55 protein-coding genes (2 of these 55 running past the window's edge) are annotated in these 56,528 nt (G+C 61.0%); 26 read left to right on the top strand and 29 right to left on the bottom strand.

All coding sequences use genetic code 11. The features are described 5' to 3' along the window. The 4 genes in view from ACTRWK_RS04610 to ACTRWK_RS04595 are tightly spaced (at most 52 nt apart) and all read left to right on the top strand, a layout consistent with a single transcriptional unit that may run on beyond the window. A protein-coding gene (locus ACTRWK_RS04610; protein WP_037942712.1) for an exodeoxyribonuclease III crosses the window boundary here: on the top strand, positions 1-665 show its 3' portion. 124 nt of this gene lie to the left of the window's left edge; the window shows 665 of its 789 coding nt (coding positions 125-789); the start codon falls outside the window, past its left edge; it ends in the stop codon at positions 663-665. Positions 666-717: 52 nt separating this feature from the next. Continuing rightward, positions 718-1,638 (top strand): thioredoxin, encoded by a 921-nt coding sequence (trxA, locus tag ACTRWK_RS04605; protein WP_037942714.1) that lies wholly within the window; start codon positions 718-720, stop codon positions 1,636-1,638. A 27-nt stretch (positions 1,639-1,665) separates the two neighbouring features. After that, entirely contained in the window at positions 1,666-2,310 is a 645-nt protein-coding gene (locus tag ACTRWK_RS04600; protein WP_037942717.1) for an LON peptidase substrate-binding domain-containing protein, read from the top strand. A gap of 29 nt (positions 2,311-2,339) precedes the next feature. Continuing rightward, the gene (locus ACTRWK_RS04595) at positions 2,340-2,492 is read left to right on the top strand and encodes a Trm112 family protein (RefSeq protein WP_180829218.1); all 153 of its coding nucleotides are present in this window, start codon (positions 2,340-2,342) and stop codon (positions 2,490-2,492) included. A 21-nt stretch (positions 2,493-2,513) separates the two neighbouring features. Here the strand turns inward: ACTRWK_RS04595 and ACTRWK_RS04590 are convergent, their stop codons facing one another. Beyond that, the gene (locus ACTRWK_RS04590) at positions 2,514-3,740 is read right to left on the bottom strand and encodes an FAD-dependent monooxygenase (protein ID WP_289081315.1); all 1,227 of its coding nucleotides are present in this window, start codon (positions 3,738-3,740) and stop codon (positions 2,514-2,516) included. Between the two features lie 89 nt (positions 3,741-3,829). On the opposite strand from ACTRWK_RS04590, the gene ACTRWK_RS04585 reads away from it, so the two are divergent. The 4 genes from ACTRWK_RS04585 to ACTRWK_RS04570 all read left to right on the top strand — a co-directional run bounded on the left by ACTRWK_RS04585 (position 3,830) and on the right by ACTRWK_RS04570 (position 10,163). Next, positions 3,830-5,158, top strand: a complete 1,329-nt coding sequence (locus ACTRWK_RS04585) for an amidase (RefSeq protein WP_289081314.1) — start codon at positions 3,830-3,832, stop codon at positions 5,156-5,158. Positions 5,159-5,267: 109 nt separating this feature from the next. Next, positions 5,268-6,449, top strand: a complete 1,182-nt coding sequence (locus ACTRWK_RS04580) for an aminotransferase class I/II-fold pyridoxal phosphate-dependent enzyme (protein ID WP_289081392.1) — start codon at positions 5,268-5,270, stop codon at positions 6,447-6,449. 17 nt (positions 6,450-6,466) lie between these two features. Next, positions 6,467-9,388, top strand: a complete 2,922-nt coding sequence (locus ACTRWK_RS04575) for a DNA translocase FtsK (protein WP_289081313.1) — start codon at positions 6,467-6,469, stop codon at positions 9,386-9,388. Positions 9,389-9,560: 172 nt separating this feature from the next. Continuing rightward, positions 9,561-10,163, top strand: a complete 603-nt coding sequence (locus ACTRWK_RS04570; protein WP_005850339.1) for a LolA family protein — start codon at positions 9,561-9,563, stop codon at positions 10,161-10,163. Between the two features lie 58 nt (positions 10,164-10,221). On the opposite strand, the gene ACTRWK_RS04565 is transcribed toward ACTRWK_RS04570, so the two are convergent. Both ACTRWK_RS04565 and ACTRWK_RS04560 read right to left on the bottom strand, forming a co-directional pair. Further along, positions 10,222-10,812 (bottom strand): transglycosylase SLT domain-containing protein, encoded by a 591-nt coding sequence (locus ACTRWK_RS04565; protein ID WP_174226590.1) that lies wholly within the window; start codon positions 10,810-10,812, stop codon positions 10,222-10,224. A gap of 71 nt (positions 10,813-10,883) precedes the next feature. Beyond that, a complete protein-coding gene (locus ACTRWK_RS04560) occupies positions 10,884-11,765 on the bottom strand; it encodes an AEC family transporter (RefSeq protein WP_037942726.1) in 882 nt (293 codons plus the stop codon). Positions 11,766-11,849: 84 nt separating this feature from the next. On the opposite strand from ACTRWK_RS04560, the gene hspQ reads away from it, so the two are divergent. After that, the gene (gene hspQ, locus ACTRWK_RS04555; RefSeq protein ID WP_005850331.1) at positions 11,850-12,176 is read left to right on the top strand and encodes a heat shock protein HspQ; all 327 of its coding nucleotides are present in this window, start codon (positions 11,850-11,852) and stop codon (positions 12,174-12,176) included. A 37-nt stretch (positions 12,177-12,213) separates the two neighbouring features. On the opposite strand, the gene ACTRWK_RS04550 is transcribed toward hspQ, so the two are convergent. The 3 genes from ACTRWK_RS04550 to ACTRWK_RS04540 form a co-directional block, all read right to left on the bottom strand. Further along, positions 12,214-13,791, bottom strand: coding sequence for a gamma-glutamyltransferase family protein (locus tag ACTRWK_RS04550; protein ID WP_037942728.1), 1,578 nt, complete (start codon positions 13,789-13,791; stop codon positions 12,214-12,216). Between the two features lie 345 nt (positions 13,792-14,136). Further along, a complete protein-coding gene (locus ACTRWK_RS04545) occupies positions 14,137-14,616 on the bottom strand; it encodes an ATP-binding protein (RefSeq protein WP_037942732.1) in 480 nt (159 codons plus the stop codon). Then, on the bottom strand, positions 14,613-14,954 hold the full coding sequence (locus tag ACTRWK_RS04540; protein WP_037942734.1) for an STAS domain-containing protein: 342 nt from the start codon (positions 14,952-14,954) through the stop codon (positions 14,613-14,615). The genes ACTRWK_RS04545 and ACTRWK_RS04540 overlap by 4 nt, the downstream gene beginning before the upstream one ends. An 87-nt stretch (positions 14,955-15,041) precedes the next feature. Between ACTRWK_RS04540 and ACTRWK_RS04535 the strand changes: the two genes are divergently transcribed. The 4 genes from ACTRWK_RS04535 (at position 15,042) to rarD (ending at position 18,436) form a co-directional block, all read left to right on the top strand. Further along, entirely contained in the window at positions 15,042-16,214 is a 1,173-nt protein-coding gene (locus tag ACTRWK_RS04535) for a thiolase family protein (protein WP_037942735.1), read from the top strand. A gap of 76 nt (positions 16,215-16,290) precedes the next feature. Continuing rightward, positions 16,291-16,746 (top strand): GAF domain-containing protein, encoded by a 456-nt coding sequence (locus ACTRWK_RS04530; protein ID WP_037942737.1) that lies wholly within the window; start codon positions 16,291-16,293, stop codon positions 16,744-16,746. Between the two features lie 35 nt (positions 16,747-16,781). Then, positions 16,782-17,405, top strand: coding sequence for a LysE family translocator (locus ACTRWK_RS04525; protein WP_005850320.1), 624 nt, complete (start codon positions 16,782-16,784; stop codon positions 17,403-17,405). A gap of 104 nt (positions 17,406-17,509) precedes the next feature. Then, positions 17,510-18,436, top strand: a complete 927-nt coding sequence (rarD, locus tag ACTRWK_RS04520; RefSeq protein WP_037942744.1) for an EamA family transporter RarD — start codon at positions 17,510-17,512, stop codon at positions 18,434-18,436. A 56-nt stretch (positions 18,437-18,492) separates the two neighbouring features. Here rarD and ACTRWK_RS04515 read toward each other — a convergent pair whose 3' ends face one another. Further along, on the bottom strand, positions 18,493-18,903 hold the full coding sequence (locus tag ACTRWK_RS04515) for a nuclear transport factor 2 family protein (protein ID WP_037942746.1): 411 nt from the start codon (positions 18,901-18,903) through the stop codon (positions 18,493-18,495). A gap of 59 nt (positions 18,904-18,962) precedes the next feature. On the opposite strand from ACTRWK_RS04515, the gene ACTRWK_RS04510 reads away from it, so the two are divergent. Next, positions 18,963-19,610: an RluA family pseudouridine synthase gene (locus tag ACTRWK_RS04510; RefSeq protein WP_005850315.1), complete on the top strand. Its 648-nt coding sequence runs from the start codon at positions 18,963-18,965 to the stop codon at positions 19,608-19,610. A 74-nt stretch (positions 19,611-19,684) separates the two neighbouring features. Here the strand turns inward: ACTRWK_RS04510 and ACTRWK_RS04505 are convergent, their stop codons facing one another. After that, positions 19,685-21,124, bottom strand: a complete 1,440-nt coding sequence (locus tag ACTRWK_RS04505) for an aldehyde dehydrogenase family protein (RefSeq protein ID WP_005850313.1) — start codon at positions 21,122-21,124, stop codon at positions 19,685-19,687. A 165-nt stretch (positions 21,125-21,289) separates the two neighbouring features. On the opposite strand from ACTRWK_RS04505, the gene ACTRWK_RS04500 reads away from it, so the two are divergent. Then, positions 21,290-21,943 (top strand): peroxiredoxin, encoded by a 654-nt coding sequence (locus ACTRWK_RS04500; RefSeq protein ID WP_037965330.1) that lies wholly within the window; start codon positions 21,290-21,292, stop codon positions 21,941-21,943. Positions 21,944-21,953: 10 nt separating this feature from the next. On the opposite strand, the gene ACTRWK_RS04495 is transcribed toward ACTRWK_RS04500, so the two are convergent. From ACTRWK_RS04495 to ACTRWK_RS04440, 12 genes are all read right to left on the bottom strand, one after another. Beyond that, positions 21,954-22,670, bottom strand: a complete 717-nt coding sequence (locus ACTRWK_RS04495; protein WP_289081311.1) for a glycosyltransferase family 25 protein — start codon at positions 22,668-22,670, stop codon at positions 21,954-21,956. Positions 22,671-22,714: 44 nt separating this feature from the next. Further along, complete coding sequence (locus ACTRWK_RS04490) at positions 22,715-23,515, bottom strand: ABC transporter substrate-binding protein (protein WP_289081310.1); 801 nt, start codon at positions 23,513-23,515, stop codon at positions 22,715-22,717. Beyond that, the gene (locus ACTRWK_RS04485) at positions 23,512-24,228 is read right to left on the bottom strand and encodes an energy-coupling factor ABC transporter ATP-binding protein (protein ID WP_289081309.1); all 717 of its coding nucleotides are present in this window, start codon (positions 24,226-24,228) and stop codon (positions 23,512-23,514) included. The genes ACTRWK_RS04490 and ACTRWK_RS04485 overlap by 4 nt, the downstream gene beginning before the upstream one ends. After that, positions 24,222-24,926 carry an ABC transporter permease gene (locus ACTRWK_RS04480; RefSeq protein ID WP_037942756.1) on the bottom strand — a complete coding sequence of 235 codons (705 nt, stop codon included), beginning with the start codon at positions 24,924-24,926 and terminating at the stop codon, positions 24,222-24,224. Before ACTRWK_RS04480 ends, ACTRWK_RS04485 begins: the two co-directional genes overlap by 7 nt. 40 nt (positions 24,927-24,966) lie before the next feature. Next, positions 24,967-25,098: a hypothetical protein gene (locus ACTRWK_RS04475; RefSeq protein ID WP_005850301.1), complete on the bottom strand. Its 132-nt coding sequence runs from the start codon at positions 25,096-25,098 to the stop codon at positions 24,967-24,969. Positions 25,099-25,155: 57 nt separating this feature from the next. After that, positions 25,156-26,358 (bottom strand): formate dehydrogenase subunit gamma, encoded by a 1,203-nt coding sequence (locus tag ACTRWK_RS04470; protein WP_289081308.1) that lies wholly within the window; start codon positions 26,356-26,358, stop codon positions 25,156-25,158. An 86-nt stretch (positions 26,359-26,444) separates the two neighbouring features. After that, positions 26,445-27,038 carry a formate dehydrogenase FDH3 subunit beta gene (gene fdh3B / locus ACTRWK_RS04465; protein ID WP_005850298.1) on the bottom strand — a complete coding sequence of 198 codons (594 nt, stop codon included), beginning with the start codon at positions 27,036-27,038 and terminating at the stop codon, positions 26,445-26,447. 13 nt (positions 27,039-27,051) lie between these two features. Continuing rightward, on the bottom strand, positions 27,052-30,030 hold the full coding sequence (locus tag ACTRWK_RS04460) for a formate dehydrogenase subunit alpha (protein ID WP_005850296.1): 2,979 nt from the start codon (positions 30,028-30,030) through the stop codon (positions 27,052-27,054). A 101-nt stretch (positions 30,031-30,131) separates the two neighbouring features. Beyond that, positions 30,132-30,320 (bottom strand): twin-arginine translocation signal domain-containing protein, encoded by a 189-nt coding sequence (locus ACTRWK_RS04455; RefSeq protein WP_005850294.1) that lies wholly within the window; start codon positions 30,318-30,320, stop codon positions 30,132-30,134. A gap of 56 nt (positions 30,321-30,376) precedes the next feature. Beyond that, positions 30,377-30,985: a TorD/DmsD family molecular chaperone gene (locus ACTRWK_RS04450; protein ID WP_289081307.1), complete on the bottom strand. Its 609-nt coding sequence runs from the start codon at positions 30,983-30,985 to the stop codon at positions 30,377-30,379. Then, positions 30,982-31,599: a DUF3306 domain-containing protein gene (locus ACTRWK_RS04445; RefSeq protein ID WP_289081306.1), complete on the bottom strand. Its 618-nt coding sequence runs from the start codon at positions 31,597-31,599 to the stop codon at positions 30,982-30,984. The genes ACTRWK_RS04450 and ACTRWK_RS04445 overlap by 4 nt, the downstream gene beginning before the upstream one ends. Then, a complete protein-coding gene (locus tag ACTRWK_RS04440; protein WP_132997911.1) occupies positions 31,596-32,132 on the bottom strand; it encodes a DUF3305 domain-containing protein in 537 nt (178 codons plus the stop codon). Before ACTRWK_RS04440 ends, ACTRWK_RS04445 begins: the two co-directional genes overlap by 4 nt. A 365-nt stretch (positions 32,133-32,497) precedes the next feature. Here ACTRWK_RS04440 and ACTRWK_RS04435 point away from each other — a divergent pair, with 365 nt between their 5' ends. The 8 genes from ACTRWK_RS04435 (at position 32,498) to ACTRWK_RS04400 (ending at position 46,375) form a co-directional block, all read left to right on the top strand. Further along, positions 32,498-34,450: a 4Fe-4S binding protein gene (locus ACTRWK_RS04435; protein ID WP_289081305.1), complete on the top strand. Its 1,953-nt coding sequence runs from the start codon at positions 32,498-32,500 to the stop codon at positions 34,448-34,450. Positions 34,451-34,487: 37 nt separating this feature from the next. After that, positions 34,488-34,688, top strand: a complete 201-nt coding sequence (locus tag ACTRWK_RS04430; RefSeq protein WP_009825478.1) for a DUF6494 family protein — start codon at positions 34,488-34,490, stop codon at positions 34,686-34,688. Continuing rightward, positions 34,685-35,752 carry an iron-sulfur cluster carrier protein ApbC gene (gene apbC / locus ACTRWK_RS04425; protein WP_289081304.1) on the top strand — a complete coding sequence of 356 codons (1,068 nt, stop codon included), beginning with the start codon at positions 34,685-34,687 and terminating at the stop codon, positions 35,750-35,752. The genes ACTRWK_RS04430 and apbC overlap by 4 nt, the downstream gene beginning before the upstream one ends. After that, complete coding sequence (locus tag ACTRWK_RS04420) at positions 35,749-36,450, top strand: biotin/lipoate--protein ligase family protein (protein WP_289081303.1); 702 nt, start codon at positions 35,749-35,751, stop codon at positions 36,448-36,450. Before apbC ends, ACTRWK_RS04420 begins: the two co-directional genes overlap by 4 nt. Continuing rightward, positions 36,447-36,965, top strand: a complete 519-nt coding sequence (locus ACTRWK_RS04415; RefSeq protein ID WP_005850279.1) for a DUF6505 family protein — start codon at positions 36,447-36,449, stop codon at positions 36,963-36,965. The genes ACTRWK_RS04420 and ACTRWK_RS04415 overlap by 4 nt, the downstream gene beginning before the upstream one ends. A 368-nt stretch (positions 36,966-37,333) precedes the next feature. Next, positions 37,334-37,846, top strand: coding sequence for a hypothetical protein (locus tag ACTRWK_RS04410; protein WP_005850277.1), 513 nt, complete (start codon positions 37,334-37,336; stop codon positions 37,844-37,846). 47 nt (positions 37,847-37,893) lie between these two features. Continuing rightward, positions 37,894-40,539, top strand: coding sequence for an NEW3 domain-containing protein (locus tag ACTRWK_RS04405; protein WP_037942780.1), 2,646 nt, complete (start codon positions 37,894-37,896; stop codon positions 40,537-40,539). A 97-nt stretch (positions 40,540-40,636) separates the two neighbouring features. Further along, on the top strand, positions 40,637-46,375 hold the full coding sequence (locus tag ACTRWK_RS04400) for a hypothetical protein (protein ID WP_289081302.1): 5,739 nt from the start codon (positions 40,637-40,639) through the stop codon (positions 46,373-46,375). Positions 46,376-46,462: 87 nt separating this feature from the next. Here the strand turns inward: ACTRWK_RS04400 and pnp are convergent, their stop codons facing one another. The 8 genes from pnp to rbfA form a co-directional block, all read right to left on the bottom strand. Beyond that, positions 46,463-48,598 carry a polyribonucleotide nucleotidyltransferase gene (gene pnp / locus ACTRWK_RS04395; protein ID WP_009825473.1) on the bottom strand — a complete coding sequence of 712 codons (2,136 nt, stop codon included), beginning with the start codon at positions 48,596-48,598 and terminating at the stop codon, positions 46,463-46,465. 215 nt (positions 48,599-48,813) lie between these two features. Then, positions 48,814-49,287, bottom strand: coding sequence for a GNAT family N-acetyltransferase (locus ACTRWK_RS04390; RefSeq protein ID WP_289082032.1), 474 nt, complete (start codon positions 49,285-49,287; stop codon positions 48,814-48,816). A gap of 103 nt (positions 49,288-49,390) precedes the next feature. Further along, a complete protein-coding gene (rpsO, locus tag ACTRWK_RS04385; RefSeq protein ID WP_005850267.1) occupies positions 49,391-49,660 on the bottom strand; it encodes a 30S ribosomal protein S15 in 270 nt (89 codons plus the stop codon). A 194-nt stretch (positions 49,661-49,854) separates the two neighbouring features. Then, on the bottom strand, positions 49,855-50,799 hold the full coding sequence (locus tag ACTRWK_RS04380) for a calcium-binding protein (protein ID WP_462843807.1): 945 nt from the start codon (positions 50,797-50,799) through the stop codon (positions 49,855-49,857). Positions 50,800-50,904: 105 nt separating this feature from the next. Then, positions 50,905-51,414, bottom strand: coding sequence for a DUF1643 domain-containing protein (locus ACTRWK_RS04375; protein WP_462843806.1), 510 nt, complete (start codon positions 51,412-51,414; stop codon positions 50,905-50,907). Continuing rightward, complete coding sequence (gene truB / locus ACTRWK_RS04370; RefSeq protein WP_005850261.1) at positions 51,411-52,328, bottom strand: tRNA pseudouridine(55) synthase TruB; 918 nt, start codon at positions 52,326-52,328, stop codon at positions 51,411-51,413. The genes ACTRWK_RS04375 and truB overlap by 4 nt, the downstream gene beginning before the upstream one ends. Before the next feature lie 118 nt (positions 52,329-52,446). Beyond that, positions 52,447-53,193: a phosphodiester glycosidase family protein gene (locus ACTRWK_RS04365; RefSeq protein ID WP_005850259.1), complete on the bottom strand. Its 747-nt coding sequence runs from the start codon at positions 53,191-53,193 to the stop codon at positions 52,447-52,449. Further along, complete coding sequence (gene rbfA / locus ACTRWK_RS04360; protein ID WP_037942790.1) at positions 53,190-53,609, bottom strand: 30S ribosome-binding factor RbfA; 420 nt, start codon at positions 53,607-53,609, stop codon at positions 53,190-53,192. Before rbfA ends, ACTRWK_RS04365 begins: the two co-directional genes overlap by 4 nt. 79 nt (positions 53,610-53,688) lie before the next feature. On the opposite strand from rbfA, the gene dapB reads away from it, so the two are divergent. Together dapB and ACTRWK_RS04350 are read left to right on the top strand one after the other, a co-directional pair. After that, on the top strand, positions 53,689-54,504 hold the full coding sequence (gene dapB, locus ACTRWK_RS04355; protein WP_037942791.1) for a 4-hydroxy-tetrahydrodipicolinate reductase: 816 nt from the start codon (positions 53,689-53,691) through the stop codon (positions 54,502-54,504). Between the two features lie 90 nt (positions 54,505-54,594). After that, the gene (locus ACTRWK_RS04350) at positions 54,595-54,951 is read left to right on the top strand and encodes a dihydrodipicolinate reductase (RefSeq protein WP_235183737.1); all 357 of its coding nucleotides are present in this window, start codon (positions 54,595-54,597) and stop codon (positions 54,949-54,951) included. 101 nt (positions 54,952-55,052) lie between these two features. Here the strand turns inward: ACTRWK_RS04350 and ACTRWK_RS04345 are convergent, their stop codons facing one another. Next, positions 55,053-55,328, bottom strand: a complete 276-nt coding sequence (locus tag ACTRWK_RS04345) for a DUF1674 domain-containing protein (protein ID WP_005850250.1) — start codon at positions 55,326-55,328, stop codon at positions 55,053-55,055. 90 nt (positions 55,329-55,418) lie between these two features. Between ACTRWK_RS04345 and ACTRWK_RS04340 the strand changes: the two genes are divergently transcribed. Further along, a protein-coding gene (locus ACTRWK_RS04340; protein ID WP_037942793.1) for an RsmB/NOP family class I SAM-dependent RNA methyltransferase crosses the window boundary here: on the top strand, positions 55,419-56,528 show its 5' portion. It continues 162 nt past the right edge of the window; only the first 1,110 of its 1,272 coding nucleotides appear in the window; the start codon lies at positions 55,419-55,421; its stop codon lies off the right edge, out of view.

Genomic DNA, 56,528 nt, shown 5'->3' with positions numbered 1-56,528 from the left:
ACAAAATCCCCACCGCGGCCTTCATCGAAGCGGGCTACACCCACATGGTGGCGCGAGGGCAAAAAGGATACAATGGTGTGGCAATCCTGTCGCGTCTGCCCTTGGAGGATGCCGGTGATCAAGATTTTGCGACGCTGGGCCACGCGCGCCATGTTGCGGCAAAGCTCGAAAACGGGGTGACGGTGCATAACTTCTATGTGCCCGCTGGCGGCGACGTGCCCGACCGCGAGGTGAACGAGAAGTTTGGCCAAAAGCTCGATTATCTGGCAGACATGCGCGACTGGTTCCACGGCGACAAACCCGAGAAATCCATTCTGGTGGGCGACCTGAACATCGCACCGCGCGAGGATGACGTCTGGGATCACAAGAAGCTGCTCAAGGTGGTAAGCCACACACCGATAGAGGTCGAAAAGCTGGCCGAGACGCAGGACGCCGGTGGTTTTGTTGACGTAACGCGGCAGGATATCCCGCAAGGCAACCTGTACAGCTGGTGGTCCTACCGCGCCAAGGATTGGGATGCGGCAGACAAGGGCCGCCGGTTGGATCACGTCTGGGCAACGCCCGATATCTCGGGCGCGGCACATTCCAGCCGCGTGTTGCGCGACGCCCGTGGTTGGGAAAAGCCCAGCGACCACGCGCCGGTCTTTGCGACATTCGACCTTTGAAATAGACAGACGCGCCCTCATATAAAGGGCAACCCCAAGCGAGGATTTTGATATGATGGATTTGAACCTTTCCCCCGCCGGTACCGGTGATGCCGATCTGATCAAAGACACGAGCGAAGCGACCTTCATGTCCGATGTTGTCGAGGCATCGCAAACGGTGCCGGTGATTGTCGATTTCTGGGCCCCGTGGTGCGGCCCGTGTAAGACCCTTGGCCCGATGCTCGAAGACGCGGTGCGCGCGGCCAAAGGCGCGGTCAAGATGGTCAAGATCAACGTTGACGAGGCCCAACAGATCGCAGGCCAGTTGCAGATCCAGTCGATCCCGACGGTTTATGCTTTCTTCAAGGGCCAGCCGGTTGACGGGTTTCAGGGGGCCCTGCCACAGTCCGAGATCAAGGCGTTCATCGACCGCGTGATCAAAGCGGGCGGCGGCGCTGCCCCCGGTGAAGAGCTGTCAGAGGCCGTGGCCGCTGCGGATGACATGCTGGCCGAAGGGGCGGCGCAGGACGCGCTGGACACTTTTGCCGCGATCCTGGGCGAAGACCCGAACCATGCCGGTGCTTATAGCGGGATGGTGCGCGCCTATATCGCGTTGGATCAGCTTGATCAGGCCGAAGCGCATCTGAACGGCGCACCCATCGAAATCTCCAAAGCGCCCGAGCTTGAGGCCGCGCATGCGCAGCTTCAACTGGCACGACAGGCAGCCGACGCGGGCCCTGTGGCAGAGCTTCAGGCGGCGGTGGATGCCAACCCTAATGACATGCAGGCGCGTTTCGATCTGGCGCAGGCGCTGTATGCGCATGGCGACACGCAAGCCGCTGTGGATCAACTGCTGACGCTTTTCGGCAAGGATCGTGAATGGAATGACGGGGCCGCCAAGACGCAATTGTTCACCATTTTCGAGGCGTTGAAACCCAACGATCCGATTGCGCTGAATGGTCGTCGTAAACTTAGCTCTATGATATTTGCATAAGGCTGTGCGCGCCCTAGGTATGCTTACATGATACAGCAATCGGACCTGCCAGACACAATCGCGATCTTCCCGTTGTCGGGCGCATTGCTGCTGCCGCGCTCGCGGTTGCCGCTGCATATCTTTGAACCGCGCTATCTGCAGATGATCGAAGACAGTCTGAAAACGCCGGGGCGGTTGATCGGCATGGTGCAGCCCAATGTGGTGCCGGGGCGCGAGGGTCCGGGGCTGCAAACCATCGGCTGCGCCGGGCGGATCACCCAGTTCTCCGAGACAGAGGACGGGCGCTATATGATCACCCTCGCGGGGATCTCGCGTTTTCGGGTGGTGAAAGAGGTCGAAGGCTTCGCGCCCTACCGCCGTTGCGATGTCAACTGGGACGGGTTTGAACGCGATCTTGGCAAGGATGAACAGGACAGCAGTTTTGACCGCGATAATTTCCTGAACACGCTTGGCCGTTACTTCGACGCGCGTAACCTGTCGGCAGATTGGGATACGTTGCAAGAGGCCGACGATGAACTGTTGATCAATTCACTGTCGATGATGCTGGATCTTGACTGCGAAGACAAACAGGCCTTGCTTGAGGCACCATCCCTCTCTACCCGACGCGAGACGTTGCTGACGTTGATCGAATACACCCTGCGGGGTGGCCAAGAAGGGGAGATGATGAATTGAACGCCGAAGAGATACCATTCGACCGCCGCATGCTAGAGGCGCTGATTTGCCCCCGCACGCAGATGCGGCTGACCTATGACGCCGACAAGCAAGAGCTGATCTCGGACGCGGCCGGTCTTGCCTATCCGATCCGCAACGGTATCCCCGTAATGCTGGTGGACGAAGCGCGGGTTATCGACTGACACGGCGGGGCGGATAGCGCCCTAAAGCGCCTTACCCTGCATCAGACGGGGCAGGGTGCCCGTCAGCCCCGCCGCCTCGCGCATGAAACCGCGACGGGCATCGGGCAGGGCGTTAATTGCCGCCATCCCCACATCACGTGCAAGACGCAGCAGCGGGTTGTCGTTGGAAAACAACCGGTTGAAGCTGTCCGTCGCCAATGCCAGCGCGGTGTTATCAAAGCGACGCCACAGCTGATATTGCTCGAGCACCGTGGTGCTCCCGACATCCTGCCCGCGCCGTTGTGCATCAGCGATCACCTCTGCTAGCGCGGCGACATCGCGCATGCCAGCGTTCAACCCCTGACCGGCAATCGGGTGCACCCCGTGTGCGGCATCCCCCAGCAGCGCGACACGCGGTGCCACCATCGAATGCGCCAGCGATAGGCTCAGCGGGTAAGTGTACCGCGCACCGGCAAGGGAAATCTCGCCCAGAAAATCACCAAAGCGCGGGCGAAGCACGTCGAGGTATCCCTCATCCGGCAGCGCGTGGATATGCGCTGCGTTGGCGGCGGTCTCGCTCCAGACGATGGAGGACCGGTTTTCTGTCAGCGGCAGGATCGCCAGCGGACCGGGGGGCATAAAGAACTGATGCGCGACCCCGTGATGCGGCTTTTCATGGGCGATGGCGCAGACCAGCGCGGTTTGCGCGTAATCCCAGCCGATGCGTTTGATCCCCGCCCGCGTGGCGGTGCCCGAGGCGCGACCATCCGCGCCGACAACCAGACGCGTGCGCAGGGTCTTACCGTCTTCCAGTGTCAGGGTGACGCCCGCCGGGGCGGCGTCTTGCGCGATGACCGTTTCGCCGTCCAGCCGCGTGATGCGGGCCTCAGCGCTCACGGCTTCTGCCAAGGCGCGGCGCAGGTGGCGGTCCTCGACCATATGGCCCATCGGCCCTTCTTCGATCTCTGCGTGATCGAAATGCATGAAGAAAGGGGAGGGGCCTTCGCCCGCGCGCCCGTCCGTCACTTTGATCTCGAGCATCGGTTGCGCGTGGGGTTTCACATTATCCCAAATCCCGAGCGCCCCGAGCATCCGTGTCGAGGTCAACGCCAGCGCATAGGATCGCCCGTCAAACGCCGCATCTTCCCGCGTGGCAGCGGGCAGCCTGTCGATCAACGTGACCCGCAGCCCGATCTGCGCCAAAGCCAAGGCAAGTGTCGGGCCATTCAGCCCCCCCCCGACGATTGCGATATCTGTATCAAAATCCATAGCTTTAGATATGGGCGTGCAGCAGGGATTGTCCATGCGCGCTGGCGTCGCTACCGTCCCTTTTCCAAAGCATTATTCGAGGAAGCAACATGCAAGAGTGGTTAACCATGACAGCCGCAGATCTGGGACGGGGCATCGGGGACGGCCAGATCGACCCTGTTGTGCTGTGCCAGACCTATCTTGACGCGATCGACGCCCACCCCCTGCGGGATCGTATCTATGCCCGCGTTACCGCCGAACGGGCCCGGGCCGAGGCCGGTGCCGCGCGAGATCGCGCGCGCGCGGGGCAGCGTTTGTCGCCACTGGACGGGGTGCCGATCAGCTGGAAAGACCTATTCGACACCGCCGGGATCGCGACAGAGGCGGGCAGCGCCCTGCTGAAAGACCGCGTGCCGGACCGCGACGCGCGCGTGTTGGCAAATGCCACCGCGATGGGGTTGGTCTGTCTGGGCAAGACCCATATGAGCGAGCTGGCGTTTTCGGGGCTCGGGTATAACCCCAGCACCGCCACCCCCCCTTGCGTGAACGATGAAGCTGCCGTGTCGGGCGGGTCGTCGTCCGGGGCTGCGGCTTCTGTCGCTTTCGGTCTGGCGGCGGCGGCGATCGGGTCGGATACCGGCGGATCGGTGCGGGTGCCTGCCGCGTGGAACGATCTTGTGGGGCTGAAAACCACCTCGGGCCGTGTGTCGCTTGAGGGGACCGTGCCGCTGGCTGCCAAGTTCGACACGGTGGGCCCGCTTTGCCGCTCGGTCGAGGATGCGAGCCTGTTGCTGGCGCTCACCGAAGGGTCCAGGCCGATGGACATGGGCAGCACCGACATCGAAGGGCGTCGCTTTGCGATCCTGCGCACGGTGGCGTTCGACGATATCGAAGACGCCCCCGCGGCGGCTTTCGACGATGCCGTTGCGCGGCTAAAGGAGGCGGGGGCGGTGATCGAGGACATCGATTTCGACCCTATCAAAGAGGCGATGCCGCTGAGCGGATGCCTTTACACCGCCGAAGCCTACGGCCTGTGGCGCGACGTGATCGAGGCGAACCCGGATGCGATGTACGGCGAAATCCTTGAAAGGTTCCGCTTGGGTAAATCCCACTCCGGCCCCGATTATGTGGCAGCCTGGGCCAAGATCGACCAGATCCGCGCGGCCTATGTGAAAGCTGTGGCGGGCTATGACGCGGTGCTGATCCCCACCGCCCCGCTGTTGCCCCCCAAGCTGGACCGGCTGGAAACCGAGCATGACTATTACGTCTCGGCCAACCTCATGACCCTGCGCAACACGCGTATCGGGAATCTTATGGGGCTGGCGGCGGTGACCCTGCCCACGGGCACCCCATCCTGCGGGATCATGCTGATGGGCCAGCCCTTTGGCGAAGAGCACCTGCTGCGCATTGCCGCAGCCGCCGAAGAGGCATTGGCCTAAATGACACAAACCTTGCCCTGCGTCCTGCAATGTCTGGACGCGGGGCAAGCCCTTGGGTACTCTGGAACAAACGGGGCGTGAATGATCCCGAACCCGAGGCAGTGAAATGATGTACCCCGAGCGGTTTTCGAACCTTCCGGCCCACGCGTGGCCGCGCCTGCGCGCATTGCTTGATGCGCATGAAGGCGGTGGCACGCCGATCCACATGACGATTGGCGAGCCGAAACATGCTTTTCCGGCATGGGTCACCGATGTGATTGCCGAAAATGCTGCCGGATTTAACAGCTACCCGGCCAACGACGGCACGCCCCAGTTACGCGGCGCGATTGCCGGATGGATCAAGCGGCGCTACGGTGTGGATGTGGATGCAGACACGCAGGTGATGCCGCTGAACGGCACCCGCGAAGGGCTGTATAACGCCGTCATGGCCACCTGTCCCGAGATGAAGAATGGCCGCAAGCCCGCCATTCTGATGCCGAACCCGTTCTACCAGGTCTATATGATCGCCGCGATTTCCGGTGCCGCTGATCCGGTGATGGTGCCTGCCACGCGCGAAACAGGGCATCTGCCCGATTTTGCCAGCCTGCCCGAAGATGTGCTGAACCGGACCACTGCGGCCTATATCTGCTCGCCCGCCAACCCGCAGGGGGCCGTGGCCACCCGTGCGTATTGGGCCGATCTGATCGCGCTGGCAGAAAAATACGATTTCAAGATTTTCGCGGATGAATGCTATTCAGAGATCTACCGCGACACGCCGCCCGTCGGGGCGCTACAAGTGGCGCAAGAGGTCGGGGCCGATCCGGATCGTGTGGTGATTTTCCATTCGCTGTCGAAACGGTCGAACCTGCCCGGGCTGCGGTCCGGCTTTGTCGCGTCGGGTGCCAATACCATGCGCGAGATCAAGCAGCTGCGGAACTATGCCGGTGCACCGCTGCCGCTACCGTTGCAAGCGGCGTCGGCTGCGGTCTGGGACGACGAAGCCCATGTGGCCGAGAACCGCGCGCTTTACATCGAGAAATACGAGGTCGCCGACCGGATTCTCGGCAACGTCCCCGGGTACCACAGCCCCGAGGCCGGGTTCTTTTTGTGGCTGCCGGTGGAAGATGACGAAGCTGCGGCGCTGAAACTCTGGCGTGAAACCGGCGTGCGGGTGCTGCCGGGCGGCTATCTGGCGCAAAGCGTGAACGGCGAAAACCCCGGGAAACAATATATTCGGGTGGCGATGGTCGCCCCAAAAGAAGAGACAACGCGCGGGATCGAAGCGATCCGCCGCTGTCTCTATCCAGAATAAGACGAGGGATCAGAGCAATGGCATATCAGACACGTGGGCGCGACCCTTTGCTAGACACCAACATGGCCGAAGCGATCGAAAAACGCGGCAAGGAGCTGCTGGGCCTCGGGCTGATCGCCCTGGGCCTTATGGCCGCCATGATGATCGGCAGCTACACCCCTGATGATCCCAACTTTATGGTGTCCACCGATGCGCCGGTGCAGAACTGGCTGGGGCGCATGGGCGCGTCGCTGGCCGCGCCTTTGTTCATGATCGTGGGCTGGGGCGCGTGGTCTGTCGCGGCAATCCTGCTGGCCTGGGGCGCACGCTTTGCCCTGCACCGCGGCGAGGAACGCGCCGTGGGCCGTTTGATCTTTGCCCCGATTGCTGTCGCCTTGTGTTCGATCTACGGGGCAACGCTGACGCCGGATGCGGCTTGGCTTCAAACCCATAGCTTTGGTCTGGGCGGGCTTTTTGGCGACACGGTCATGGGCGTGATCCTGACCGTCCTGCCGATCGGGTCGACCTTTACGATCAAGCTGATGTCGCTGTTGATGGGCGTGGCGATCCTTGCCTTTGGTGCCTTTGTTGTCGGCTTCACCCGACTTGAACTGCAACGTCTGTTCCGCTTCATGCTGGTCGGGCTGATCATGGCTTATGCCGGATTGATGACCCTTCTGGGGCGGGGTGCGTCGGGGGCGGTTGCCGCCGCGCAGGGCATTCAGGCCCGCCAGCTTGAACGCCGCGAACGCAACCGGATCGAGGCCGAGGAGAACGCGCAATTCGCGGCCAGCCAAGGATACTATGACGACGAATTAACCTATAGCGACGCGCCTGCGCCTGCGCCAAAAACCGGCCTCCTGTCGAAGATGCCGACGCTGGTCAAACGCGCCGACCCGCTGCCCGAACCTGAATTGGTCGAGACATGGGCTGAACCCGACCTGGACGAAGCCCCCAGCAGCGACCGTATCAAATCCAAGATCGCCGATGTGATCAAAAGCCGCGTGCGCACCGGCGGGGCTGTGCATACGGCCACCACCGCCCCCTTGACCCGTGGTCGCGGCCGCGGCCCTGATCCGCTGCTGCTGGATACCAGCGCCCGTGGTGCCCGCCGCGAAGAGCCGCCATTGACCGGTGCGCCGGCCCCCTCCCCTACTCGGGCGGAGCCGCCATTAACCGCAAGCCGTGCACCTTTGGTCGCGGAGCGCCCCGTGCTTGAGCTAACCCCCTCCGAACCGGATCACGACGCGGATATGGCGGTTCTGGATGATGAACCGATGACCGACAGCCACCTGCCACTGCAAGAGGCAGAGCGGGAACCGGCCATGCAGATCCCCGTGGCTCAGCCGCGCAAAGTGGTGCAGCCGCAGATGCGCAAGCCGGTGCAGCCTAGCAAACAGGCTCAGGCCGAGGCACAGCCTGCGTTGACCTTTGAAGACACGCACCCCGGATTTGAACTGCCGCCGCTGAACCTGCTGGAAAGCCCGGATAATGTAGAACGCCTGCACCTGAGCGACGACGCGCTGGAAGAGAACGCGCGCATGCTGGAAAACGTGCTGGATGACTATGGCGTGAAGGGTGAAATCGTCGCCGTCCGTCCGGGCCCCGTTGTCACCATGTACGAGCTGGAACCGGCACCGGGCCTCAAGGCGAGCCGTGTGATCGGTCTGGCGGACGATATCGCGCGCTCTATGGCGGCATTGTCGGCACGTGTGTCCACCGTGCCGGGTCGCAGCGTGATTGGCATCGAACTACCTAACGAGAACCGCGAGAAGGTCGTGCTGCGCGAAATCCTAGCCGCGCGTGATTTCGGCGACAGCACCATGCGTCTGCCGCTGGCCTTGGGCAAAGACATTGGCGGTGACCCTGTGGTCGCGAACCTTGCCAAGATGCCTCACCTGCTGATCGCGGGGACCACCGGTTCGGGTAAATCTGTGGCGATCAACACAATGATCCTGTCGCTGCTGTACAAGCTGACGCCGGAAGAATGCCGGATGATCATGATCGACCCCAAGATGCTGGAACTGTCGGTCTATGACGGCATCCCGCATCTGCTGTCCCCCGTTGTGACCGACCCGAAAAAGGCCGTTGTCGCGCTGAAGTGGACCGTTGGCGAGATGGAAGAGCGCTATCGCAAGATGTCCAAGATGGGCGTGCGCAACATCGAAGGCTATAACGGTCGCGTCCGCGAGGCCCTGGCCAAGGGAGAGATGTTCAGCCGCACCGTCCAGACCGGCTTTGACGAGGATACGGGCGAGCCGATTTTCGAGACGGATGAATTCAAGCCCGAAGCGCTGCCCTATATCGTCGTGGTCGTGGACGAGATGGCCGATCTGATGATGGTCGCGGGCAAAGAGATCGAAGCCTGCATCCAGCGTCTGGCACAGATGGCGCGGGCCTCGGGTATTCACCTGATCATGGCGACACAGCGTCCTTCGGTCGATGTCATCACCGGCACGATCAAGGCGAACTTCCCGACGCGGATTTCCTTCCAGGTGACCTCCAAGATCGACAGCCGTACGATCCTGGGCGAGATGGGAGCCGAACAGCTCCTTGGCATGGGTGACATGCTCTACATGGCGGGCGGGTCCAAGATCGTGCGCTGCCACGGTCCCTTTGTCAGCGACGAAGAGGTCGAAGAGATCGTGAACCACCTCAAGGCCTATGGTGAACCTGATTATGTGTCGGGTGTGGTCGAAGGGCCATCCGATGACCAAGAGGGGAACATCGACGCGGTTCTGGGTCTGGGCGGCAATACCGACAGCGAAGACGCGCAATATGACACGGCCGTGGCGATCGTTGCAAAAGACCGCAAGTGTTCGACGTCCTACATCCAGCGGAAACTGGGCATCGGCTATAACAAAGCCGCGCGTCTGGTCGAACAGATGGAGGACGCGGGCCTTGTTTCGCCAGCCAACCACGTGGGCAAGCGCGAGATCCTGATACCAGAGCAGGGGTAGCGCGCAAAAATAATCGGAACGTCATTGCGACGCCGGGGGTTGGCTTGGGAACAGGCCAGCCCCTTTTGCATTTCGGGCGTGTTAGGCGATATCCTGCTGCGTGATATCGTATATCATGACGCGAAGCCCTATGTCGAAGGCAAGGCACTGGAATAAGAATAGGAAGACTATGATGCGTTTTGTTACCACCACCGTTCTGGCCATTGGTCTGGGGCTGGCAGCTGTAATGCCCGCCGCCGCCGACAAACTGCCGCTGAACGCGATTTCCGGCTATCTTAACGATCTGAAAACCGCCAAGGGCGAATTCACCCAGATCAACGACGACGGCTCGATCAGCACCGGCACGATCTACATCAAACGTCCGGGCAAAGTGCGCTTTGAATACAACGCGCCGGATTCGGGGATTGTCGTGGCGGGCAGCAATACGGTTGTGATCTACGACAAGAAATCCAACCAACCGGCAGAGACATACCCGCTGTCCAAAACGCCGCTGTCGATCATTCTGGCCGCGAATGTGAACCTTGGTCAGGCCAAGATGGTGACGGGTCATAACTATGACGGCACCGCGACCACCGTGCGCGCCCAAGACCCCGCGCATCCTGAGTATGGCAATATCGAGCTGAAGTTCACCGGCAACCCGGTCGAGCTGCGTCAGTGGATCATCAACGACGGCAACGGCACCAAGACCACCGTGGTTCTGGGCGACCTGCAGAAGGGCGGCAGCCTGCCCAACAAACTGTTTGACGTCGGCAGCCCCGGTCAGGTGAACCGCTAAGGGAAAAGGGCCTCGAACATACGTTCGGGGCCCCTTTCTTTGTCCTGTGTTGGTCAGCTTACCAACGTGACAGGCGACACCCTGCAATCTGCTGCTGGTACATATCGGAGCGCGCGCGCACCTTGCGGGCCACGGCGACCAGCCAGGGTTTCGAATTATAGCTTTGGCGCGCATAGCCTGTGTTGCCTTCGTGATAGGCCAGATACTGGTTTTCCGCGTCATGCAGGGGGATGCCGTTCTTGTCGCGGCTCTTGTTCATGTACCACCCCATGAAATCCGACGCGTCGTTGATCCGGTCGCGCTTGGCGCGGAAACCGCCAGCTTCGGCCAGATATTCATCCCATGTCGCATCAAGCGCCTGGCTGTAGCCAAAGGCGCTTGACTGGCGGCCCATGGGGATCACGCCGATGACATAGCGGAACGGCGTACGGGCGTCCGCGATGAATTTGCTTTCCTGATGGATCGTCGCCATCTGCACATGGACAGGCACGCCCCAACGGCGTTCAGCTGCACGGAATGCGCGGTAATATTCTGGGCGCTCTTTGAGAATCGCACATGCGTTATCAAGGTCTCGTGGGGCACTGGTCGGACCGCCACTACATGATGCCAAAAGCACAGCAATTATCAGGGCGCAAAAGGTTCTGCTCATCGGCCTCTCGCTTTTATCGTGTTTTTATTACATTTAGTTTATCAGATTGCCCTGCCGACGCCCACCAGAAATTACAGCAGAAACCCCAGCATAAGCGGTAAAGCGGCAACCGATAGCACGGTAGAGACGACAACCAGCCCCGCGACAGACTGCGCATCCGCACCGTATTTCTCTGCCAGCAGGTAGGATGTCACCGCCACCGGTGTTGCGACCTGTAAGACCAGCACGCCAAAAGCGATTTTATCAAGGTCAAAGAACCAGCCCGCCAAGGCGGCGATACCGATGCAGATCGCAAGCTTGATCAGCGACAACACCACTGCGCGCCCGATCCCGCCGGGGGACAGCCGAGCCACGGCAACGCCCAATGTGATCAGCATAATCGGGATCGCCATCTGACCGAGCAGGGACAGCGTATTGGTCAGAAACACCGGCGTTTCCCAGCCTTGCACCAGAAACAATGCGCCCAATGCCGTGCCCCAGACCAGCGGTTCACGGATGACTTTCCCAAAGGAGCCAGACCCCGCCACCAGCCAGATGCCAAAGGTGAACGACCAGATGGCCATAATTGCAAAGACCACAACGGCGTAACCCAACCCCGTGTCGCCAAAGGCAAAAAGCGCGAGCGGCAGACCCAGATTGCCGGTATTCCCGAAGATCATCGGGGCCAAATACGTCCGCCGGTTCAACCCAAACACGCGCACGATCACCGCAGCCAGCAGCGTCACCCCGCCATAGGCCGCCACTGTCGCCAGTGACAAAGCGCTCAGCGCGGCGGGGTCGATCTGCGTTGTCATCAGCGACACGAAAATCAGGCAGGGCACCGATAGGGTCATCGCCAGCTGGGTCACAAACTGGATGCGATACTCGAACCCCAGCTTTACCCAGGCAAAGCCGATCCCCGCGAGCAGGAACACAGGAGCCACAATTTCAAGCACTGTCAGGACGAGGTTCACAAACTGTTTCCTTGGTTACGCGTCGCAGGATTGGACAAAAGCCCCTTGAAGGGACTACGAACGAACGGTAGGTGCACCGATGTTATGATAAGAACGCGCGCGAAATACCACTTGGGCCAGATCGTCCGGCACAAAAAACATCCCTTCCGAGGGGTGATTTTTGACGTGGACCCCGAATTTGCCAATACCGAAGAATGGTACGAGGCTATTCCGGAAGACAGCCGCCCCGAGAAAGACCAGCCCTATTATCACCTGCTGGCCGAAAACGAACAAAGCTATTACGTGGCCTATGTGTCCGAGCAGAACCTCGTGGCCGATTACTCGGGCGAACCTGTGGACCATCCCGATATCCCCGACCTCTTCGGCCCGTTCACCGATGGGGCCTATCCGCTGCACTTCCAACTGAACTGAGGCAAAGCGTGGGTGACCCGCGCCCTGCCACCCTTTTTCAATAGCCGAGAGCACACCCATCCTTGCGTGCGTCGCTCGCCCCCTCCAGCAAACCGTTGTCATGCAGCTGGATCGCCTGCGCGCCGCCGATGGCTGTGGCCGGAATTTCGACCTTATGCCCCATCTCGGCCAGCTCGGCACGGACCGCATCGCTATAGCCGCGTTCGACCCTGAGGATGCCATTGTCGGAAAACGCGCGGGGGGCGTCGATGGCGGCCTGAGGGTCTAGCCCGAAATCCGTCAGGTTAGAGACAAACCGCGCGTGGCCATTGGGCTGGTAGGCCCCGCCCATCACGCCAAACGGCATGATCACCTTACCGTCGCGTTTGATCATCCCCGGAATGATCGTATGCATCGGCCGCTTGCCGCCCTTCAGCTCGTTCGCGTGCCCTTGGTCAAGGGTGAAACCAGCACCGCGGTTCTGCAGCAGGATACCGAATTTATCCGACGCGATGCCCGACCCGAAACCGTGGAAGATCGAATAGATCAACGACACGGACATCCCATCCTTGTCCACCACGGTGATATAGATCGTATCCTTATGCACCGCCTCTGACAGGGCGACGGGGTCGGGCATGGCTTTCTTCGGGTCGATCAACGCCGCCAGCTCCTGCGCCGTTTCGGGCGCAAGCATATGGGCCAGACGTGCGGTATGGTCCGGGTCCGCCAGAAAACGATTGCGCGCATCGTACGCCAGCTTGGCGGTTTCCGCCTCGATATGCACACGCTCCGCGCCCCAAGGATCCATGGATGCAATGTCGAAATGCGACAGCATGTTCATCATTAACAGTGCCGTGGCCCCCTGACCGTTCGGCGCATGTTCCAGCACCTCAACGCCCTGATAAGTGGAGGCAAGGGGCTCACCGGGGGTGCAAGCGGTGGCGGCAAAATCCTCTGCCGTGTGCTTGCCCCCCATCGCATTGAGAGAGGCGACGATATCTTCGGCCACCTCACCGGTATAGAAGGCATCGCGTCCGTCCTTGGCGATGCGACGCAGGACTTCGGCCTGACCGGGGGCGCGGAAGATGTCGCCGGTCTTTGGGGCCTCGCCGCCGGTCAGATAGAAATCGCGTGCGGCCCCCTGCAAGGTGCCCGCATCATTACCCCAATCAAAGGCGACACGTGCCGCGACGGGCACGCCTTCTTCGGCATAGCGGATCGCAGGGGCAAGAATCGTGTCCAGACCCATGGTGCCGATGGTGTCGGACAGGTGGCAAAACGCGTCGATCGCGCCGGGAATGGTCACGGCATGGGCGCTGCGCAGCGGTACCGTCTTTTCACCAGCGTCCCGCAAATGGGCGGCATCCAACGCAGCAGGGGCGCGGCCCGATCCGTTCAGCGCGTGCACTTCGTCGCTGCCCGCTGGCGAGTACAGCACAAAGCAATCCCCGCCGATTCCGGTCATCTGCGGCTCGCAAATCCCCAGCAGCACGGCACCGGCAATCGCGGCATCCATCGCGTTGCCGCCCCGCTCAAGAATATCGACAGCGGTCTTTGCGGCCAAAGGATGGGACGTGGCACACATGCCATTGCTCGCCAGAACGGGGGATCGTCCGGGAAGGTGAAAGTCGCGCATGTCATTGGCCTCAGGTTGCTGTCATCGGGCTGAACGTAGCGCGGTGCAGGACGGGCGGGCAATCACTAAAGGGCAGTTGGGCACTTAAAGGGGAGCTGGGTACATAAAGGGGAGCTGGGCACAGTAAATGTGCCTCGGCGTTGCGTACTGGGTGGGGGCTATTAAAACGCAACGCCGAGGGAAGCCATATGCAGCTACAGAACCGACGTTGCCCGCAAAGCTGGGCGGAATTATGAAACCTTTGAGGCGCTATTGCGGAGCGTTGCTTCAAGCTGCCCCAAAGGTGACCAACACTTAACCCTTGGCCGCAAAGGCCCCCCCTAGTGGCTGCCGCCCGTACCCAGCTTACCCCGCGGCAAGCGGAATGCGCAGCGCCAGCAGGTTCATATCACCGGTGCGCGAATATTCCAGCTCGCAGCTCAGCAACCGGATCAGGCTCCAGCCGAATCCCCCTTCGGGCAGTTCGTCTGCAAGTTTCAGCACATCGAATGCTTCACCCGGGGGTAGGGTGAACCCCGGCATCGGTTTGCCCAGATCGGTGATGCGAAACCGCAAGTCATCAGGCGCATAGGCCCCGCGCACCCCGATTAGCCCCGCTTGGGGCAATCCGGCATAAGCGTGTTCAACCACGTTATTCAACGTCTCGGCCAGCACCAGTTCCACAATCTCGAGGTTTTCTTGCGATAGCCCCCGATCGGCCAGTTCTGTGCGGATATGTCCAAGGGCCGCGCGTACCGCATCGGCAGAGGCTTCCAACGTCACCTCGAACCCATAGGGGGTATCCGCCTGACCGACTGTGCCTTCGTTCCGGTTCGGGGCGCTCATGCGGGCACCTGCGCGGCCAATGCGGCGTCCAAGGTCGGGAAAAGGGGAAAAACGCTGTCCATCCGCGTCAATCGAAACACCCGATCAACCGAGGGCGTCAGCCCCGCCAGCGTGAGGCTGCGGTCCGGTAACAGAAGTTTCAACGTCGCCACCACCGCGCCAAGCCCGCTGGAATCAATAAAGTTCACCTGCCCCAGATCCAGAATAACCACAGGTGGCCCATCTTCGATCATATCCCGCATGGCTTCTTTAAAGGCGCGGGCAACGGCGGCATCAATACGGTCTTCCATCACGGATATGATGTGCAGCTGCCCTTCTGTTCTGGTTGAGAGTTTCATATGGTCATCTCCAAGGTGTCCCGGACGCCAGAAGACATAGCGCCGATACCTTACCAAAAGATGATCATTTCCCGGGGAGGGGACGAAATGGAAAAAGTCGTGATAGCAGGGGCTGCGCGGACGCCGATGGGCGGGTTTCAGGGGGCTTTTGCCGATCTGACCGCGGCCGATCTGGGGGGGCATGCGATCAAGGCGGCGCTGGACGGTGCCGGCACCAATACCGTGGACGAGGTGCTGATGGGCTGTGTGTTGCCCGCAGGGCAGGGCCAAGCCCCCGCGCGTCAGGCCGGCTTCAAGGCAGGTCTGGGCGAAGAGGTGCCGGCGACAACGCTGAACAAGATGTGCGGCTCGGGGATGAAGGCGGCGATGATCGCCTTCGACCAGATCGCCTTGGGTCAGACCGATACCATGATCGCCGGCGGGATGGAGAGCATGACAAATGCGCCCTATGTGCTGCCGAAAATGCGCGGCGGCGCGCGGTTGGGGCACGGTCAGGTGATCGATCACATGTTCCTTGACGGGTTGGAAGACGCCTATGACAAGGGCCGGCTGATGGGCACCTTTGCCGAAGACTGCGCCGAGACATTTCAATTCACCCGCGCCGTGCAGGATGACTATGCGCTGGCCTCCCTGTCCCGCGCGCTCGACGCGCAAAGCAGCGGCGCGTTCGATGGCGAGATCGCAGCGGTTGATCTGAAATCGCGTAAAGGGTCGGTCACCATCTCGGCGGATGAACAGCCCGGCAACGCACGGCCCGAGAAGATCCCCGAACTCAAACCCGCCTTCCGCGAGGGCGGCACAGTCACGGCGGCGAATGCGTCTTCCATCTCGGACGGGGCGGCGGCATTGGTGCTGGCATCTGAAACCGCCGCCAAATCCCAAGGGTTGAATGTCCGCGCGCATATCCTCGGCCACGCCAGTCACGCGCAGGCACCGGGGCTTTTCACTACCGCGCCCGTACCGGCGGCGCAGAAACTGCTGGACCGGTTGGGCTGGCAGAAAGACGACGTTGATCTGTGGGAAGTGAACGAGGCCTTTGCCGTCGTGCCACTGGCCTTCATGCATGAAATGGGGCTGTCCCATGACATCGTGAACGTGAACGGCGGTGCCTGTGCGCTTGGCCACCCCATCGGGGCCTCTGGCGCACGTATTATCGTGACCCTGCTGAACGCACTGGAAAAGCGCGGGCTAAAACGGGGCATCGCGGCGATCTGCATTGGTGGCGGTGAAGGCACCGCGATTGCGATCGAACGTCCCTGATTTTCCAAATGGACTAAATCCTCGGGGGTCGGGGGGCAGACAGCCCCCCGGTCCGACAGTAACAAAAGGCACTTTTATGCGCGTTGACTATCCTACCCTCTCCAAAACCCTCCACGCTTTGACCGACGGCGAAACCGACAGCGTGGCGCTGATGGCCACCGTCGCCTGCGAGGTGCACCACGCCGACGACCGCTTTGACTGGACGGGGTTCTACCGTGTGACCGCGCCAGAGCTGCTTAAGATCGGGCCCTATCAGGGCGGGCATGGCTGTCTGGTGATCCCCTTCGCGCGTGGGGTGTGCGGTGCTGCCGCGCGCACCGGCGAAACGCAGCTGGTTGCGGATGTGGATGCCTTTCCGGGCCACATCGCCTGCGCGTCCTCCACGCGGTCTGAACTGGTCCTGCCCGTTTGGAACGGCACCGGAGAGCTGCTGGGTGTCTTTGATATCGACAGCAACCAGCCCGCCGCGTTTGACCAGACCGACGCCGATGAACTCGCCGCGATTCTGAAATCCGTTTTCGCAAACGTCTAGGCCGGTGATCCTGCCCGTCGATCAAAGGAAATGTCATGAGCTTTGACGCTTGGCTCGTGTTTGCCCTGTTCTGGGTGGTGTTTGTCACCACGCCGGGGCCGAACGCGGTGAACTGTATCAGCAACGGGATGAACCTGGGCTTTGCGCGGGCGATGGTCGGGGTGCTGGCGATCCTGACGCAGGCCTCGCTGTTTCTGGCGCTGTCAGCGATTGGCGTGACGGCGCTGCTGACGGCCTCGGCCACGGGGTTCTTTGTGGCCAAGATGATCGGGGCCGGGTTTCTGATCTATCTGGGCGTGCGCGGGCTGGTCCTGGCGGGCAAGCCAGTGGTGATGGAGGATCGCCCCGCCGCGTCGGTCTATTGGCGTGCCTTTGCGATTGCGACGATCAACCCCAAATCGGTCGCCGGATATCTTGCGGCCTTCAGCCAGTTCGTGCAGCCGGATGTCCCGATCTGGGACCAGATGATCGTGATCGTGCCGACGGCGCTGACCCTGACCGCGGCCAGCTATACCGGGTTTACCGCGCTTGGGGCGGGGCTGGGGCGGGCTGCCTTGGGGGCGGTGTTCAACGTCTGGTTCCGCCGCGTGATGGCGGTCAGCTTTATCATCTACGGGGTGCTGTTGGGCAGCGCGCATACGCCGATGCCTAAGGGGTGATCAAGAACTGATCCGCGCGCCTGTGGGGCAAGTGCCCTTGGGTCAGTCTTTCCCTCTGGTCCCTGCGGTCCTGCGGGCGTAAGCAGACCCCAAGGAGACACGATATGCGCAACCCAGATACCCTATCCAACACCCAGCCCGCCCCGCCCGAGGACACGCCCCAAGGGCTTGCCTTTGCGATCGGGGCCTATGGTCTTTGGGGGTTTCTGCCGCTGTACATGAAGGCCATCGCCCATATTCCCGCGGCAGAGATTGTCGTGCACCGGGTCATCTGGTCTGTGCCCGTGGGCGCATTGGTGCTGATCCTTCTGGGGCGCACCGCCACCCTGCGCGAGGCGTTCCGGTCGCCGCGCACCTTGGCGATGGGCTGTGTCACGGCGACGCTGATCTCGGTCAACTGGGGCATCTACATCTGGGCGGTGAATTCGGGTCATGCGCTGGACGCGGCCTTGGGCTATTACATCAACCCGTTGTTCAGCATCCTGCTGGGGGCGCTGCTGCTGGGGGAGCGTCTGTCGAGACTTCAGCTTGCGGCAATCGGGCTGGCAGCCGTCGCCGTCGCGATCCTGACGCTCGATTCCGGTCGCTTCCCTTGGGTCGCGCTGAGCCTGACATTCACCTTCGGCCTGTATGCGCTGGCGAAAAAGCGGCTGCCGATCGGGCCGAACCAGGGTTTCCTGCTTGAGGTCCTGATCCTGCTCGCCCCTGCGCTGGCTTATCTGGTTTACCTGATTATGACGGGGCAAAACCACTTTGGTCAGGGCGTGCCGTTTAATACGTGGATGCTGGTGGGCTGCGGCGTGGTCACGGCGGTGCCGTTGATCTTTTACGCCAACGGAGCCAAGCGGCTGCGGCTGTCGACCATCGGTATCTTGCAGTATATCGCGCCGACGATGATCTTCCTTTGCGCTGTGCTGGTGTTTGACGAACCCTTTGGGCGGGCGCGCATGATTGCCTTTCCGCTGATCTGGGGTGCGCTGGTGATCTATTCGATCTCGCTGTTCCGGCAGATGCGGCACAAACCGGCGTGACAAGGGGATAGGAGGGGCGCAGACATGTCGCGCCCCTCGATCATTATATCATTCGCTCAGGACAGCGCGTCCTTGAAGGCGAGGAAGCTGGGATCCTTCATCACCCGTGCGTTCATCGCCTCACGTAGGGCACCGATGGATTTATAGGGGCGCATCACCACCTCGAATTTGGCGATCAGACCGTCGTCACCCAAGGTGATCAGATCGACGCCAACGGCATCCAGATCCCCGATCTTGCACTGGAACTCCAGCGCCCAATCTGTCCCTTCCCCCATGATCCGGCGGTATTTGAAATCGCTAAAGACATTGCCGACGTGCCCCAGAACCGCTGCCACAGGGGCGCGGCCGGTCCAGGTCTTGTAATATGTCGGCGGCATGAAGGTGACGTCTTCCGCCAGCAGCGGGGCGATCTTTTCCGAATCCCCCTTGGCGACAACATCAATCATCTTGGTAATAGTAGGATGCATTCCGGGTCCTTTGGTACAGATTGGCTTGAAAACCTACCCTAACTCTGAGACGGACACTTATGGAAACAGAATATAATCCGCCCCAAGATCCGCTGGTTGTCCTGCATGAAGACGCCGAAGTGTTGCTGGTCGACAAGCCCGCGGGCTTGCTGTCGGTGCCGGGCAAGGGGCCGCATCTGGCCGATTGTCTCATCGCGCGGGTGCAGGATGCATTTCCGGACGCGCTACTGGTGCATCGTCTGGATCGAGACACCTCGGGCGTGATGATCTTTGCGCTGACGCCCCATGCGCAGCGCCATCTGGGATTGCAGTTTGAAAAGAGGATGACACGCAAGACCTATGTCGCGCGGGTCTGGGGGGTGCCGCAGGAAAAGACCGGCACCATCGATCTGCCGCTGATCGTGGATTGGCCGAACCGCCCGCGCCAGATGGTCTGCCATGAAACGGGTAAACCCGCACAAACCGACTGGCGTGTGCTGAAAGACGAAGGCGACACCGCGCGGGTGCGCCTTAGCCCCAAGACAGGGCGCAGCCATCAGCTGCGGGTGCATATGCTGAGCCTCGGCCATCCGATTCTGGGCGATCCGTTTTACGCCACGGGGCCCGCGTTGGCGTATCCGCGCCTGATGCTCCATTCAGAGGAGCTGCGGTTCAACCATCCTCAGGGCGGACATTCGACCAAGATTCGCGCCAAGGCACCGTTCTAAAGGCCATAGGGCGCAGACGAAAAAGGCCACCCCGCAGGGTGGCCTTGGTTTTTACAGCGTGTCCGAAGGACAGCTTATTCAGCGGCCCAGCCAGAGACGGCTTTGATCTCGGTAAAGTCCTCGATCCCGTACATGCCACCCTCGCGGCCATTGCCCGACTGCTTCATGCCGCCAAAGGGCGACCCTGCGGCGCGGCTTTGGCCGTTCATCTCGACCATGCCCGACCGCAGCTGACGCGCCAGACGGTTGCGACGCTCGCCATCTTGCGACTGGACATAGTTGGTCAGGCCGTAAACCGTGTCATTGGCGATCTGGACCGCTTGCTCTTCGCTGTCGAACTTCATGATCGACAGAACCGGCCCAAAGATTTCCTCGCGCGCGATGGTCATGTCGGGGGTCACGTCTGCAAAGACAGTGGGTTTGACAAAGAACCCGCGGTTCAAGCCGTCGGGACGTCCGGTGCCGCCCGCAACCAAACGCGCGCCTTCGTCGATGCCCTTCTGGATCAGGTCCTGAATCTTGTTGAACTGCGATTCATTGACCACGGGGCCGATATGACGCCCATCTTCGGAGGCAGGACCAACGGTAACCTGCGACGCCACAGCGCCTGCTTCTTCGACGGCTTTGTCATAGACATCCGACTGCACCAGCATACGGCTGGGGGCGTTACACGACTGGCCGGTGTTGTTCATCATGTGCAGCACGCCGCGTTTGACAGCCTTGTCATCCGCATCGTTGAAGATGATGTTCGCGCCTTTGCCACCCAGTTCAAGGTGGACCTTTTTCAGCGTATCCGCCGCCGCTTTCGAGATCAGCGTGCCCGCGCGGGTGGAGCCGGTGAAGCTGATCATGTCGATGTCTTTATGCGACGACATCTGGCTGCCGACACCGACTCCATCGCCGTTCACAAGGTTGAACACCCCTTTGGGGAAGCCTGCCTCGTCAATCAGTTCGGCAAAGATCATCGCGTCCAGCGGGCTTTCCTCGGAAGGTTTCAGCACCATCGTGCAGCCCGACACGATCGCTGCGCCGACCTTGAGCGTGATCTGGTTCATCGGCCAGTTCCACGGCGTGATCAGACCGGCAACGCCCACGGCTTCGCGGATGATCCGGTCATTCGGGGCGTGATCGCCAAGCGGCTGTTCGAATTTGAACTCTTTCGCGGCCTTGATGAAGTTGCTCAGGTGATAAGAACCGGCACCAACCTGCGATGTGCGGGCCAGATCCATCGGCGCACCCATGGCCGTGCTCATCGCTTTGGCCAGATCCTCGGCGCGGGCCTGATAGACCTCTAGCAGCTTTTCCAGCAGGGCGATGCGTTCCGCCGGAGGCGTCGCCATCCAGCCGGGCAGGGCGGCCTTGGCGGCGGCAACCGCGGCATCGGTATCCGCCTGATCCCCAAGCGAGATGACCGCGCAGGGCTCCTCTGTGGTGGGGTCGATCACGTGATAGTCATTCGGCTTGGCGGGGGATACCCATTCACCGTTGATGTAAAACTCGCGCTTCTCCAGCATGGGAAAACTCCTTTTGTCATGCGGCGCCGGGGACGTTTCCCCCAGCCTGTTGCGCGTACCATGTCACCACATCTGGGGACCCGCAAGTGAGGGGGTGAAACCGGCAGCGCGACGTCTTACATAAGTGGAGAACGACAAACCGAAACCATGAAGCCGGAGAATATTATGTCCTTGCGCATCAACGATACCATCCCCGATCTGACTGTCGAAACCGATCAGGGCACGATCAGCCTGCACGACTGGGTGGGCGACAGCTGGGCGATCCTTTTTTCGCACCCAAAGGATTTCACGCCGGTATGCACCACCGAATTCGGGGCAGTCGCACAGCTTGCCGACGAATGGGAAAAGCGCGGCACCAAGGTGATGGGCATTTCTGTGGACGGTGTTGAAGAGCACAAGAAATGGAAAGGCGATATCGAGACCTTCGCCGGTGCCAAAGCGGGCTTTCCGATCATCGCGGATAACGACCTGACCGTTGCCAAAGCCTTCGACATGCTGCCCGCCGACGCTTATCTGCCCGATGGCCGCACCCCCAACGACAGCGCCACAGTCCGCGCCGTGTTCATCATCGGGCCGGACAAGCAGCTGAAGCTGTCGATGACCTACCCGATGACCGTGGGCCGCAACTTTGCCGAGGTTCTGCGCGCGCTGGACGGCTTGCAAACCTCGACCGGAAAGGGCGTGGCGACACCGGCGAACTGGAATGTGGGCGACGACGTGATCATCCCCGCGACCCTGTCGGACGATGACGCCAAGGCGAAGTTCGGCGACTTCAACAAGATCCTGCCCTACCTGCGCACCACCAAAGCGCCCAGCTAAGCGCGGGATCTCAGGCTTTCTGAGGTCGCAACTTAACCTGCGTGCGATACCACGCCCGCTTTAATTCCCGCATCAGCTTGCCGCTGGTGCGGGTTTTTTGCTGGATGGTTGACCCGCCGATCTGGTTGGCGATTTCGCTTAGCCCATTGGGAAGCAGGGCGTGGAGCTTTTGCCCTGTCACCCAATGCATCTGCAGCCATGTATCGACAGGGCGGTCAATCTGGGTCGATCCGTCAAGCAAGCGCTGCGCGGCGTCGCGCCCCACCACCTGACAGCAACACTGCAAGCCGATCCGCTTGGGCAGGATCAACGCCATATCCCCGTCACGCGCCACGACATCTGCGGGCAGCTCTCGCATCTTGGGCGGCAGGCGCAGGTACATATCGGGCGTCATATTCTGGTGGATAAGCTGCAACGCGCGGTCCAACTCTGGCCGCGACACGGCGAGGTCATCCTCGACAATCATCGCGTAATCCCAGCCCTGATCGACGATCATCTGCCAGCATTTGCGATGGCTTTGAAAGACGCCGATCTCGGCCGGTGTCAGGGCGAAGGGATAGGACGGGCTGTGCAGGTTGCCAGAGTGGGTGCGCACATCTGCGACCTGCGTAGGGTCGCGGCCATTTACCGCTTCGACGACCTGCGCATCGGGCAGATCCCGCAGCAACCGCGCGACATTGGCGTGCCGCGCGGTGCTGGTGGACATATGGATGATCAATGATTTCATACGGTTTGATACCGCGCTTGGTGACGTTCTCAAACCGTTTAAAATCATTGCTCGGCGTTAGAGGTGAACAGCTTTTCGCCGTTGATCGTATAGCTGTCGATCAGGTTTTTGGCGCGGTCGCCGACCAGCCAGTCTTCCAACTGGGCCGCGGCGTCTTTGTTCACATGCGCGTGTTTCTCGGGGTTCACCGGAATATAGGCATATTGGTTGAACAGCACCGGATCGCCTGCAAAGAGGATTGCCAGATCGGCCTTGTTGTCAAAGTTCAGCCAGCTTGCGCGGTCGGACATGATATAGGCCCCCATCCCTGCAGCGGTGTTGAGGCTCGCGCCCATGCCCGCGCCGACAGCTTTGTACCATTCACCGAATGTCGCGGGGTCCAGATCAGCACCGGCCCAAAGCGAGAGTTCTTTCTTATGGGTGCCGCTGTCGTCGCCACGGCTCACGAAAGGCGCCTCGGCCGCTTCGATCTTGACCAGCGCGTCCTTCGCAGCCTCTGCGTCTTTGATCGCGGCGGGGTCGTCATTTGGGCCGATCAGGACGAAATCATTATACATGATCTCGCGGCGGTGGGTGCCATAGCCGTCGGCGACAAAAGCCTCTTCGGCTTTCTTGGAGTGCACCAGAATGGCATCGACGTCGCCCGCTTCGCCCAAGCGCAAGGCTTGACCGGTGCCGACGATCAGCAGTTGCACGTCAAGGTCCAGATCTTCTTTGATGGCGGGCAGCAGAACGTCGGACAGACCAGAGTTGTTGAAGGACGTGGTGACAGCCATTTTCATGGTGTCCGCCTGCGCAGCCGTGGTGCCAAGTGCGAGAACAAGAGCGGTAATCAAGGATTTCATATCAAAATATCTCCATTCAGGAACGATTTGAATTCCGGGGTCTGCGGGGCGTCAAACGCATCGGGCGCCGGGCCAGCCTCGTGAATGCGACCTTTAAACAGAAACAATATTTCAGTTGCAAGGCGCCGCGCCTGACCCAGATCATGGGTCGCCATCACGATGCGCGTCCCTGACTGATGGGCAGACTGCAACAGCGCCTCTATATCCTTGACGGAGCGGCCATCCAGATTGGCGCAGGGCTCATCCAGCAGCAGCATCTCGGGGGTGCGGATCAAGGCGCGGGCGAGGGCGAGCTTTTGTTTCTCGCCGCCGGACAACCCCGTCGCGGGGCGATCCAGCGCGGGCGTCAGGCCGATACGAGCCGCCCATGCCTCTACCGCTTTGTTCACCTGCGCCTTGGGTTGGCCAAGTATCGCCAGAGGATAGCCCAGATTGGCGCGCACCGACCGGCGCAGCATCACGGGGCTTTGAAAGACATAGGCCTGCCGCATCCGCGCAAGGTCATCGGGCACGGCCCATGTGACCGCGCCTGTATACAGCCGTTCAAGCCCGTGCAGCGCCTTGAGGAATGTCGTCTTGCCCGCGCCATTGGGCCCCAGCAGGATCGTGAAGCCGGTTTTGCCAAGGGTCAGGTCCAGGGGACCCAGCAATCGCTTGCCGCGGCGGGTGACGCTGACATCGCGCATATGGGCGGGCAGCAGGGGGGTCACCATCTGCCCTCTCTTTCTGTGCGCGACAGGGCGTGGATGATCAGGTTCACACTCAGCGCCAGCGCGATCAGCACAAAACCCAGACCAAGCGCCAGTGCGAAATCACCCTTGCCGGTTTCCAGCGCGATGGCGGTGGTCAGCACGCGGGTGGCGTGGTCGATGTTGCCGCCCACGATCATGATCGCGCCGACCTCGCCGATGGCGCGGCCAAAGCCTGCCAGCGCCGCCGTCAACAAGGCCCGCCGCCCGTCCGAGATCAGCGTCAGGATGCGCCGCGTCGGGGTGGTGTTCAGCGAGATCAGCAGATCGTGGTATTCGGCCCAAAGATCACGCATCGCCTGATGGGTGATAGAGGCGATGAGCGGCGTGATAATGATCACCTGCGCAATGATCATCGCCGTCGGCGTGAACAGCAGCCCCAGCACCCCGAAGGGACCGGCGCGCGACAGCAGCAGATAGACGATCAACCCCACCACGACGGGCGGCAATCCCATGAGGGAGTTCAGCACCGCAATCGCGGTACGGCGGAAGCGGAAACGGCGGATGGCGAGCCATGTGCCGAAGGGCAGCGCGATGGTCGAGGCAATGACCAGCGCCGTCAGGCTGACCTGCAACGACCTGAGCGTAATCTCGATCAGGTCGGGATCGCCGGTGACAACCAGCCAGAACGCAGAAGAAAGGCCCGCCCAGATATCATTCATCGGGCGGGCCGTCGGAGTTTGCTATGCATAGGATGCGGTCTTAGTCGCCCAGCCGGACATTGCGATCAGACGAGGTCTGCTCGGCCGCGGAGAACCCTGCGTTGTCCAACGCAAAGTTCATGCCCGCAGCAAGGATGACCAAGGCGACGATGGCAGTGATAAAAGCTTTCATTCCGTACCTCGTTGATGCGCATTGGCACGCTGGGTGGGGGGCGTTGGGTGCATCATATCACTCTGCCGGCTGCGTGCCAGAGGCAGGTTTACCCTGCTTCGCGACAACTTCGTCGGCCCAGATGCTGTGGTGCTCGCGCGCCCATTCAAGATCGACATCGCCCGACCCCATCGCCTCGAACGCGCCTTCCATGCCGAGTGTCCCGATATAGATATGCGCGATGATCACAGCCATCAGCACAAAGCTGATAACGGCGTGCCACAGCTGGGCGTATTGCATTTCCTCTTGCGGGGTCAGCGTGGCGTCTATTGTGCCAAGCCCCAACAGTTGCGGAACGCCCATGTCATTCAACAGCGCCAGCGTAGGTTCGAACATCGTCAATTCGAACGGGAAGAGCAGCGAAATACCCGAGACAGAGATCGAGGTGCCCAGAATGATGACGGCCCAGAAGATCAGCTTTTGACCGGCGTTGAACTTCTTGGCGGGGGGGTGGCCCTTGCCGAAGATCCCGCCGCCCTTGAGGATCCAGTTGATGTCTGTGCGATCCGGTAGATTGTGGACGATCCACATGACGAACACCATCACCAGCCCGAGCATAAAGGCCCATGACACGTTGTTGTGGATCCACTTGCTCGCGATGGCGAAGGTCGAAAACGCCTCGTGCCCGAACAGCGGGATCAGTAGTTTGCGCCCCGCAAGCGATAGCAGACCGGTGATGGCCAGCAGGATGAACGAGCTTGCGATCAGCCAGTGGCCGAAGCGTTCGATGAATTTGAACCGTTCGATGGTGATACCCGCGCGCCCGTGTTCGATACGGATACGTCCGCGGATCAGATAGAAAATCGCCATCAGCACGATGGTGACACCCAACAGCAGGCTGCCATAGGTCAGCAGTGGGCCGTGTCGGAAGTTCAGCCACCACATGCCACCGTCCTGCATCAGGACCTTGGCCGCAGGTCCGCGGTTGCTGGCGCGCGCGTCGGGCAGGGCGTCCGCCCGGATCTCGCGCCACAGGTCCGCATCAGATGCGCCACCAAGCGGTCCAAGGTGAGATTCGGCGGGGGGCGGGTTGCCCTCTAGCGGTAAGGGAAGCTCGGCCCCAAAGGGCACGTCCTCGCCGCGTTGGCGGGCCATGATGTCTTCAAGCGACTGTTGGCCCGGTTGCAGGACCGAGGCATCGCCCGAGGTGTCCTGCGCGGCGGAAATACCGGCAAAGGACACAAGAAATATGAGAGGCAGCAGAACGCGCAGCAATGTCATCGGGACCTCCGACAGGATAAAGATAGTTGGCCCGCCAGCAGCAGGTGCCAGCGGGCCAAGGAAAGCATGAATATGCGAAAGGGGGATTAGCCGCCCTTTTGCTCGTATGCCGTGCCCCAGCCCCAGGCGCCCGAGCCAAAGCCGCGCGCGACAACGCGTTCGCGGTAGATGCCCGAGACGACATCGCCGTCACCGGCCAGCAGCGCTTTGGTCGAACACATCTCGGCGCAGATCGGCAGCTTGCCTTCGGCGATCCGGTTGCGGCCGTACTTCTGGAATTCCGCTTCAGAGTGGTTTTCCTCGGGGCCACCGGCGCAGAAGGTACATTTGTCCATCTTGCCGCGCGACCCGAAGTTGCCCGCCTGTGGATACTGCGGCGCGCCGAAGGGGCAGGCGTAGAAGCAGTAACCGCAGCCGATGCACAGGTCTTTTGAGTGCAGAACGATGCCGTCGTCGGTCTGGTAGAAGCAGTCTACAGGGCAGACCGCCATACAGGGCGCATCGGAACAATGCATACACGCGACCGAGATCGACCGCTCGCCGGGTTGGCCGTCCTGAATGGTGACGACCTTACGGCGGTTGATGCCCCACGGTACTTCGTGTTCGTTCTTACAGGCCGTGACGCAGGCGTTGCATTCGATGCAGCGTTCGGCGTCGCAGAGAAACTTTGCTCTTGCCATCTTAATAGTCTCCTTACGCTGTCCAGATTTTGCACAGAGTCGCTTTGGTCTCTTGCATCTGAGTTACTGAGTCATAGCCATATGTTTGCGCGGTGTTGGTGGATTCACCCAAGACGTATGGGTCGGCCCCCTCTGGGTATCTGTCCCGCAAATCAACGCCTTCCATGTGGCCGCCAAAGTGGAATGGCATGAACGCCACGCCGCTTTCGACACGTTCCGTGACCATCGCCATCACCTTGACCTTGCCGCCTTCGGGGCCTTCGACCCAGACATCGGCCCCGTCACGCACACCCAGATTGTTAGCGTCGCGCGTGTTGATCTCGATGAACATGTCCTGCTGAAGCTCGGCCAACCAGGGGTTGGATCGGGTTTCGTCGCCGCCCCCTTCGTATTCGACGAGTCGACCAGAGGTCAGCACGATCGGATAGTCCTTGGAGAAGTCATTCTCCTGGATGGACTTATACATGGTGGGCAGGCGCCAGAACTTCTTGTCGTCATAGGTCGGGTAGTCGGCGACCAGATCACGACGGTTGGTGTACAGCGGTTCGCGGTGGATTGGCACCGGATCGGGGAAGGTCCAGACCACGGCACGGGCCTTGGCGTTGCCGAAGGGGGCGCAGCCATGCTTGATCGCGACGCGCTGGATGCCGCCCGACAGGTCGGTTTTCCAGTTCACGCCACCGGTGTCGGCGATATAGTCCGACGGGGTCTCGCCGGTCTGGGATGTTTCACCGACTTCCTCGTCCGGCTTTGCGTTCGCCGGTTGGCCTTCGGGATAGCCTGCAACATAGTTGATCACGGCCATCTCTTCGTCGGTCAGATCTTTGTCCCAGCCCAGTTCACGCAGCATGGCCATAGTGAACTCGGGGTAACCGTCCTTGATCTCGGAACCAGCGCTGTAGACGCCTTCGGCCAGCAGGTTGTCACCGTCACGTTCCACACCGAAACGGGCGCGGAAGGTAAGACCGCCTTCGGCAACGGGCAGCGACATATCGTACAGGTTCGCTGTGCCGGGGTGGTTCATCTCGGGGGTGCCCCATGCGGGCCAAGGCAAACCATAGAAGTCCCCGTCGGCTGGTCCGCCTTTGGCGCGCAGCGTGGTGCGGTCAAAGGTGTGCTGGTTGGCCATGTGCATCTTCATGCGCTCGGGGCTTTGTGCGGTGTAGCCGATGGTCCACATGCCGCGGTTGAATTCGCGGGTCAGGTCCTCGATGTTGGGTTCGTCCCCGTCCAGCGCGATGTTCTTGAACAGACGGTCGCTGAAACCGAACTTGTCCGCGAACAGCTTGATAATCGTGTGGTCGGGCTTGGATTCGAACAGGGGCTCGACGACCTGATCACGCCATTGCAGCGACCGGTTGGACGCGGTGACAGAGCCGCGGGTTTCGAACTGGGTCGTTGCGGGCAACAGATACAGCCCATCTTGGCGGTCCTGCATCACGGCGGACACCGTTGGATATGGATCGACAACGACCATCAGGTCGAGTTTCTCCATCGCGGTGACCATTTCCTTTTGACGGGTTTGCGAGTTGGGCGCGTGGCCCCACAGAACCATCGCGCGGGTGTTGTCCGGCTGGTCGATGTTTTCCTTGTCTTCCAGCACGCCGTCAATCCAGCGGCTCACGGGGATACCGGTCAGGTTCATCATCGAGGTGTCGTTGAACGACGCCTTGGAGAAGCGGGATTGCAACCATTCAAGGTCTTCTTCCCAAACCCGCGCCCAGTGGGCCCATGCCCCTGCGGACAGACCATAGTAGCCCGGCAGCGTATCGGCCAGAACGCCCAGATCGGTGGCACCCTGCACGTTGTCGTGGCCGCGGAAGATGTTTGTGCCGCCGCCTGCGGTGCCCATGTTGCCAAGAGCCAGCTGCAGGATGCAGTACGCGCGGGTGTTGTTGTTGCCGTTGCTGTGCTGCGTGCCGCCCATGCACCAGATCACGGTGCCGGGACGGTTGTTGGCCAGGGTGCGCGCAACGCGTTCAAGTTGCGACGCAGGCGCGCCGGTAACGCGTTCGACTTCTTCGGGTGTCCACTTCGCGACTTCGTCACGGATCTGGTCCATGCCCCAAACGCGGGTGCGGATGAATTCCTTGTCTTCCCACCCGTTCTCGAAGATGTGCCAGAGGATACCCCAGACCAGCGCCACGTCCGAACCGGGACGGAAGCGGACATATTCATCCGCGTGGGCCGCCGTACGGGTAAAGCGTGGATCGCACACGATCATCGGCGCGTTGTTCTGCTCTTTCGCTTTCAGCAGGTGCAGCAGCGACACGGGGTGCGCCTCGGCAGGGTTGCCGCCGATGACAAAGATCGCCTGGCTGTTGTGGATGTCATTGTAGCTGTTGGTCATGGCGCCGTAGCCCCATGTGTTCGCAACGCCCGCAACGGTGGTGGAGTGACAGATACGCGCCTGGTGGTCGACGTTATTGGTGCCCCAATAGGCCGCGAACTTGCGGAACAGATACGCCTGTTCGTTGTTATGCTTGGCCGAGCCGAGCCAGTAGACGGAATCGGGACCGCTTTCTTCGCGGATCACGTTCATCTTGTCGCCGATCTCGTTGATCGCCTGCTCCCAGCTGATCCGGACCCACTGGCCACCCTCTTTTTTCATCGGGTACTTCAAGCGGCGTTCACCATGGGCGTGTTCGCGTACCGACGCCCCTTTGGCGCAATGCGAGCCAAGGTTGAACGGGCTGTCCCAGCCGGGTTCCTGACCCGTCCAGACGCCGTTCGACACTTCGGCGATGACGGTACAGCCAACCGAACAGTGGGTGCAGACAGATTTGATCGTCTCTACCGCGCCGCTGACGGCGGTGGCAGCTGACGCTTGTGTGACAGAGCCCGCGGTCGATGCGATCGCCGCAAGGCCGCCGATGGCCAGACCGGACCCGCGCAGGAATGCGCGACGGTCAACGGATTTTTCCGCGATGTCGGATAGCATGCCCGCCCGCTGGGGCCGCCGTGCCATCCCGTTGGTCTTTTTCCGAAGCATAATAGTCTCCCTTGATGCCCGCGTGCTCTGACCGCGTGGGTCGGACCGGGGCTGAGTTTCCCTCCCGCGGTGGTTAGGCGCGCGGGTTGTTGATCACTGAATTAGAAGCGTGTGCTTTCCAGATAGGCGCGGGTGTGCGCGGTATCTTGCATCTTGTCCGATTGCAGATCGACTGGCTGCGCCTCGGCGGCGGTGCCGCTGCTGGCCACGGCAACGGCGGCTGCCGGTGCGGCTGTCCCTGCCAGTTTCAGGAAATTGCGGCGGTTGGTGCCTTTGGTATCCTGGGTCATGGGTTGTACCCCTTTCCTTGGTTATGCGGGGGGAAGCCCCGCCTGATGTGGTGCGGTTATCCCGCCGTCATACGAAATGCTTCGCGTTCAATGTCCATGAAGGCGCTGCCGACTGCGGCAACCCCGGCATATAGGACGGAGTTCTTGGCCCCTTGCAGGTCGGTAAAGAAGTGACCCGCCCAAGGCGCGATGTGTTTGTTGAAAAACGCCCGCTGCGTGGCGTCGCTGGCCGGAGCCCCAAAGCGCCCGACGATCATACCGCCCATCATCTCCATCAGGGATGCGATGTTGTCTTCGGGTTCAAAGACGTTTTCGGCGCGGCTGATGCGCTGTGCGGCCATGTCGCCGCGCAGGGCGGCGAGGGGCTTTTCGTTCAGAAAGCCGGTCAGGTAATAGCTGGCATAGGGCAGCAGCTCGCCCCGACCAAGACCAATGAACAGCGCGTTGAATTCGGTTTGCACTTTCTTGGGGGTCATGGCCTTGGCCACGCGCGCAAGCCCGTTGATCGCCTCTCCCAACGGGCTGTCATCGCCGGACAGGCCGGCGGTCTGGTCCAGCAACATCTGATCCGCAGGGCGGGCCAGTATCACGCCAAGGTAATTGTACAGATCAGCGCGCAGGCGATCTTCGGCAGAGACTTGGGTGGCTTGGGCGGCAGCGGTCATGCGCTTTGCTCCTCAAAACGAAAGGCCATGCGGCGCGGGGGCAGGGCTGCGGGTTCTTCCATCGCGGTTTCGGCGACGGGGGGCTCTGCGGGGGTATCCGCTTGGGCCACGGCGACGGCGGGTGCGTCGACCTCTGCCGGAACGACGGGCGGGGTCTGCTCTGTTTCAGCAGGTGTTTCTGCCGCATCGGTGGTGGTGTCGAGCGACGCCGCAGCCTTGCGCGCGACATCTTCGATATGGCGGCGCAGCCCTTTGCCAACCTCATAGCTTGTAGTGAAATTCGTCACGGCAGAGGCTTGGGTATAGTCGTCAGCGTAGTCGACCAGATCATCCAGACAGGCCAGCGCCGGATCGGACACCCACAGTTTGCGCAGTGCACGGCGGCGCAGGTGTTCGGGGATGGCACGCGCCATAAAGGCCGAGAAATCATCGCCCGCTTTCAGCGTGTCAGGGTCGGGCAGATCAAACTCGGCCAGCAGTTCGGCGTCGGATTTTTCCGCCAGCGTGGCCTGATGCTGCGCCTCTGCCTGCTCTGCGGCGGCTTGCTGCGCGGCGGCTTCCTCTGCCTTGACGGCAGCGCGGCGGCGATCCCAAAAGGATGTGTGACGGGTCATTGTGACGACCCCGAACGCGACGTGCGCGGTGCGCGGTAGACATCGGTTGTCTGCGAGATGCGCGCGTCCCCGATCCCGTCTTGCTTCGGCTCTTGGTATTTGTCGCGCCGACGCTTCACAAAGGCTTCTTCTTCGTGGTGCGTGTCGACATAGGCGCTGATCCAGGCATGGACCTGCGGCGTCATCATGACCTTTTCGACGATATCTTCGCCATTGTCGCTGTAATCCTGCGCCTCATAGGGAGAGGCGGTGACCATCACGACATCAAGCGGGCGGGCAGGGTCGCGGGTTTCGCGGCAGATGACATAAAGGCAGGGCACATTCGCGGCGAGCCCGTGCACATAGGCTTCGGTGTCAGAGCGGTACAGCGTCAGCGGGACAGTGGTCACGTGATAGTCGGACACCTCGCCTTCGGTACGCAGCAGCTTCCAGTCGGCGGGGTCGGCACCGGGCAGGACACAAACCGCACGCCAAACGACCTTCGCCCATTTCGTCACGCCGGGTGACTTGCGAAGGACGACCCCGACGGGCATCGTTTGCGCTGATTTAAGCGGTGCGTTCAATTTGGTTTCCGATGATGTTTCAGGCGTTTCCGGCCTCATATTGACGTAATCATAACGCGTATCAAAGAGGATTCTAGGGTTGAATCACACAGTTTTGTGATTGCTGCAGTGCGGCATTTCCCAAGCGTCAGCATTTGCCATATTTGACTGGGGTTTCGGTCTTTCCGACTGTTTTTGTTGGGTAATTCATGCCGTAGGTGCGAACAGCCCTTTTGCGGGACGCAGGGGCAATTAGGGGTTTGCGGCGGGTCGCGAACACCACTAGCTTGGCCTGCGAGCGCCGACAGTACCCCGCCGCTTGACCCATCCCATCCGGTGCTGTCCCCGAGGAGATTATGGAAAAGACTTTTCTGCTGTGCGACTGTCTGGGCAGTCAGGATATTGACGCGCCTGCCTTGTCAAAGGCGACGGGTCTGCCGTGCTCCAAGGTCTATAGCTGTCTGTGCACCGACCAGATCGGCACCGCGGCAGAGGCGATAGCCGCGGGCAACACCGTGATCGCGTGCCAGCAGGAACGCCCCCGTTTCGAGGAGCTGGCCGCCGAGATCAACGCAGAGGTGCCCCAGTTCGTCGATATTCGCGACCGCGCCGGCTGGCACGACGATCAGGGCGACGCGACGCCCAAGATGGCCGCCCTGATGGCGGAGCAGCAGCTTGCCGCACCGGCACCACGGGTGATGGATGTGGTGTCTGAGGGCACGTGTCTGATCATGGCCCCGCCCGCCCTCGCGCTTGAGGTGGCAGAGATGGTGGCCGATACGCTGGCGGTGACGGTGCTGTGGCAGGGCGATTATGACGGGGCGGTTGATCCGCGTTTTGACGTGGTCAAAGGCGATCTGCGCAAGGCATCGGGCGCATTGGGCGATTTCAGCCTGACCTTTGACCAGTTGCAGATGTTGATCCCCGGTGGGCGCGGCGCGCCTTCGTTCACCGCGCCGCGGGACGGGGCCAAGTCGCAATGCGATATCATTCTGGATTTGACGGGGAATACATCACTGTTTCCCGCGCCGCACAAACGTGACGGCTATCTGCGGGCCGATCCGGGCAGCAAGCCCGCCGTGGCAGAAGCCGTGCGCGAGGCCATGCAGATGGTCGGCACCTTTGAAAAGCCGCTTTACGTGCGGCTGAGTGAAAGTCTTTGCGCCCATTCGCGGGCCGGGCAGGCCGCCTGTTCCAACTGTCTGGACCTCTGCCCGACGGGGGCGATCACCTCGGCCGGTGAACATGTGGCGATCGACCCGATGATCTGCGCGGGTTGCGGTAGCTGTTCTGCGGTTTGCCCCTCGGGGGCGATCACCTATGACGCGCCGCCTGTTGATACCCTGTTCCGCCGGTTGTCGACGCTGGCATCCACCTATCGCAAGGCAGGCGGCACCGCGCCGCGCTTGCTGGTGCATGACGACGACCACGGGGCCGAGATGATCCGCCTTTACGCGCGTTTTGGCGCGGGCTTGCCGGTTGATGTCATCCCGCTGGCGGTGGATGCGCTGGCGGGGTTTGGCCATGCAGAGATGCTTGCCGCACTTGGCTGCGGCTTTGCACATGTGGATGTATTGCTGTCGCCGCGTACAGAGCGTGACGTGATCGAGGTGCAGGCCGAGATTGCCCGCGCGATCAGCGGCACCGATACGATCCGCCTCATTGACGTAGCCGACCCCGATGCGCTGGAAACCGCACTGGTCACCGAAACCGCGCAGCCCGCGCATGACACGCTGCTGCCTCTGGGCACCCGCCGTCAGGTCGCACGGCTTGCGGGCAAGACCCTTCAGCCCGAGGCCAAGGTGATCGATCTGCCCGACGCCGCCCCCTATGGCGCGGTGCTGGTGGATACCGATGCCTGCACGCTCTGCCTGTCGTGTGTGTCGCTGTGCCCGTCCGGGGCGCTTGGCGATAACCCCGATCTGCCCCAGCTGCGCTTTCAGGAAGACGCCTGCCTGCAATGCGGGCTATGTGCGAACGTCTGCCCCGAGGATGCGATTACACTAAAGCCGCAGTTGAACCTGACCGCGCAGGCCTTCACCCAAGTGGTGTTGCATGAGGAAGAGCCCTTTGCCTGTATCGAATGCGGGTCGCTTTTCGGCGTGAAATCCACGGTTGAGAAGATCACCGAAAAGCTGGCAGGAAAACACGCGATGTTCGCCTCGTCCGAGGCGGCGAAGATGATCCAGATGTGCGACAACTGCCGGATCAACGCGCAGTACCACGCGCAGAACAATCCGTTGGCTGGCAAAGAACGCCCGCGTGTGCGCACATCCGAAGACTATTTCAGCAAGCGCAAAGATCACTAAGCGCTGTGCCGATCCACCCAAAGAACAGGAGAAAATCATGAGCGATGATTTCAACATGTCGATGCGCAAGTTCCTCAAGCAGGTCGGTGTGACCTCGCAGCAGGCGATCGAAGAAGCGATGCGCGAAAACGGCGACACCGGGGGCAAGACATTCGAGGCCAAGGTAGTGCTGACCATCGACGGGCTGGACCTTGAACATGTCGTGACTGGCAAGATCCAAGGGCAGTCCGAAGCGTGAGCGTCACCCGTGATGCCGTACTGGCCTGCCTGAAAACCCTGAACGATCCCGTCTCCGGTAAGGATATTGTAGAGCTTGGCCTTGTGAAGGCACTGACCGTCGACGACGGCGCGGTGCGCTTTGTGCTTGAGGTCAACCCGAGCCACGCCGACGCTTACGCCAAGCTGCGCGACGAGGCCGACGCCGCTGTAAAGGCGCTCGTGGGCGTTGCCTCTGTCTCGGCCGTGCTGACGGCCCATTCCAAGCAGGCACCGCCGCCCGACCTGAAGCTGGGGCGCAAGTCCGAACCCGCGGGGCCCGAGAAGATCCCCGGCGTGGACCGGATCATCGCCATTGCGTCAGGCAAGGGCGGGGTGGGTAAATCTACCGTTGCCGCGAACCTTGCCTGTGCGCTGGCCGCCGAAGGGCGTCGCGTGGGCATGCTGGATGCCGATGTCTACGGCCCCTCGCAGCCGCGGATGCTGGGCGTGTCCGGGCGGCCTGCGTCCCCCGATGGCAAGACGATCCTGCCGATGCGCAACTTTGGCGTGACGATGATGTCGATCGGGTTGATGACCAATGACGATCAGGCGGTCGTCTGGCGCGGCCCGATGCTGATGGGCGCGTTGCAGCAGATGATGATGCAGGTTCAATGGGGCGCGTTGGATGTGTTGATTGTCGATCTGCCCCCCGGCACCGGCGATGTGCAGATGACGCTGGCGCAAAAGGCCCATGTGGACGGCGCGATCATCGTCAGCACACCGCAGGATGTGGCGCTGCTGGATGCCCGTAAGGGGATCGACATGTTCAACCAACTGAAGACCCCGATCCTTGGCATGATAGAGAACATGAGCACGCATATCTGCTCTAACTGCGGGCACGAGGAACATGTCTTTGGGCATGGGGGCGTCGCCGCCGAAGCTGAAAAGCTGGGCGTGCCTTTGTTGGCCGAGATTCCGTTGCATCTGGATATCCGTGTCGCGGCTGACGGGGGCGCGCCGATTGTGGTGTCCAAACCCGACAGCACGCAGGCCGAAGGCTTCCGCAAGGTGGCCAAGGCCCTGATCGCGGGCGGGCACGCATGAGCGACAGCCCCGTCTTCCCCCCTTTGTTGACCGGCGCACAGGCGGAGGACCCGTTCGCTCAGGCCTGCGCAGAGGCGCGGCAGGGGTGTGATGCGGGGCTGGTGCTGTATAATCTGGGGCCAAGCGTATTGCAGGCCGCCATCGTCTTTGCGCCCGAGGTGCCGTTGGCCCAAGCGATGGCGATGCTCCCGCTTTGTGCGGTGGGCTTCCAGAACGCGCTTGGCGCGCTCGCCCCGCCAGAGGTGGGGGTGCATCTCGCCTGGGACGGCGATCTGCGTTTGAACGGTGCGATCTGCGGCCAGATGCGGGCGGCGGCGTCTGATACAGACCCTCATCACGTGCCCGATTGGCTGGTCGTTGCGTTTCACGTGAAGCTATTGCCGCAATCCGACACGCCGGGCGAAACGCCCGATGTCACCACACTTTATGGCGAGGGGTGTGCCGAGGTGAGCCCGGTCGAGCTGCTAGAGGCCTGGGCGCGGCATATGCTGGTGGCGCTGAACCGCTGGGATGACGAGGGCGCGGGCCCCTTGCACAAGGAATGGACCGGATTGGCCTGGGCCATGGGCGATCAGATCTCCTATGGCGATATGACGGGCGACTTTACCGGTATAGACGAAAACTTTGGCCTGCTGCTGAAAACCGATACGACCACGCATCTTATCCCTCTGACCGACCTGCTGGAGCCAGCCCCATGAGCGATCTCTTCCTCGCCCGCGCCATCCACTTTGATGAAAGCGACCGCAATGTGTTCCACGCGCCCGCGCGCACGGGCGAATGGTGCGTTTCTGGCGGGTTCGAATTTTCGAACTGGTCCGAAGGTGATCTGACCGGCAAGGCGCGGCAGGCCTTCGCGAATGGCTGGATGGGCGTAGAGACGTTTGGCCGCGTCACCTTTGTTGCCGTGACCAAAGCCGAACCCTTCGAGGTTGAAGCGATCACCTTGCAGCTGATGAAGCATTTCGTCGAGATCTATGGCGCGCCATCGCCCGAAGCGGCCCGCCCCGTCGCGGAAGAGGAAGTCGCCCAGATGATGGAGCTTTGCGCCGACCACGCGCCAAACACCTTGCTGACCGTCGCACGCGAGCTTTCCGACAGCGGTGTGCGCGAAAGCTATCGTTTCATTGAACCGCAGGATGCGGGAATTGACCAGTTTGCGGTACACGGATCGTTAGACGATGACGATCATGGCGGGCACGGCCATTCTCACTGACAATTAACTATACGAAACGCCCTGTCCGGCTATCCGGTCGGGGTTTTCCCTGATCTGGGCCCGGATCGGGCCAAACATTCCCCAAAATAAATAGAATCAATGCCCTTTTGCATGAGGGTGACTCGCCTGCTTTGCGCGGCGAGATGCGGGTTTTCGTCTGCAATCACCGCGCGAATTGCGTGTTTCGCCATCGAATTGATAGCGCCGCATATACGGACGGGTAGGGGGCTGCCCAGCAGATCAAAAACCTAGCCCTAAGCGAGAATGCACCCCGAGACATTTCCCCTGATGATGAGTTCAGGACAGCCCAAACACTGGGCCGGTTCATCAAAACCGCCGGCGGTGGTCGGCAACTAGGGGAAAAAATTATGACTTTCAAAACTCAACAAATCGCCCGTGCACTGCTTGCTGGTGTCGCGATTTCTGTCGCCGGCGTGCCGGCTTTTGCTGACGCACTTTCCAGCACATTTTCTTTCCGCATCGTCGAAACCAATGACGGTGGCGAAGAGCAGTTGATCGAGCGGGGCACCGTCCGCCCTGGCGAGGTCATCCAATACCAACTGCAGCACGAGAACACGACTGCAGACGCACTTGCGGGGATCGTTATTGCGGCCCCCGTACCCGAAGGGGTCACCCTGACGCTTGGCGCACAGAGCACATCGATCAAGGCCGTGTTCGAAGTCCAGGCTGATCTCGACCCTGAAAACGATGGCCTTGAATGGTCCACACTTCCCGCCACCCGCATGGTCGCCGGTGCAGATGGCACACTTCAACCAGAACCACTTCCTGAGGATCAGATTGCTGCCGTCCGTTGGACGCTCAGCGAACCTTTGGAGTCAGGCGAAATCGCACTCAACAGCTATCGGGTGCGCGTCAACTGATCGGGGGGAACCTGATCCAATTTACCTAATCTAGATAAATCAAAGGAATGACTAACGTGAAACATCAATCTTTCTTCATGCGCTCTGCAAGCGCGATGGCGGTCACCGCCGCATTTGGCGCAGCTGCTTTGGCCGCCGCACCAGAAGCCGGGTCCGTGATCGGCAACCAAGCGGTTGCGACCTATACAAACCAAGCGGGCGATACCATCACGGTCACGTCGAACACGGTTGAAACGATCGTTCAGCAGGTTGCTGGCGTGACATTGACCTCGGACAACAACGAAACCATCGCACCCGGTGGTAAAGCCTTCCTGCCGCACATTGTTACCAACGAAGGGAACGGCGCAGACTTCTTCGCACTGACCGCAGTAGAGACAGACACAGGCACGCTCGATACCTCTGCCATCGTCTTCTATCCGGATGCGAACATGGATGGTGTCGCCGATAGCGCCACACCGCTGACCGAAACGCCAACATTGGCACCGGGCGAGCAGTTCGGCGTCGTCATCGAAGTCTCTGTCCCCTCCAACGCAACAGGGTCGGACAGCATCACAGTGACCGCAAGGTCTGATCTTGATGGCACAGAGACAGCCGTCAACACCGATACGCTAACCATCTCGAACGACGCGATTGTAGAACTGGTCAAGTCCATGGTCGCTGATGCAGCGTCCGGTGGTAACCCCAACATCGTCGATGCCGGCGATACCGTGAGCATTGAGCTGACATATTCCAGCACCGGTCTGGCTGCTGCGAACAACTATACCGTCGATGACATTCTGGACGGTCGCCTGGCCTATGTGCCCGGTTCGGCACGGTGGTCTGACGCTGCGGGTATTCTGGATGACGCCAACGGGTCTTCTTCGGTCGATGCGACCAATGGCTCGGGCGAGACAATCGCCTTTGATACCAACGGCCAGAGCGTCAACTTCAACATCTCGAGCGTCGGTTCCGGCCGCTCCGGTAGTGTGACGTTCCAAGCTGTGATCCTCGACACTGCTGATGCGGGTATCATTGAAAACGTCGCCACACAGGAAATCGACAACGTTGCCTTCCCACCCTCGAACACAGCTTCGATCATTGTGGATGACCAATTCGCGGTCTCCATCGCTGATACAGCCATCGACGGTGCTGGTGCAGCCGATCCAACGACGGCTTCGGCAACAGATGATGACGCGGCAAACAACGATGTCGTGACCGAAACTGGCGACGCGGCCCAGGGTGGCACAGTGAAGCATGAATTCGTGCTGACCAACCGGTCGAACCAGACCGACAGCCTGACGCTTGATGTCAGCAACATCGACTACCCCGCGGGCACAACCTTCCGCTTTGTGGGTGCAGACGGTGTGACACCGATCATCGGTTCCGTCGGTCCGCTTGCTGCGGGTGACAGCGCCAAGGTCACCTTGATCGCAACACTGCCAACAGATGTGGCCCCAACGGCTGCTGCCAACTTCAACGCCACCGTATCCACTACCTCCGATGCCTCGGGTGTTTCCGATACATCGACAGCGACCTTCACCGGTGCGATCCTTGCCTCTGCCGTTGATCTTGAGAACGCAGTCGCAGGCTCCGAAGGCGATGGCCTTGACCCCACCAACGGCGGCGCGCCTTGGGTGAACTATGCCACCGACCCCGGTGCACCGGTCACCTACGACATGGTCGTTGAAAACAACGGCCCGGTATCCGACAGCTACAACCTCTCGCTGGCACAAGCGCTGCCCGCCGGTTGGACCGTCGAATTCCGCTCCGCTGACGGGTCCGCGATCAGCAACACCGGGACCATCCCTGCTGGTGCAAGCGATACCTTCACCGTTGTGGTAACCCCGCCGGCAGATCAGGCACCGGGTGACACATTGGTCGACATCGCGCTGGTGTCCTCTGTCTCGGGCCAAGGCGACCGGATCGTCAACGAAGTGACCGTGAACGAGATCTACAACGTAGAGATCATCGATGACCAGAACGCCCAGGCCTCGCCCGGTGGTATCGTCGACATGGTGCACACCATCACCAACACCGGTAACGTTGCGATCACCGAAGGTGCGATCAACGACACAGGGTTGAACAACTTCTCGGGCGCTTTGTTCTGGGATGCCAACGGCAACGGTGTGATCGACCCTTCCGAGCTGGTGATCGACAACTTTGATGATCTGACGGACGGTGTCTCGGCTGGTGTGAACGGGCTTGCCCCCGGTGAAAGCATCTCGGTCATCTACCGTGTGCAAACACCATCGACAGCGACAAGCGGTGTGACCGAAATCGGTACCATCAGCCTTGACCCCTCGCTGAACGGTGGCACAGCGACCGACGCGGATACTGCTGACAACGCAGTAGAAGACCGGATCGTGATCATCTCTGGCGACGTCACGCTGAGCAAGTACCAGTACATCGACGCCAACTGCGACGGCACCGTCGGGACCTTTACCAAGACCCGTCAGGACGTCTCTCCCGGTCAGTGCATCCGCTACAAAGTGGAAGCTGAAAACACCGGCTCCTCTCCCGCTGCAAACGTCATCATCTCTGATGCCGCCCCTGCCTACACATCGGTAACCGACTGTGGTGGCACATGCAGCGAGACGCTCTTCCCGGCAGGTAGCACCGCCACAGTCACCTCGAGCAACATCTCGAGCGACCACGGCACGGTCCTTCCGGGTGGGTTCGCCACGCTAGAATTCACCGTTCAGGTGGACGAGTAAACGAACCCCAGGTTCCCCCGGAGCACCCTTCCCCCCCTCGCTCCGGGGGAACCACACTTCCTCTCCTCTTAGAAAAGATAGAACAGGGATTGATCAAATGGACCGCACCTTTCACAAAACCGCCCTCCGCATGATGTCGTGTTTCTGGATCGTCGCGCTGGTGATCTCCCTCCTGCCGCACGGTGCCGCTGCCAAGCAGGTACCCGCAGGCACCTTCATCCGGAACGTCGCGCAGACCACCTACTTTAACGAAGCGCTGGGCATCATCGAGACTGTATACTCGAACGCCGTAGACGCCAAAGTAGCCGCAGTGCCTGCGCTGGATGTCAACGGATACTCCGAACTGATGCTGACCCGTGGCGCGATGGCGCAATACTACTTCGAGGTCGCCAACATCGGGAACGTCCCGCTGAACGCCGCCATGACCATGCAGCACCAAGAGGGTGCCGCCATGATGAACGACGCCCGCCTTGTCTATGACGCGAATGCCAATGGCCGCATCGACAATGGCGAAGCCACCATCAGCGCAGGCGCGCCGATGTTCATGGATGTGGGCGATAGCGCTCAGCTCATCTACGAATTCCGTACCTCCTTCTACGCCACTCCCGCCACGTTGATGCAGTCGGTTTTGTCGGTATCTGCCACAAGCACAACAGGCTTCGCGGCCCGGCGCATCCTGACGGGTGCCGCAGCTGGCAAGACCACCATCATGGGCAGCTCGCTTGAGCTGCAAAAGGAACAATCCGTCCGCGAGATGGAAGACGAAACACAGCTGACCTACACGCTGCGCCTGCGCAACGACTCGGACGGTGATGTGCTGGCCTATGGTGACGTACACGGTGCCCAGATCCGCATCGACGGGGCCGCCGCCACAGGTGTTCTGCTGCGCGACGAGGTGCCCCTGAACGCCCGTTTCCACAGCATCACCGACCCAAGCGGCATGGTTGCGCTGTATCACGCGGCGGGCGATGCGCGTCATGATTACCAGACTGCGCGCCCCGCTGGCGAGGTCGACGCCGTGGCTTTCTTTCACGAGGGCGACTATGAAATCGGTTTTGCCCGCGACCCCGCGTTCACCGTGACCGTGCCCATGAACCTGGGCGACGTAGAGGTCGCGAACACCGCCCGCAGCTTCGTGAAAATGGAAGATCGCACAGTTGATGTAGACTCTAACACAACGGTTTACAGCCGCGATGCTGCCGGGACCGGTGCCCTGCGCTTTGAACATCCTGAAACCGCAGCAGACCAGCCGCACGCCGTGCCAAACAGCGATACCCGCCTGCGTCTGACCGCCGGTGCGTGTAACGAAACGATGTCCGCAGATCGTGCGATCATCACGCTGCGCAGCTTCCTGACCGGCGATGTAGAGCGTGTGACCGCCACAGAAACAGAGCCTAACAACGGTGTTTTCCTTACCGCTGCCGTTCCTATGGCGCGGATGGATGTGCCCGTATCCGGCGACAATGTGATCGCGACCACCGACGGTGACCGTCTGATCGCCACTGCCGATTGCGCCGGTGCCGCGCTGCAAGACGAACTGCTGATCACCCCCGGTAACTTCCTGTTCAATGCGCTGACCAACGAGCCGATCGGTGATGTGGCCATCGCGCTGATGGATATGAACAGCGGTGCCGAAATGGCGCGCCGTATGACCGATGCCCGCGGCTTCTTCAGCTTCGGTGACATGCCTGCCGGTGAATACCAGTACGCCGTGATGAACGCCCCCGCATGGGACGTTCCTTCCGTGCGCGCCGACTTCCCTGGGTTTAACCGTCGTGTTGCGGGGGCCGGTTATATGGCAAGCTTCCGCCACGCCGGTGGGATGCTCGATATCTCGGACATTCCTGCGGACCCACACTATGGTGTGCCGCTGGCGCTGGATAAGCAGGCCGACAAGGAGATGGTCGGCGCGGGCGAGTTCGTGGTCTACACCCTGAACTTCACCAACAACATGAACCAGGCGCTGATCGGTGCCGAGATCATGGATCGCCCCGCCTATGGCAGCCAGCTGGTTGCAGGGTCAGTGATCTTCAACGGCGAGACAATGGAAGACCCTGCCGTCGATGCGTCGGGTGACATGACCTATGACCTGGGCATGCTGGCCCCCCTGTCGAGCCACGAGCTGACCTATGTCATGCAGTTCACCGCAGCCGCCCGCGAAGGCCGCAACGAGAATACCGCGGTTCTGACGGGTCGTCAGGCGGGCACCGGTACCGTGATGCAGTCCCAGACTGCCCGCGCAATGGTCAAACTGAACAACAGCGGTGGCGTCTTCGCCCGCGAAGCCACTGTCATCGGGTCGGTCTTTATGGACTGTGACAAAGACGGTATCCGTGGCGACCACACTGAACCAGGCATCCCCGGCGTCCGTATCGTGACCCAAGAGGGCCTGTCGGTTGTGACCGATATGGATGGTAAATACTCCCTTTTCGGTCTGCGCCCCGTGACCCATGCGTTCCTTGTGCAGGACGAAACCCTGCCCGTTGGTACCGAAGTGACCGTAACCCGCACCAACGATCTGCTGCGCGGTGGGTCGCGCCTGATCCCGCTGCGCAAGGGGGAACTGCGCGCCGAGCACTTCGCCGTGCTGGACTGCACCCCCGAAGCGATGGCCGAGGTTGACCAGCGTCAGAAGTACTTTGCCGAGCAGCCGCAATCCAACGCGCTGACCGCTGCCGACCTGCCGATTGAAGGCCAGCGTGCGCCGGTACGTTCGGTGCGCAGCGAGGCCGGTGTGGCGACCACCACGCAGCTGACCTCGCGTCTGATGCAGCGTCTGGATGAAAACCGCGCGGCGAACTCTGTCTCTGAGAAAGCCTCCGGCAAGGCACAGCGCCAGTCGCTCGAGATGCTGATCAAAACGCTGGACGATGCACCCGGTTTCGTGGACCTGACCGACGGTCAGACACTGGATCGCCGCACCCAAAGCGTGCGCGTCAAGGGCAAGGGCGATCTGTCGCTGGGCCTGCTGGTGAACGGCCGCGAGCTGAGCAGCGACCGCGTAGGCGAGCGTACAAGCTTCGAGAAGAACAACACGCAGGCACTGGATTTTGTCGCGGTGAAACTGGACGCGGGGCAGAACACCCTGACGCTGGTCGGCCGTGACGGTTTCGGCATCGAACGTGTCCGCGAGGAAATCACCGTGGTTGCCCCCGGCAAGCCCGCCAAATTCGAGGTGATCATGCCCGACACCGCGCCCGCATCGCCGACCGATGTGATCCCGGTTGTGGTGCGTGTGCTGGATGCCCGTGGCATGCCTGTACCTGCCTCCGGCACCGTGACACTCAGCGCCAGGCTGGCCCTGTGGGACGTGGCCGACATCCGCGAAGGCACCCCCGGCGTGCAGGTCTATCTGGACAACGGCGAGGCCACCTTTGGGCTGATCCCGCCACAGGTTGCAGGCACAGACCGTATCACCATCAGCGGTGCCTTTGGCCGCGCCGAAGAAACCATCACGTTCACCCCCGATCTGGACCAGCGCATCATGGTTGGCGTGATCGAAGGGGCCGTGGCCTTGGGCGGTGCGAAGGGTGAGCTGCTGGACGCGGATCGTTTCAGCTCTTTCGAAGACACAACCACCGGTCTGCGGGGTGAAGTGTACCTTAAGGGCGTGATCTCGGGTGATGCGCTGCTGACACTGCGCTATAGCTCGGACCGTGACACCGAAGACCGCCTGTTCCGCGACATCCGTGGCGACGAGTTCTACCCTGTGTATGGTGACAACTCCGAACGTGGCTTCGACGCGCAATCCTCGGAAAACCTGTACGTTAAGGTCGAGAAGGGTCGTTCGTACATCCTTTACGGTGACATCGCGATCGAACCCGAAGCCAGCGCGCTGAAGCTTGACGGCATGCGCCGTGTGGTAACCGGTGCCAAGGCCCATTGGGAAAACGACAAGGTCGGCGTGACCCTGTTCGGTGCCCGTACCGCCCAAGAGCAGCGCGTGCAGGAATTCCTCGGGCGTGGTGTGTCCGGCCCCTATGACCTGGATCTGGACGGCTATGTACAAGGCTCCGAGCGGGTTGAACTGCTGGTGCGCGACGAAGAGGGCGGGGATGTCATCTCGACCACGCCGCTGCGCCGCGGCAGCGACTACCTGCTGGACTTCTTTGGCAACTCGATCACTTTTGACGATGCGGTGCGCCAGTTCGACGGTCAGGGCAACCCTGTATCGGTACGCGTCACCTACGAAGTCGATGTGGAAGGGGCCGACCGCTACTGGCTCTATGGCGGTGAGGTGAACCTCGCGCTGACCGACCGCACCACCGTTGGCGCACGTATCGTGCATGCCGACGCCGACCGTGGCAATACCGCCCGCGAGCGTCTGCACTCTGCCTATATCCGTCACGAGGGGACGCAGGGTGGCGTGTGGGAAGCCGAGGCTGCGCGCTCCGAAGATGCGAATGGTGTATCGGATACGGCCTACCGTCTGTCCTACGACATCCGCAAGGAAACCGGTCACTTCAACTTCGAGATGGTTCACACCGGCGAGAAGTTTGCCTCGCGCGGCGGTCTGGCACTGCCCGGCACAACCCGCGCACGTCTGAACTACGGGTTTGAGATCGACGGGACCAGCGACTTTGTTCTTGGTGTGGACTATGTACGTGACCGCACCTCTGACATCGAGCGTCTGACCGTGGATGCCGTCTATGCCAAAGAGTTCAGCACGAACTTCAAAGGCTACATCGGGCTGGAGTACCGCCTGGATCACACCGCAACCTCGAAGAAGGCCCATCCCGGTCTGATCCTTGGCGGCCACTGGACCCCTGCGAACCGCCCCGGCACCGTCATCACCGCAGAGCTGCGTCACCCCTTTGGCGGCTCGGACCGTCCGACAGAGCTGACCCTGGGCATGTACCGAGAGCCCGTGCCCGGCTGGCGTGCCTATAGCGAGGTCGAAATGACCTTTGGCGACGACAGCATGGCCACACACTCCAAGCTGGGTTTCTCTTACGACCTGAATGACTGGCTGCGCGGAAGCACCGATTTCGTCAAAGGTCTGGGATCTTCGGACACCATGTTTACCCAGGCGATGATGGGCAAATGGGCGATGAACGGGAACACCAGCTTCAGCTTCGGGATTGAACATTCCCGCAGCATGGAAAGCGACGATCACCGTCTGACCAGCGTTGCCCTTGGCGCGAAGTGGGGGTCCAGCGCGGAAAGCTGGGTGGGCGATGCCGATGCGGACACCACCTTTGAAGACAGTGGCAACACCCATTACGCCAGCTTTGGCATCGCGGGTAAGATCACACCTGACTTCACCGTGCTGGGCCGTACCCGTGTTGCACTGGACAAGCGCGACGGTCGTGACCACCGCCGGATCCGGTCGCGTGCGGGTATCGCCTACCGTCCGGTTCACGATCCACGCCTCGAAGTGCTGGCATGGTACGAGCACCGCATCGAACAGCGCGAGACCAAGTCGGTGACCCATATGTGGTCTGTAGACGCGGCCTATGAAGTAGACGCCGACCTGCGCCTGAACGCGAAATACGCGGGCCAGTCGCAAAAGCTGACCACCCTTGGCGGGTTCTCTGCCCGCGCCACCACCCAACTGGTGCAGGCTGGCTTTAACTACGAGTTCGGCGACAACCGGTTCCAGATCGGCTTGAACGCCGCGCATCTGTGGGACAACCAAGGCAATGCCACCAACGGTATCGGCGCAGAGATCGGGTTTGCCCCCACCAAAGGTGCGCTGGTTGCATTGGGCTATAACCGCGCGATGAACAAGTCGGCGCTGCGCAGCGACCTGTATCAGGAAGGTTTCTACCTGCGCTTCAAGCTGCTGCTGGATAACTCGCTTTGGGACCGTCTGGACAGCTTTATGGAAAGCTAAAGCCAAACGGGACAAACCTATCACGGCACAAAAAAAGCCCCGGCACATAGGCCGGGGCTTTCGTCATTTCAGAAGGGGTGGAGAAGCTTACGCTTCGCCGCCTTCCTCTTTCTTGATCTCTTCGCCGGTTTCCTGATCAACAACTTTCATCGACAGGCGCACCTTGCCGCGATCGTCAAAGCCAAGCAGCTTCACTTTCACTTCCTGACCTTCCTTCAGAACATCCGAAGGGTGGTTCAGGCGGCGGTTTTCGATTTGGGATACGTGTACCAGACCGTCGCGCTTGCCAAAGAAGTTCACGAAGGCACCGAAATCAACGATCTTGACGACGGTACCGGTGTAAACCGCACCTTCTTCAGGCTCGGCCACGATGGACCAGATCATGTCATAGGCTTTCTTGATCGAGTCGCCGTTTGGCGATGCGATCTTGATGATGCCTTCGTCGTTGATGTCGACTTTCGCGCCGGACACTTCAACGATCTCGCGGATCACTTTACCGCCGGAGCCGATCACTTCACGGATCTTGTCGGTTGGGATCTGCATCGTTTCGATGCGTGGGGCGTGGACAGAGAATTCACCCGCGCCGGAGATGGCTTTGTTCATCTCGCCCAGGATGTGCACACGGCCGGCTTTGGCTTGTGCCAGAGCTTTCTCCATGATCTCGGGGGTGATGCCGGCGATCTTGATGTCCATCTGCAGCGACGTGATACCTGCTTCGGTACCGGCCACTTTAAAGTCCATGTCGCCCAGGTGGTCTTCGTCACCCAATATGTCGGACAGGATCGCGTAGGAGCCGTCTTCTTCCAGGATCAGACCCATGGCAACACCCGCGACGGGCGCTTTCAATGGCACACCTGCGTCCATCATGGACAAGGAGCCACCGCAAACCGACGCCATCGAGCTGGAGCCGTTCGATTCAGTGATCTCGGACACAACGCGGATGGTGTAGGGGAAGTCGGTGGAGGCAGGCAGAACCGCCTGCAACGCACGCCAAGCCAACTTGCCGTGACCGATTTCGCGACGGCCTGGGCCACCGACACGGCCAACTTCACCAACCGAATAGGGCGGGAAGTTATAGTGCAGCATGAAGTTGGATTTGAAGTTGCCGTGCAGCGCATCGATGAACTGTTCGTCATCGCCGGTGCCCAAAGTGGTCACAACCAGACCCTGTGTTTCGCCACGTGTGAACAGCGACGACCCGTGTGTACGGGGCAGGATGCCGGTTTCGGCCACGATGTCGCGGATTTCGTCGGTCTTACGGCCGTCGATACGCTTACCGGTTTTAACCACGTCCCCACGCAGGATGGACGCTTCGAGGCCTTTCAGAGCGGACCCGAGGTTCGCGTCTTCCAGTTGCTCTTCGGTCAGCGCGGCTTTGATTGTTTCGCGGGCAGCGGCAACAGCGGCGGTGCGCTCTTGCTTGTCGGCGATTGCAAAGGCGGCGCGCATGGCGTCTTCGCCAGCGGCTTTGACAGCAGCGGACAGGTCCGAATAGTCAACCGGCTGGAAGTCAAACGGCTCTTTCGCGGCGTCTTCGGCCAGATCGATGATCAGGTCGATAACAGGCTGGATCTGCTCGTGCGCGAATTTCACCGCACCCAGCATTTCTTCTTCCGACAGCTCATAGGCTTCGGATTCAACCATCATCACGGCTTCTTTGGTGCCAGCGACAACCAGATCAAGACGTTGATCAGGGTTCAGGCGCAGGTCCTGCATGTCGTCGACGGTCGGGTTCAGAACGTAATCGCCATCCTCGAAACCAACGCGGCAGGCACCGATCGGGCCGCGGAACGGCGCGCCGGAAATGGTCAGCGCTGCGGAGGCAGCGATCATGGCGACCATGTCGGGATCGTTAACCAGATCGTGGCTGAGAACGGTACACATCACCAGAACTTCGTTTTTGAAGCCGGGAACGAACAGCGGACGGATCGGACGGTCGATCAGACGGGCTGTCAGGGTTTCCTTCTCGGTGGGGCGGGCCTCACGCTTGAAGAAGCCACCCGGTACTTTACCGGCGGCATAGTATTTCTCTTGGTAGTGGACGGTCAGCGGAAAGAAGTCCTGACCGGGTTTTTGCTGGCGTGCAAAGGTGACGTTCGCCATGACGCTGGTTTCGCCCAGTGTCGCAATCACCGAACCGTCTGCCTGACGGGCCACTTTGCCAGTTTCCAGTGTCAGCGTCTCTTCGCCCCACTGCATGGATTTTTTCGTTACATTAAACATCTACGTTTCCTGTTTCGGCCCGGATCGGGCCATTTGCGTAGAGGGCATATTCCCCCTGACTCCGGTATCTTCTTTGTCGGGCGCTGGAGTCCGGGCGCCGGCTTTCAGATTGTGCGGCCATACAGCAGTTTGCCTGCGATGGGAAGGGAAGCGTTGCCCCCTACACGCGGCCCTGCAGGCCACAGATTGCAAGCCGCAGCAGAGCGGCAAGGGGGTCAGCCTGACAAGGTCTTGAACATCTTATAGTTTTGCAAAGTGATCCCGCCTTTGGTGACGATGTTGGGGGCCTCGACGGTCCAGCCCATACGCGTGAAAAATGGCTTTGCCTTTTCGCTGGCAAAGGTCCGAAGACGTCGCACGCCGAATGTGCGGGCACGGTCTTCGATGGCAAAATACACAGTGCGCCCCACGCCCGTGCCCATATGATCGGGGTGCACAAAGGCCAGATCGATCAGCCCCTCGCGGTCAAGGGTCATGAACCCCGCCATACGGTTGTCTATCTCGGCCACAATACCCGAGACGTTATCAAACCGCCCTCGCCATGTGGCGGGTGCGGGGGCTTTTCCGGCCCAAGCGATGCGTTGTTCGGCCGAATACACATCCGCGGTGCCCTGATGCACCGCGGCAAAGAAAAGCAGCGCGGCTGCATCGGTATCTTGCGGGGTGAGGTCACGCAGGTTGATCGACATGGGCTCTCCTTTTGGCGCACATCACTAAAGCACAGGGGGAAACGAAAAAACCGCCCCCTGTTGCCAGGGCGCGGTTTTCATCGTTGTGGCGGTGCAGCGCTGGTTAGCGGCGCAGGCCCAAACGTTTGATCAGGTCCTGATAACGCGCGTCATCTTTACCTTTGACATAGTCCAGAAGCTTCCGGCGTGTCGCAACCATTTTCAAAAGGCCACGGCGACCGTGGTTGTCTTTCTTGTGGGTTTTGAAGTGCTCGGTCAGCGTTGCGATGCGCGAGGACAGAATGGCAACCTGTACTTCGGGCGAACCGGTGTCGCCTTCTTTGGTGCCGAATTCTTTCATGACGCGTGCTTTTTCTTCTTGCGTAATCGACATCGGGGTCTCCTTTTCGAAAGGTTAAAGTGATGGCACAGGCCGGGATGTCGTCCAGCACAGGCCCATGGAGTATCACCCGCTGACAGGAATCATCGGGCGATGGGGGCGTATAGGAAAGTTTCGCCCCCTTGGCAAAGGATTAATGCGTCGCGGGGCGCGTTGGCTTCTTTGCCCGTTGAGAGGGCATCGGCGGCTCAGTCGCGCGTTAGCCCCGCAGCGAGGGCCGAGCTGAGGGGGATAAGCGACAGGTCGCCCGGCATCAGCAACTGGTCCGACTGCACCATTGCCACAATCGCACCGTCCATTGATATCAGATGGGAGTGCAGGTCCTCCGGATCCGGTTCAACGGCCACCTTGGGCGCTGTCGCGGCTGCATCGCTGTCGTCCCAGACCAGCAGCAGACTGTCATCTTCTATGTCTAAACTGCGGATATCGACGATGCCATCGGGGCTGACCCAATCGCCAAGGATCACATCATCACGCCCTGCGCCCGGGGTCACCGTGTCGTTTGTTCCCGCAAGGATCACATCATCGCCGCCACCGCCATTCAGGTAATCCCCCTCGTCGGTATCGGTGACGCGCGCATCCTGCCGGTCCGGATCGACGGTGCCGTCAATCGTATCGTTCCCCCATCCACCAAAGAGCGCGTCTTGCCCGCGCCCCCCAATCAGCAAGTCATCGCCCAAACCGCCCATCACGGCGTCATCCCCGCTCTCCCCGAAAAGCGTATCACCCCCGGCAGAGCCGTTTAGCGTATCGTGGCCCGCACCGCCCTGCAGGATGTCATCGTCATTATGGCCGGTAAGCCCATCCGCATCCTCGGCCCCTGCCAATAGATCATCGCCATCATTGCCATGCAGGTCATCGTTCCCCGCGCCGCCCCTCAAGGTATCATCGCCGCTGTCCCCAAAAACGGTGTCATCGCCATTGCGCGCCTCCACAAGGTCATCACCGCCATCGCCCGCGATCTGATCGCTGCCGCCCGAGCCGATAATCAGGTCATCCCGGGGGGTGCCGGAGATCACATCGCCGGCCGGTGCATCTTCGTCGGTGGCAGACTCCTCCTCCTCGACCCCGATGTCGATAAAGGCGGCGGCCCCGACGGTGATCAACCCCATTAATCCGGCAAGAAACAGCATGTGCAAACCCGACCCTATTGCCCGCATCACGCGGGGATACAGATGAAACAGCCCCAAAACCCAAGGCCGCATCAGCACCGTAGAATCAAGAAAGTTAAGCTTGCCCTAAAGGCCCCAGAAAATCGGTTCCTGAGCATAGCGGATATACAAAGGATGCTTGGGATGCCCGTCCTTGGACAGGCCCAAATGGTACACGGGCGTTTGGCTGCGCGACAGCAGTTCTTGCACCTGCGCACCCCGCCAAAGATGTGCGCCATGGGTGCCCCAAGCCGCGATCACCTGATCGGCCCACAAGATACCTTCGTTCAAAATCATATCGTTATCAGGGCCGACGGGGTCTTTGGCCTGACGCATCAACTTGGGGCTGGTTTCGCGCCAGGCAAAGATATTGGTGACCTGAACCCCCCCGAAGCCCAAGGCGCGGGCACGGCGCTCGCACCGCTCGACCGTTGGGTCGTTTTCAATTTCCGTCGCTTTTGACGGATTTAGCATGACGAACAGCACCCGCTCCGCCTCGGGGTGCCAGACGCGGGTCAGACTATAGCGGTAGTTTTCGCAGTCCGAATAGACAGCCGTCGACGGCGCATCGCCCTTGGTATGGCTGCGCGTGATCACGCAGAACCGGGCTGGTTGAACACACGCGACGGATGCAATTCGCCCGCCTTGAAACGCCCAACAGCAACGGCGCGGCCCTCAAACGACGCCCAGACCTCGTCGCCATATTCAACGTCATGGGCGATCACCATACCGGGGTTGCCGTTGCGCAGACGAGTGGCCCCTTCCGGCGTGGCTTTCACCTCTGGCAGGTCCTGCAACCCTTGCTCTAACGGCAGCAAATGCGCGTCCAAAGCGTCTGTGCGCGCCATCTCTTCGATCTGCGCCAGCGTCAGCCCTTCAGAGGCCTCGAACGGGCCCGACCAGATGCGGCGCAATTCGCGCACATGGCCCAGACACCCCAAGGCTTGTCCCAGATCGCGCGCAATCGACCGGACATAGCCGCCCTTGCCGCACACCATCTCCAACGTCACGTGGTCGGCATCGGGGCGGTCCACCAGCAGCAGCTGTTCGACAAAAAGCGGGCGGGCTGCCAGCTCCATCGTCTCACCGTCGCGCGCCAGTTTATAGGCGCGCTGGCCGTCGATCTTTACGGCGGAAAACTGCGGCGGCACCTGTTGGATATCACCGATAAACTTGCCCAAAGCATCCTTGATCGCGTCGTCATCGGGCCGCAGTTCCGAGGTTGCGATGACCTCGCCCTCGGCATCATCGGTATTTGTCGCGATCCCAAGGCGGACCGTGAACTCATAGGCTTTCATCGCGTCCGTGATAAAGGGAACCGTCTTGGTCGCCTCGCCAAGCGCGATTGCCAGAACGCCGGTGGCTTCGGGGTCAAGGGTGCCCGCATGGCCCGCCTTATTCGCGTTCAGCGCCCAACGGACCTTGTTCACCACGGTCGTAGAGGTCGGGCCAGCGGGCTTGTCCACCACCAACCACCCCGAAATATCCCGTCCCTTGCGCCTGCGTCCCATATCAAATGCCCTTAATTGATTTGCCCGCCTCCTATCAAAGGTCCGGCAAGATTGCCCAGAGACTCTGGCTTCCAAATGGTGAAAAATCCTCGCCGAAGGCAAGAAAACTCTTGTTGCGCTACGGCGCGTCGGGCTTCACGACGCCAATGATAGGGCCAAGCGCGCTAAAGCCCAAGTCATTGCGGCCCAGATCGGGTGCGCGCATCCTCGAGATATTGCCATCAAAATAAAGCGCATTTGGCAGCTTTAGGTGATCCCGGAACAGCAGCGCGAAATCATAGAAATTCACCGTCTCGTTCGAGATGGCAAAAACCGCGCGTTTGCCATCGGCGCTGGTACCGACGCCGTTGCGGATATAGCGCGAGGTGCCATCTTTCAGAAAGCGCGGATGCATCTTGCCATCGATCACCAACATCGGTCCCGATTGTGTGGCGCTGCGGCAGTCGGGGGCGTCGCGCAGAAAAGCTTTGGTTTCGATCACATCGGCACGCCCGTCGCGCAGGCAGAGCACGCCATTGGGCAGCAGGCCAAAGTTACCGGGGCCGTCGCTGCTGATCACTTGCTGATATTCTTTGCCGTTCTCAAGGTAATAGCCCACCGGCGCACGGGTATCGTGATACATGCCCGCGTTCATCGCAAAGCCCAGCTGTGCGCCGCGCTTTTTCAACGCAGTATTCAATGTGTTGAAATACCCATGCGGTTTGCCGTCCGCATCGTAAAGGAACAGCTCAAGCCGGTCCTGCGTCAGGTCGACGTGGCACAGGGTATAGCCGGTGCCGTTGTAGGTCAGGGTTTCGCAGGTTTCGGCTTGGACGGGCGCGGCGGCCCAGCCCATGAAGCCAAGCGCGGCCCAGAACCGTTTCACGTGTCTTCCGATCCGCGGTCGGGGGCGTCAGCATCGCGGCGCACCACGTCCTGCGCCAGCATCCGGCGCGTTTCGTCCATACGGTCGAATGTTTCGTCCAATTGGAACCGCAGGTCCGGCGCATATTTCAGGACCAGCTTCTTCGCCATCAACCGGCGGAGCTCGCCCTTGTTGCGCGCCAGCAGCTTAAGCACGTCTTCCTGACCGTCTCCGCCCAAAGGCAGCACATAGGCCGTCGCGATCTTCAGGTCGGGGGAGGCGCGTACTTCGCCCACGGTGATCGACATCCGGTTCAGTTCAGGGTCGTGGACATCGCCACGCGCCAGAACATCCGATAGGGCGCGACGAATGGTTTCGCCTACGCGAAGCTGCCGTTGCGACGGGCCTGAGCCCTCATGAAACTTGTTCTTTGCCATGCGCTTCATCTAAGGGTTCGCTGAGGTTTTGCCAAGCAGATCACCACGCGCTAAACCGGAACCGAATAAGGAGCATAACATGAGCGATACACCCGGCATAGTGATTACAGGGGCTTCGGGCCGCATGGGCCAGATGTTGATTGGGCAGGTTTCTGCCAGCGACAGGGTGCATCTGGCGGGTGCGGTCGAACGTGCCGGACATGCGTGGGTCGGTCAGGATATCGGTGTTGCTATGGGCGGCACTGCTGTTGGCGTGATCGTGACCGATAACGCGGCAGAGGCGATGCAAGACGCGCAGGCCGTCATTGATTTCACCGCTCCGGAAGCGACACTCGCCTTCGCCAAGATCGCGGCTGACGCGGGTGTGGTTCATGTTATCGGTACCACCGGTATGACCGACGCGCAGATCGGCGCGCTGGACGGACCTTCAAAGCAGACGGTGATCGTGCGGGCGGGCAACATGAGCCTGGGCGTTAACCTTTTGACCCAGTTGACCAAACGTGTCGCAGCCGCGCTTGATGAAGACTTTGATATCGAGGTGATAGAGGCGCATCACAACCAGAAGGTCGACGCGCCGTCGGGCACTGCGCTGATGCTGGGCGAAGCCGCCGCGGAAGGGCGCGGCGTCGCGCTGGCGGATGTCTCTGACCGCGGGCGTGACGGGATCACCGGCGCGCGCAAGCGGGGTGACATCGGGTTCACAGCGATCCGCGGGGGCGACATTGTGGGCGAACATGACGTTATGTTCGCCGCCGCGGGCGAGCGAATCATACTGCGCCACATCGCGTCGGATCGCGCGGTTTTCGCGCGCGGTGCCATCAAAGCTGCCGTTTGGGGGCAGGGCAAACCTGCCGGAGCCTATGATATGCTGGATGTTCTGGGCCTGAACGACTGACGCCACCCGCCGCCCTGTCGCTTAACCGTGGTGAAACTATCTTAACCTCTGGCCCGTATGTTCATGGGAACAATCTGGTTGGAGGGTGTGATGAAAAAACTGACGTTACTGACCTGCGCGGCGTTCTTTGCGCTGACCGGGGCCGCTTGGGCAGAATTCCAGAAACTGGACAGCCAGCGCGATTTCGTTTCGGTGGTGGAAGGTAAAACACTGACCCGCCCGCTGGTCGAATTGCGCGTCACCGAAAGCGGCGGCATATCGGGTACAGGTGCCGTGTGGGACGTGTCGGGCCAATGGGTCTGGAAGGGCGGGTATTTCTGCCGAAGCCTGATCTGGGGCGATGACGACCTTGGCTACAATTGTCAGGAAGTCGCTGTAAACGGTGGGAAAATCCGCTTTACCTCGGATAAGGGGGCAGGGCAGTCAGCGGTCTTTTCGTTGAAGTAGCCTCGCCCATGTGCAAGCGCCACAGGGCGCTTGGCCGTAATCTCGATCTGCGCGACGCATTGTCAGCGCATGGGGGATTCAGCGCATAGGGGGCACGTGTCTTAAAAATCGACAGCGATGCCCTTTTTCTCCCAATCGCCATAGCGGACAGGTTCTGGTCCGTCGCGACCACCAAGCTCTGTCGGCAGGTCCAGTGCCTGCGCGGCCTTGCGGCGTTCGGCGGCCTCCGCCAGCGCGCGTTGCGCGGCGGCGGGAAGCTCTTGTACCATCGGCATCGGGTCGGGCGTGGGTTCTGGCGGAATATCCGGCCCGGGCTCCGGCATGGGTGTCGGATCATGGGGTGGGCTTGGCATGGGGCGTTTGCCGGCTTCGGTCATACTCTCATCCTCTTGAGGCCACTGTCCCCTTGATATACGCCGGAACCAAGCCCAGACAACCCGGGCACCCCAAAGAAGAAAGCTTATCGCATGTCAGACACCGGCGTTCAGGCCCGCAGAAGTGCGGTGTACCTTTTGGATATGATCCTGGGGGAAGAACGTCTGATGTCAGAGCTCTTGTCGGCGGGGGCGTTGGACAAGCTGCCCCCCGATGACCGCGCACGGGCGCAGCGTCTGGCGATGGATACCCTGCGCGGAATGGAACGCGCCGACCGTCTGTTGCAGAAACACCTGTCGAAATACCCGCCGCTGACCGTGCGCAACGCGCTGCGCGTCGGCACGGTCGAGCTGTGTCAGGGCGGCGCTGCCCACGGCGTGGTGAATGCGATGGTCGAACTGGTGGCAACGCATAAAAGACTCGGGCACCTCAAGGGGCTGACCAATGCCGTTTTGCGCAAAATCGCCGCCGACGGCCCAGAGGCATGGGAGGCCTTGCGCGCGCCGCGCTTGCCAAAATGGCTGCGGGGTCCGCTGACCGAAGCCTGGGGGCCCGACGCGATGACGGGTATCGAAGCCGCGCATTTCGCAGGTGCGCCGCTGGATCTGACCGCGAAACGAGATCCTGAAAGTTTGGCCGCGGCCGTGGGGGGCTCTGTCTTGCCCACAGGTTCGGTGCGCGTCGCCGATGCGGGGCAGGTCACCACCATGCCCGGTTTTGCCGAGGGCGATTGGTGGGTGCAGGACGCCGCCGCGGCGCTGCCCGTTAAAATCCTTGCGCCACAAAAAGGCGAGGCCGTGCTCGACCTTTGCGCCGCGCCCGGGGGCAAAACCATGCAGCTTGCCGCCGCAGGTGCGCAGGTGACGGCGGTCGATAACTCCAAGCAGCGGATGCAGCGGGTTCGGGAAAACCTTGCACGGGTGCATCTGCCGGCCAAAGTCGTTGTCGTCGATGCGCGCCGGTTCGAGGGGACGTTTGACGCGATTCTGCTGGATGCGCCTTGCTCTGCTACGGGCACGATCCGTCGTCACCCCGATCTGCCCCACGCCAAGGATGGGTCCGAATTCGGTGATCTGATCGAGCTGCAGTCGGAAATGATCGACCATGCGTGGTCCCTGCTCAACCCCGGGGGACGCTTGATTTTCTGCACTTGCTCCCTGCTGCCCGACGAAGGCGAAGTGCAGGTCGACGAGGCGTTGGAA

Source organism: Sulfitobacter sp. G5_S2_6_S6 (assembly GCF_054968505.1).
This window is presented reverse-complemented; position numbering and strand designations above follow the sequence as displayed.

Excerpts from the sequence above, each read along its gene's own strand:
- ACTRWK_RS04400 (WP_289081302.1), top strand. The coding sequence starts at position 40,637 with ATGGACCGCACCTTTCACAAAACCGCCCTCCGCATGATGTCGTGTTTC.
- hspQ (WP_005850331.1), top strand. The coding sequence starts at position 11,850 with ATGATAAGAACGCGCGCGAAATACCACTTGGGCCAGATCGTCCGGCAC.
- ACTRWK_RS04530 (WP_037942737.1), top strand. The coding sequence starts at position 16,291 with ATGCGCGTTGACTATCCTACCCTCTCCAAAACCCTCCACGCTTTGACC.
- ACTRWK_RS04510 (WP_005850315.1), top strand. The coding sequence starts at position 18,963 with ATGGAAACAGAATATAATCCGCCCCAAGATCCGCTGGTTGTCCTGCAT.
- ACTRWK_RS04435 (WP_289081305.1), top strand. The coding sequence starts at position 32,498 with ATGGAAAAGACTTTTCTGCTGTGCGACTGTCTGGGCAGTCAGGATATT.
- ACTRWK_RS04585 (WP_289081314.1), top strand. The coding sequence starts at position 3,830 with ATGCAAGAGTGGTTAACCATGACAGCCGCAGATCTGGGACGGGGCATC.
- ACTRWK_RS04390 (WP_289082032.1), bottom strand. The coding sequence starts at position 49,287 with ATGTCGATCAACCTGCGTGACCTCACCCCGCAAGATACCGATGCAGCC.
- ACTRWK_RS04545 (WP_037942732.1), bottom strand. The coding sequence starts at position 14,616 with ATGAGCGCCCCGAACCGGAACGAAGGCACAGTCGGTCAGGCGGATACC.
- ACTRWK_RS04580 (WP_289081392.1), top strand. The coding sequence starts at position 5,268 with ATGTACCCCGAGCGGTTTTCGAACCTTCCGGCCCACGCGTGGCCGCGC.
- ACTRWK_RS04540 (WP_037942734.1), bottom strand. The coding sequence starts at position 14,954 with ATGAAACTCTCAACCAGAACAGAAGGGCAGCTGCACATCATATCCGTG.
- ACTRWK_RS04480 (WP_037942756.1), bottom strand. The coding sequence starts at position 24,926 with ATGAATGATATCTGGGCGGGCCTTTCTTCTGCGTTCTGGCTGGTTGTC.
- trxA (WP_037942714.1), top strand. The coding sequence starts at position 718 with ATGATGGATTTGAACCTTTCCCCCGCCGGTACCGGTGATGCCGATCTG.
- ACTRWK_RS04505 (WP_005850313.1), bottom strand. The coding sequence starts at position 21,124 with ATGCTGGAGAAGCGCGAGTTTTACATCAACGGTGAATGGGTATCCCCC.
- ACTRWK_RS04345 (WP_005850250.1), bottom strand. The coding sequence starts at position 55,328 with ATGACCGAAGCCGGCAAACGCCCCATGCCAAGCCCACCCCATGATCCG.
- ACTRWK_RS04475 (WP_005850301.1), bottom strand. The coding sequence starts at position 25,098 with ATGAAAGCTTTTATCACTGCCATCGTCGCCTTGGTCATCCTTGCTGCG.
- rbfA (WP_037942790.1), bottom strand. The coding sequence starts at position 53,609 with ATGGCAAAGAACAAGTTTCATGAGGGCTCAGGCCCGTCGCAACGGCAG.
- ACTRWK_RS04515 (WP_037942746.1), bottom strand. The coding sequence starts at position 18,903 with ATGCATCCTACTATTACCAAGATGATTGATGTTGTCGCCAAGGGGGAT.
- ACTRWK_RS04550 (WP_037942728.1), bottom strand. The coding sequence starts at position 13,791 with ATGCGCGACTTTCACCTTCCCGGACGATCCCCCGTTCTGGCGAGCAAT.
- ACTRWK_RS04500 (WP_037965330.1), top strand. The coding sequence starts at position 21,290 with ATGTCCTTGCGCATCAACGATACCATCCCCGATCTGACTGTCGAAACC.
- ACTRWK_RS04590 (WP_289081315.1), bottom strand. The coding sequence starts at position 3,740 with ATGGATTTTGATACAGATATCGCAATCGTCGGGGGGGGGCTGAATGGC.
- pnp (WP_009825473.1), bottom strand. The coding sequence starts at position 48,598 with ATGTTTAATGTAACGAAAAAATCCATGCAGTGGGGCGAAGAGACGCTG.
- ACTRWK_RS04410 (WP_005850277.1), top strand. The coding sequence starts at position 37,334 with ATGACTTTCAAAACTCAACAAATCGCCCGTGCACTGCTTGCTGGTGTC.
- ACTRWK_RS04350 (WP_235183737.1), top strand. The coding sequence starts at position 54,595 with ATGAAAAAACTGACGTTACTGACCTGCGCGGCGTTCTTTGCGCTGACC.
- ACTRWK_RS04430 (WP_009825478.1), top strand. The coding sequence starts at position 34,488 with ATGAGCGATGATTTCAACATGTCGATGCGCAAGTTCCTCAAGCAGGTC.
- truB (WP_005850261.1), bottom strand. The coding sequence starts at position 52,328 with ATGGGACGCAGGCGCAAGGGACGGGATATTTCGGGGTGGTTGGTGGTG.
- dapB (WP_037942791.1), top strand. The coding sequence starts at position 53,689 with ATGAGCGATACACCCGGCATAGTGATTACAGGGGCTTCGGGCCGCATG.
- ACTRWK_RS04525 (WP_005850320.1), top strand. The coding sequence starts at position 16,782 with ATGAGCTTTGACGCTTGGCTCGTGTTTGCCCTGTTCTGGGTGGTGTTT.
- ACTRWK_RS04570 (WP_005850339.1), top strand. The coding sequence starts at position 9,561 with ATGCGTTTTGTTACCACCACCGTTCTGGCCATTGGTCTGGGGCTGGCA.
- ACTRWK_RS04600 (WP_037942717.1), top strand. The coding sequence starts at position 1,666 with ATGATACAGCAATCGGACCTGCCAGACACAATCGCGATCTTCCCGTTG.
- ACTRWK_RS04495 (WP_289081311.1), bottom strand. The coding sequence starts at position 22,670 with ATGAAATCATTGATCATCCATATGTCCACCAGCACCGCGCGGCACGCC.
- ACTRWK_RS04565 (WP_174226590.1), bottom strand. The coding sequence starts at position 10,812 with ATGAGCAGAACCTTTTGCGCCCTGATAATTGCTGTGCTTTTGGCATCA.
- ACTRWK_RS04380 (WP_462843807.1), bottom strand. The coding sequence starts at position 50,799 with ATGCTGTTTCTTGCCGGATTAATGGGGTTGATCACCGTCGGGGCCGCC.
- ACTRWK_RS04455 (WP_005850294.1), bottom strand. The coding sequence starts at position 30,320 with ATGACCCAGGATACCAAAGGCACCAACCGCCGCAATTTCCTGAAACTG.
- rpsO (WP_005850267.1), bottom strand. The coding sequence starts at position 49,660 with ATGTCGATTACGCAAGAAGAAAAAGCACGCGTCATGAAAGAATTCGGC.
- ACTRWK_RS04440 (WP_132997911.1), bottom strand. The coding sequence starts at position 32,132 with ATGCCCGTCGGGGTCGTCCTTCGCAAGTCACCCGGCGTGACGAAATGG.
- ACTRWK_RS04535 (WP_037942735.1), top strand. The coding sequence starts at position 15,042 with ATGGAAAAAGTCGTGATAGCAGGGGCTGCGCGGACGCCGATGGGCGGG.
- fdh3B (WP_005850298.1), bottom strand. The coding sequence starts at position 27,038 with ATGGCAAGAGCAAAGTTTCTCTGCGACGCCGAACGCTGCATCGAATGC.
- ACTRWK_RS04415 (WP_005850279.1), top strand. The coding sequence starts at position 36,447 with ATGAGCGATCTCTTCCTCGCCCGCGCCATCCACTTTGATGAAAGCGAC.
- ACTRWK_RS04575 (WP_289081313.1), top strand. The coding sequence starts at position 6,467 with ATGGCATATCAGACACGTGGGCGCGACCCTTTGCTAGACACCAACATG.
- ACTRWK_RS04485 (WP_289081309.1), bottom strand. The coding sequence starts at position 24,228 with ATGGTGACCCCCCTGCTGCCCGCCCATATGCGCGATGTCAGCGTCACC.
- ACTRWK_RS04460 (WP_005850296.1), bottom strand. The coding sequence starts at position 30,030 with ATGCTTCGGAAAAAGACCAACGGGATGGCACGGCGGCCCCAGCGGGCG.
- ACTRWK_RS04405 (WP_037942780.1), top strand. The coding sequence starts at position 37,894 with ATGACTAACGTGAAACATCAATCTTTCTTCATGCGCTCTGCAAGCGCG.
- ACTRWK_RS04420 (WP_289081303.1), top strand. The coding sequence starts at position 35,749 with ATGAGCGACAGCCCCGTCTTCCCCCCTTTGTTGACCGGCGCACAGGCG.
- ACTRWK_RS04445 (WP_289081306.1), bottom strand. The coding sequence starts at position 31,599 with ATGACCCGTCACACATCCTTTTGGGATCGCCGCCGCGCTGCCGTCAAG.
- ACTRWK_RS04490 (WP_289081310.1), bottom strand. The coding sequence starts at position 23,515 with ATGAAATCCTTGATTACCGCTCTTGTTCTCGCACTTGGCACCACGGCT.
- ACTRWK_RS04470 (WP_289081308.1), bottom strand. The coding sequence starts at position 26,358 with ATGACATTGCTGCGCGTTCTGCTGCCTCTCATATTTCTTGTGTCCTTT.
- rarD (WP_037942744.1), top strand. The coding sequence starts at position 17,510 with ATGCGCAACCCAGATACCCTATCCAACACCCAGCCCGCCCCGCCCGAG.
- ACTRWK_RS04595 (WP_180829218.1), top strand. The coding sequence starts at position 2,340 with ATGCTAGAGGCGCTGATTTGCCCCCGCACGCAGATGCGGCTGACCTAT.
- ACTRWK_RS04450 (WP_289081307.1), bottom strand. The coding sequence starts at position 30,985 with ATGACCGCTGCCGCCCAAGCCACCCAAGTCTCTGCCGAAGATCGCCTG.